Source organism: Cutibacterium namnetense (genome assembly GCF_001642025.1).
Lineage (GTDB): Bacteria > Actinomycetota > Actinomycetes > Propionibacteriales > Propionibacteriaceae > Cutibacterium > Cutibacterium namnetense.
The window spans coordinates 1-57,671 of sequence record NZ_LWHO01000002.1 but is presented as its reverse complement, the minus strand read 5'-3'; the positions used below and the strand labels follow the sequence as shown (position 1 = coordinate 57,671).

Annotated in this window: 56 protein-coding genes and 3 pseudogenes (1 of these 59 running past the window's edge); 23 read left to right on the top strand and 36 right to left on the bottom strand. The window is 61.0% G+C overall.

Annotation, left to right across the window (positions count from 1 at the left end):
- Nucleotides 1-594, top strand: partial view of an alpha/beta fold hydrolase gene (locus tag A5483_RS03070; RefSeq protein ID WP_002549440.1) — the 3' portion only. 351 nt of this gene lie to the left of the window's left edge; 594 of the gene's 945 nt are visible here — the last part of the coding sequence; the start codon falls outside the window, past its left edge; the stop codon is at nt 592-594.
- A 155-nt stretch (nt 595-749) separates the two neighbouring features.
- The gene (locus tag A5483_RS03065) at nt 750-1,880 is read left to right on the top strand and encodes a nucleotide sugar dehydrogenase (protein ID WP_241497672.1); all 1,131 of its coding nucleotides are present in this window, start codon (nt 750-752) and stop codon (nt 1,878-1,880) included.
- A 24-nt stretch (nt 1,881-1,904) separates the two neighbouring features.
- Here the strand turns inward: A5483_RS03065 and A5483_RS03060 are convergent, their stop codons facing one another.
- The 6 genes from A5483_RS03060 to A5483_RS03035 all read right to left on the bottom strand — a co-directional run bounded on the left by A5483_RS03060 (nt 1,905) and on the right by A5483_RS03035 (nt 7,530).
- On the bottom strand, nt 1,905-3,140 hold the full coding sequence (locus A5483_RS03060; protein WP_063810997.1) for an alpha-amylase family protein: 1,236 nt from the start codon (nt 3,138-3,140) through the stop codon (nt 1,905-1,907).
- A 47-nt stretch (nt 3,141-3,187) separates the two neighbouring features.
- Nucleotides 3,188-4,612: an amino acid permease gene (locus tag A5483_RS03055; protein WP_002549444.1), complete on the bottom strand. Its 1,425-nt coding sequence runs from the start codon at nt 4,610-4,612 to the stop codon at nt 3,188-3,190.
- A gap of 163 nt (nt 4,613-4,775) precedes the next feature.
- Complete coding sequence (gene tpx / locus A5483_RS03050; RefSeq protein WP_063810996.1) at nt 4,776-5,279, bottom strand: thiol peroxidase; 504 nt, start codon at nt 5,277-5,279, stop codon at nt 4,776-4,778.
- Nucleotides 5,280-5,331: 52 nt separating this feature from the next.
- Complete coding sequence (locus A5483_RS03045) at nt 5,332-6,300, bottom strand: aldo/keto reductase (RefSeq protein WP_002549333.1); 969 nt, start codon at nt 6,298-6,300, stop codon at nt 5,332-5,334.
- A gap of 25 nt (nt 6,301-6,325) precedes the next feature.
- A complete protein-coding gene (locus A5483_RS03040) occupies nt 6,326-6,844 on the bottom strand; it encodes a glycine cleavage system transcriptional repressor (RefSeq protein ID WP_002549344.1) in 519 nt (172 codons plus the stop codon).
- 23 nt (nt 6,845-6,867) lie between these two features.
- A complete protein-coding gene (locus A5483_RS03035; protein WP_063810995.1) occupies nt 6,868-7,530 on the bottom strand; it encodes a peptidyl-tRNA hydrolase in 663 nt (220 codons plus the stop codon).
- A 116-nt stretch (nt 7,531-7,646) separates the two neighbouring features.
- On the opposite strand from A5483_RS03035, the gene A5483_RS03030 reads away from it, so the two are divergent.
- On the top strand, nt 7,647-8,249 hold the full coding sequence (locus A5483_RS03030; protein ID WP_002549323.1) for an HAD-IA family hydrolase: 603 nt from the start codon (nt 7,647-7,649) through the stop codon (nt 8,247-8,249).
- A 69-nt stretch (nt 8,250-8,318) separates the two neighbouring features.
- On the opposite strand, the gene argR is transcribed toward A5483_RS03030, so the two are convergent.
- The 7 genes and pseudogenes from argR to A5483_RS02995 all read right to left on the bottom strand — a co-directional run bounded on the left by argR (nt 8,319) and on the right by A5483_RS02995 (nt 15,645).
- Nucleotides 8,319-9,008 (bottom strand): arginine repressor, encoded by a 690-nt coding sequence (gene argR / locus A5483_RS03025; RefSeq protein WP_241497671.1) that lies wholly within the window; start codon nt 9,006-9,008, stop codon nt 8,319-8,321.
- Between the two features lie 38 nt (nt 9,009-9,046).
- Nucleotides 9,047-9,952, bottom strand: coding sequence for a carbamate kinase (gene arcC / locus A5483_RS03020; protein ID WP_002549320.1), 906 nt, complete (start codon nt 9,950-9,952; stop codon nt 9,047-9,049).
- A 26-nt stretch (nt 9,953-9,978) separates the two neighbouring features.
- Nucleotides 9,979-10,983 carry an ornithine carbamoyltransferase gene (locus tag A5483_RS03015; protein ID WP_063810994.1) on the bottom strand — a complete coding sequence of 335 codons (1,005 nt, stop codon included), beginning with the start codon at nt 10,981-10,983 and terminating at the stop codon, nt 9,979-9,981.
- A gap of 72 nt (nt 10,984-11,055) precedes the next feature.
- Nucleotides 11,056-12,191, bottom strand: a pseudogene (locus A5483_RS03010) (arginine deiminase).
- A gap of 251 nt (nt 12,192-12,442) precedes the next feature.
- Nucleotides 12,443-13,924, bottom strand: coding sequence for a basic amino acid/polyamine antiporter (locus tag A5483_RS03005; RefSeq protein ID WP_002549416.1), 1,482 nt, complete (start codon nt 13,922-13,924; stop codon nt 12,443-12,445).
- A gap of 502 nt (nt 13,925-14,426) precedes the next feature.
- On the bottom strand, nt 14,427-15,110 hold the full coding sequence (locus A5483_RS03000) for a type 1 glutamine amidotransferase domain-containing protein (RefSeq protein ID WP_063810993.1): 684 nt from the start codon (nt 15,108-15,110) through the stop codon (nt 14,427-14,429).
- A gap of 106 nt (nt 15,111-15,216) precedes the next feature.
- Nucleotides 15,217-15,645, bottom strand: a complete 429-nt coding sequence (locus A5483_RS02995; protein ID WP_002549421.1) for an organic hydroperoxide resistance protein — start codon at nt 15,643-15,645, stop codon at nt 15,217-15,219.
- A gap of 121 nt (nt 15,646-15,766) precedes the next feature.
- Here A5483_RS02995 and A5483_RS02990 point away from each other — a divergent pair, with 121 nt between their 5' ends.
- The 5 genes from A5483_RS02990 (at nt 15,767) to A5483_RS02970 (ending at nt 20,097) form a co-directional block, all read left to right on the top strand.
- On the top strand, nt 15,767-16,198 hold the full coding sequence (locus A5483_RS02990) for a MarR family winged helix-turn-helix transcriptional regulator (RefSeq protein WP_042842894.1): 432 nt from the start codon (nt 15,767-15,769) through the stop codon (nt 16,196-16,198).
- Between the two features lie 116 nt (nt 16,199-16,314).
- The gene (locus tag A5483_RS02985; protein WP_082863987.1) at nt 16,315-17,484 is read left to right on the top strand and encodes an MFS transporter; all 1,170 of its coding nucleotides are present in this window, start codon (nt 16,315-16,317) and stop codon (nt 17,482-17,484) included.
- A 129-nt stretch (nt 17,485-17,613) separates the two neighbouring features.
- The gene (locus A5483_RS02980) at nt 17,614-17,766 is read left to right on the top strand and encodes a hypothetical protein (protein WP_200860321.1); all 153 of its coding nucleotides are present in this window, start codon (nt 17,614-17,616) and stop codon (nt 17,764-17,766) included.
- Between the two features lie 82 nt (nt 17,767-17,848).
- On the top strand, nt 17,849-18,208 hold the full coding sequence (gene cmtR / locus A5483_RS02975) for a Cd(II)/Pb(II)-sensing metalloregulatory transcriptional regulator CmtR (RefSeq protein WP_002549385.1): 360 nt from the start codon (nt 17,849-17,851) through the stop codon (nt 18,206-18,208).
- Nucleotides 18,205-20,097: a heavy metal translocating P-type ATPase gene (locus A5483_RS02970; RefSeq protein ID WP_063810990.1), complete on the top strand. Its 1,893-nt coding sequence runs from the start codon at nt 18,205-18,207 to the stop codon at nt 20,095-20,097. Before cmtR ends, A5483_RS02970 begins: the two co-directional genes overlap by 4 nt.
- Nucleotides 20,098-20,119: 22 nt before the next feature.
- Here A5483_RS02970 and A5483_RS12265 read toward each other — a convergent pair whose 3' ends face one another.
- Nucleotides 20,120-20,356 (bottom strand): hypothetical protein, encoded by a 237-nt coding sequence (locus A5483_RS12265; RefSeq protein WP_206598481.1) that lies wholly within the window; start codon nt 20,354-20,356, stop codon nt 20,120-20,122.
- A 54-nt stretch (nt 20,357-20,410) separates the two neighbouring features.
- On the opposite strand from A5483_RS12265, the gene A5483_RS12260 reads away from it, so the two are divergent.
- The 3 genes and pseudogenes from A5483_RS12260 (at nt 20,411) to A5483_RS02955 (ending at nt 22,264) form a co-directional block, all read left to right on the top strand.
- On the top strand, nt 20,411-20,635 hold the full coding sequence (locus A5483_RS12260) for a hypothetical protein (protein WP_176607876.1): 225 nt from the start codon (nt 20,411-20,413) through the stop codon (nt 20,633-20,635).
- Nucleotides 20,632-21,114: pseudogene (locus A5483_RS12680) on the top strand (relaxase/mobilization nuclease domain-containing protein); the annotation flags it as partial. The gene A5483_RS12260 and the pseudogene A5483_RS12680, both read left to right, overlap by 4 nt.
- Nucleotides 21,115-21,454: 340 nt before the next feature.
- Nucleotides 21,455-22,264, top strand: a complete 810-nt coding sequence (locus A5483_RS02955; protein ID WP_241497670.1) for a hypothetical protein — start codon at nt 21,455-21,457, stop codon at nt 22,262-22,264.
- Between the two features lie 183 nt (nt 22,265-22,447).
- Here the strand turns inward: A5483_RS02955 and A5483_RS02950 are convergent, their stop codons facing one another.
- The 10 genes from A5483_RS02950 to A5483_RS02905 all read right to left on the bottom strand — a co-directional run bounded on the left by A5483_RS02950 (nt 22,448) and on the right by A5483_RS02905 (nt 33,891).
- Nucleotides 22,448-22,654, bottom strand: coding sequence for a hypothetical protein (locus A5483_RS02950; protein ID WP_235243804.1), 207 nt, complete (start codon nt 22,652-22,654; stop codon nt 22,448-22,450).
- Nucleotides 22,655-22,665: 11 nt separating this feature from the next.
- Complete coding sequence (locus A5483_RS02945) at nt 22,666-23,220, bottom strand: antirestriction protein ArdA (RefSeq protein ID WP_063810989.1); 555 nt, start codon at nt 23,218-23,220, stop codon at nt 22,666-22,668.
- A 137-nt stretch (nt 23,221-23,357) separates the two neighbouring features.
- Nucleotides 23,358-24,914 (bottom strand): recombinase family protein, encoded by a 1,557-nt coding sequence (locus tag A5483_RS02940; protein ID WP_002549300.1) that lies wholly within the window; start codon nt 24,912-24,914, stop codon nt 23,358-23,360.
- Between the two features lie 224 nt (nt 24,915-25,138).
- Nucleotides 25,139-26,050, bottom strand: coding sequence for an HIT family protein (locus A5483_RS02935; protein WP_063810988.1), 912 nt, complete (start codon nt 26,048-26,050; stop codon nt 25,139-25,141).
- On the bottom strand, nt 26,031-26,519 hold the full coding sequence (locus tag A5483_RS02930) for a TIR domain-containing protein (RefSeq protein ID WP_002549409.1): 489 nt from the start codon (nt 26,517-26,519) through the stop codon (nt 26,031-26,033). The genes A5483_RS02935 and A5483_RS02930 overlap by 20 nt, the downstream gene beginning before the upstream one ends.
- Nucleotides 26,520-26,585: 66 nt before the next feature.
- Nucleotides 26,586-29,168 carry a DEAD/DEAH box helicase gene (locus A5483_RS02925; protein WP_063810987.1) on the bottom strand — a complete coding sequence of 861 codons (2,583 nt, stop codon included), beginning with the start codon at nt 29,166-29,168 and terminating at the stop codon, nt 26,586-26,588.
- Nucleotides 29,169-29,594 carry a hypothetical protein gene (locus tag A5483_RS02920; protein ID WP_082863979.1) on the bottom strand — a complete coding sequence of 142 codons (426 nt, stop codon included), beginning with the start codon at nt 29,592-29,594 and terminating at the stop codon, nt 29,169-29,171.
- A 153-nt stretch (nt 29,595-29,747) separates the two neighbouring features.
- A complete protein-coding gene (locus A5483_RS02915; RefSeq protein WP_153023070.1) occupies nt 29,748-31,310 on the bottom strand; it encodes a DNA methyltransferase in 1,563 nt (520 codons plus the stop codon).
- Nucleotides 31,311-31,349: 39 nt separating this feature from the next.
- On the bottom strand, nt 31,350-32,441 hold the full coding sequence (gene ychF, locus A5483_RS02910) for a redox-regulated ATPase YchF (RefSeq protein WP_002549404.1): 1,092 nt from the start codon (nt 32,439-32,441) through the stop codon (nt 31,350-31,352).
- A 163-nt stretch (nt 32,442-32,604) separates the two neighbouring features.
- Complete coding sequence (locus tag A5483_RS02905; protein ID WP_063810985.1) at nt 32,605-33,891, bottom strand: M18 family aminopeptidase; 1,287 nt, start codon at nt 33,889-33,891, stop codon at nt 32,605-32,607.
- Nucleotides 33,892-33,969: 78 nt separating this feature from the next.
- On the opposite strand from A5483_RS02905, the gene A5483_RS02900 reads away from it, so the two are divergent.
- Entirely contained in the window at nt 33,970-35,190 is a 1,221-nt protein-coding gene (locus A5483_RS02900) for a DNA recombination protein RmuC (RefSeq protein ID WP_002549365.1), read from the top strand.
- A 3-nt stretch (nt 35,191-35,193) separates the two neighbouring features.
- Here A5483_RS02900 and A5483_RS02895 read toward each other — a convergent pair whose 3' ends face one another.
- Nucleotides 35,194-36,165: a 4-hydroxy-3-methylbut-2-enyl diphosphate reductase gene (locus A5483_RS02895; RefSeq protein WP_002549399.1), complete on the bottom strand. Its 972-nt coding sequence runs from the start codon at nt 36,163-36,165 to the stop codon at nt 35,194-35,196.
- 149 nt (nt 36,166-36,314) lie between these two features.
- Between A5483_RS02895 and A5483_RS12750 the strand changes: the two genes are divergently transcribed.
- The 4 genes from A5483_RS12750 to A5483_RS02880 all read left to right on the top strand — a co-directional run bounded on the left by A5483_RS12750 (nt 36,315) and on the right by A5483_RS02880 (nt 40,656).
- Nucleotides 36,315-37,814 carry a YncE family protein gene (locus tag A5483_RS12750; protein ID WP_479405400.1) on the top strand — a complete coding sequence of 500 codons (1,500 nt, stop codon included), beginning with the start codon at nt 36,315-36,317 and terminating at the stop codon, nt 37,812-37,814.
- Complete coding sequence (locus tag A5483_RS12745; protein WP_465249466.1) at nt 37,744-39,102, top strand: alkaline phosphatase family protein; 1,359 nt, start codon at nt 37,744-37,746, stop codon at nt 39,100-39,102. The genes A5483_RS12750 and A5483_RS12745 overlap by 71 nt, the downstream gene beginning before the upstream one ends.
- Before the next feature lie 73 nt (nt 39,103-39,175).
- Nucleotides 39,176-40,423, top strand: coding sequence for an exodeoxyribonuclease VII large subunit (gene xseA, locus A5483_RS02885; RefSeq protein ID WP_002549395.1), 1,248 nt, complete (start codon nt 39,176-39,178; stop codon nt 40,421-40,423).
- Nucleotides 40,420-40,656, top strand: coding sequence for an exodeoxyribonuclease VII small subunit (locus A5483_RS02880; protein WP_063810984.1), 237 nt, complete (start codon nt 40,420-40,422; stop codon nt 40,654-40,656). Before xseA ends, A5483_RS02880 begins: the two co-directional genes overlap by 4 nt.
- A gap of 26 nt (nt 40,657-40,682) precedes the next feature.
- On the opposite strand, the gene A5483_RS02875 is transcribed toward A5483_RS02880, so the two are convergent.
- The 3 genes from A5483_RS02875 to trhA form a co-directional block, all read right to left on the bottom strand.
- Complete coding sequence (locus A5483_RS02875) at nt 40,683-41,198, bottom strand: DUF4245 domain-containing protein (RefSeq protein WP_063811041.1); 516 nt, start codon at nt 41,196-41,198, stop codon at nt 40,683-40,685.
- A gap of 83 nt (nt 41,199-41,281) precedes the next feature.
- Complete coding sequence (locus tag A5483_RS02870) at nt 41,282-42,631, bottom strand: PhoH family protein (RefSeq protein WP_002549439.1); 1,350 nt, start codon at nt 42,629-42,631, stop codon at nt 41,282-41,284.
- Nucleotides 42,632-42,779: 148 nt separating this feature from the next.
- Nucleotides 42,780-43,451, bottom strand: coding sequence for a PAQR family membrane homeostasis protein TrhA (gene trhA, locus A5483_RS02865; RefSeq protein ID WP_063810983.1), 672 nt, complete (start codon nt 43,449-43,451; stop codon nt 42,780-42,782).
- 144 nt (nt 43,452-43,595) lie between these two features.
- On the opposite strand from trhA, the gene A5483_RS02860 reads away from it, so the two are divergent.
- Nucleotides 43,596-44,417 carry an isoprenyl transferase gene (locus A5483_RS02860; protein ID WP_002549377.1) on the top strand — a complete coding sequence of 274 codons (822 nt, stop codon included), beginning with the start codon at nt 43,596-43,598 and terminating at the stop codon, nt 44,415-44,417.
- An 18-nt stretch (nt 44,418-44,435) separates the two neighbouring features.
- On the opposite strand, the gene A5483_RS02855 is transcribed toward A5483_RS02860, so the two are convergent.
- Nucleotides 44,436-46,454, bottom strand: coding sequence for a thioredoxin domain-containing protein (locus A5483_RS02855; protein ID WP_063810982.1), 2,019 nt, complete (start codon nt 46,452-46,454; stop codon nt 44,436-44,438).
- Nucleotides 46,455-46,532: 78 nt separating this feature from the next.
- Nucleotides 46,533-46,724, bottom strand: a complete 192-nt coding sequence (locus tag A5483_RS02850; protein WP_002549370.1) for a hypothetical protein — start codon at nt 46,722-46,724, stop codon at nt 46,533-46,535.
- Between the two features lie 26 nt (nt 46,725-46,750).
- Here A5483_RS02850 and A5483_RS02845 point away from each other — a divergent pair, with 26 nt between their 5' ends.
- Together A5483_RS02845 and greA are read left to right on the top strand one after the other, a co-directional pair.
- Nucleotides 46,751-47,182 (top strand): DUF4307 domain-containing protein, encoded by a 432-nt coding sequence (locus A5483_RS02845; protein WP_063810981.1) that lies wholly within the window; start codon nt 46,751-46,753, stop codon nt 47,180-47,182.
- Nucleotides 47,183-47,203: 21 nt separating this feature from the next.
- Complete coding sequence (gene greA / locus A5483_RS02840) at nt 47,204-47,710, top strand: transcription elongation factor GreA (protein WP_002549353.1); 507 nt, start codon at nt 47,204-47,206, stop codon at nt 47,708-47,710.
- 105 nt (nt 47,711-47,815) lie between these two features.
- On the opposite strand, the gene A5483_RS12595 is transcribed toward greA, so the two are convergent.
- Together A5483_RS12595 and A5483_RS02830 are read right to left on the bottom strand one after the other, a co-directional pair.
- A complete protein-coding gene (locus tag A5483_RS12595; protein ID WP_002549309.1) occupies nt 47,816-48,787 on the bottom strand; it encodes a hypothetical protein in 972 nt (323 codons plus the stop codon).
- Nucleotides 48,788-48,824: 37 nt separating this feature from the next.
- Nucleotides 48,825-50,051 carry an AI-2E family transporter gene (locus A5483_RS02830; RefSeq protein WP_193790429.1) on the bottom strand — a complete coding sequence of 409 codons (1,227 nt, stop codon included), beginning with the start codon at nt 50,049-50,051 and terminating at the stop codon, nt 48,825-48,827.
- Nucleotides 50,052-50,153: 102 nt separating this feature from the next.
- Here A5483_RS02830 and A5483_RS02825 point away from each other — a divergent pair, with 102 nt between their 5' ends.
- Nucleotides 50,154-50,837, top strand: coding sequence for a uracil-DNA glycosylase (locus A5483_RS02825; protein WP_002549436.1), 684 nt, complete (start codon nt 50,154-50,156; stop codon nt 50,835-50,837).
- Nucleotides 50,838-50,868: 31 nt separating this feature from the next.
- On the opposite strand, the gene A5483_RS11160 is transcribed toward A5483_RS02825, so the two are convergent.
- Together A5483_RS11160 and A5483_RS02820 are read right to left on the bottom strand one after the other, a co-directional pair.
- Complete coding sequence (locus tag A5483_RS11160; protein WP_081474448.1) at nt 50,869-50,973, bottom strand: methionine/alanine import family NSS transporter small subunit; 105 nt, start codon at nt 50,971-50,973, stop codon at nt 50,869-50,871.
- Nucleotides 50,970-52,589, bottom strand: a complete 1,620-nt coding sequence (locus A5483_RS02820) for a sodium-dependent transporter (RefSeq protein WP_063810980.1) — start codon at nt 52,587-52,589, stop codon at nt 50,970-50,972. Before A5483_RS02820 ends, A5483_RS11160 begins: the two co-directional genes overlap by 4 nt.
- Nucleotides 52,590-52,747: 158 nt before the next feature.
- Between A5483_RS02820 and msrA the strand changes: the two are divergent.
- Together msrA and A5483_RS02810 are read left to right on the top strand one after the other, a co-directional pair.
- Nucleotides 52,748-53,380: pseudogene (msrA, locus tag A5483_RS02815) on the top strand (peptide-methionine (S)-S-oxide reductase MsrA).
- A 123-nt stretch (nt 53,381-53,503) separates the two neighbouring features.
- A complete protein-coding gene (locus tag A5483_RS02810) occupies nt 53,504-54,367 on the top strand; it encodes an aldo/keto reductase (RefSeq protein WP_002549355.1) in 864 nt (287 codons plus the stop codon).
- Between the two features lie 36 nt (nt 54,368-54,403).
- Here the strand turns inward: A5483_RS02810 and A5483_RS02805 are convergent, their stop codons facing one another.
- Nucleotides 54,404-56,332 (bottom strand): OPT family oligopeptide transporter, encoded by a 1,929-nt coding sequence (locus tag A5483_RS02805; protein ID WP_193790432.1) that lies wholly within the window; start codon nt 56,330-56,332, stop codon nt 54,404-54,406.
- A gap of 134 nt (nt 56,333-56,466) precedes the next feature.
- Nucleotides 56,467-56,916 (bottom strand): GtrA family protein, encoded by a 450-nt coding sequence (locus A5483_RS02800; RefSeq protein ID WP_002549334.1) that lies wholly within the window; start codon nt 56,914-56,916, stop codon nt 56,467-56,469.
- A 117-nt stretch (nt 56,917-57,033) separates the two neighbouring features.
- Here A5483_RS02800 and A5483_RS02795 point away from each other — a divergent pair, with 117 nt between their 5' ends.
- Nucleotides 57,034-57,537, top strand: coding sequence for a GNAT family N-acetyltransferase (locus tag A5483_RS02795; RefSeq protein ID WP_063810978.1), 504 nt, complete (start codon nt 57,034-57,036; stop codon nt 57,535-57,537).
- Nucleotides 57,538-57,671: the final 134 nt, after the last annotated feature.

Below are 57,671 nucleotides of genomic sequence, written 5' to 3'. Positions count from 1 at the left end.
CTGATTGCCCGTGCGATGGCTACCCGCCCCAACGCCCGCCTCGACGGCTTAGCGCTAGGCGGCGTCGTGGCGCAGCTGCGCGGCCTCGAGACCACCCTTGACCACGAGGCGCTCGCGAAGGCCATGGCGACCAACCCGGCCGGTCCCGCCCCCGAGTCCCTCGTCGCCCAAATGTTTGACGGATTTACTGATCGCTTGAGCGAAGGCGACGGCCCCACCGGCTGGGTGGCTCGCAACAGGGACGTCGTTGCCGACCACGGCAAAGATAAGTTCAATAACTTCGGTGCCCCAATGAGCACGCGCTTCCTGCAGGGTTTCTCCGACATCTACGACATGGCTAACGGGGAAGGCTTCTATGCGGCGATGCCGAAGATCCCCATCGCCCTGTTTGCAGGCAGCGAGGATCCTGCCGGCAACTTCGGCACCGGCGTGCAGGCTGTCGCACAACGCCTGCGAAGGGACGGGCACGACGTCGAGCTGCACCTCTACGACGGCCTGCGTCACGAAGTGCATAACGAACCCGAGTCACGTGCCGACGTGGAGCACAGCCTTATCGCTTTCGTGAATCGGGTGGCCGACATTAAGCACTCGTGACGGTGCTTGCTCAAAACCAGCCCTACAACACAGCGTTGTCGATGGCCGGTGGAATGCGACCGATACCGTGCGCCACGCCATCGCCGTAGACTCGTGGGGACCCACCGAAAGGACCTCTCGTGAAAATCGCCGTTGCAGGGCTGGGCTATGTCGGCATGGCCAATGCAGTACTGCTTGCCCAGTACAACAGCGTCGTCGCTATCGATATTGACGCCGAGCGAGTCGCGATGGTCAACCACGGACACACGACGATCGTGGATCCCCTTATTGCGCAGTACCTGGCCCATCACGACCTGGATCTGCGCGCTACGACTGATCCTCAGGAGGCATACCGGGGGGCAGATTTCGTTATCATCGCCACCCCAACTAACTATGACCCCGACCAGAACTACTTCGACACCTCAAGCGTCGACGGTGTTCTTGACCTGGTCCAGGAACTTGCTCCCCAGGCGACAATCGTCATCAAGTCAACGATTCCAGTAGGTTTCGTCGAGGGTGTCCGCAAGGAACGCCCCGGGCTCGACGTCATCTTCTCCCCCGAGTTCCTGCGAGAGGGTAAGGCCCTGTTTGATAACCTCCACCCGTCGCGCATCGTCATCGGGTCCGACTCCCCCAAAGCCCACCTTTTTGCCGACCTCATGACCACCGGAGCTATCGACGCCGATATCCCGGTGCTCTTCGTCGGTGCCACCGAGGCCGAGGCCATCAAGCTTTTCGCCAATACCTACCTGGCGATGCGAGTGTCCTTCTTCAATGAGCTCGACACCTATGCCTCCCAGCGCGGGCTATCTACCCGGCAAGTCATTGACGGGGTCTGCCTCGATCCTCGCATCGGCAACCACTACAACAACCCGTCTTTCGGATATGGCGGCTACTGCCTACCGAAGGACACCCGGCAACTGCTAGCGAACTACCAGGACGTGCCACAGACCCTCATCCAAGCCATCGTCGACTCCAACACGGTGCGCAAAGACTTCATCGCCTCCGACATCATCGCCAGGGACCCGAAACGGGTGGGGATCTTCCGGCTAGTTATGAAGGCAGGATCTGACAACTTCCGATCCTCCTCAATCCAAGGCGTCATGAAGCGCATCAAGGCCAAGGGCATCGAGGTGGTCGTCTACGAGCCGACGTTTGACGGCGACGAGTTCTTCCATTCGGCAGTCACCAAGGACCTTGGCACGTTCAAGGCTGATTGCGACGTCATCATTGCCAACCGGATGTCACCGGACTTAGCCGACGTCGCTAGCAAGGTCTACACCCGGGATCTCTTTGGCGGCGACTGACTTGGGCGACGCCGACCATAAGGGTCACCCCCGGCTAGACCAGACAACCTGACCGGCTTGCCGAATGAGAGCCGAGCAGCCGTCACGCACATCGAGTTCCACGACGAGAGGCTCTATCCCCGGCACTCCGCTGCGGTAGACGTAGCGTTCGTTCGTGAGTTCCAAGGCCTGGGTGCGAGCGTCCACCAGCCACGGGTGACGGCGCCGTAGACCGAGTAGGTCTTGGTGAGCGCGCAGGGTGTCTGCGCCGAGGTTCGACAGATCCGCCGGCCTAGCCGGGAAGACCGGGCAAATGTCGTCGTCGCCACCGATCCTCTCCTCTTTGACTCCGCGATAAGCCAGCTCGTCCCCGTAATAGATGAGCGGGATACCGCCAATGGTGGCCAGTATCGCGGTCGCGAGGATGGCGCCGTCCTGCCCCACCTTCGAGGCAATGCGGGTGACGTCGTGGTTGCCGACGAAAGTCATCGGGGTGAAAGCGTCGCTGAACTCATTATGACGGCCTAGAGCGTGATCAAGCTCGAAAAAGTTATGGAACTCGATGGACGACCATATCGCCTTCCATAGCTCGTACTGGGTGACCGAATCCATCCCCGAGGTCCGGACGATACCCGCGTAATCGCCGTGAATGACTTCACCGAAAATCCACACGTTGGGGTGCTTCTCGCGTACCGCGGGCAGCACCGCAGCCCAGAACTCAGGGTTGACGCAGTAAGCAGCGTCCAGTCGCCAACCGTCAACACCCCGATCACACCAATAGTTCATGACCTGGGTGATGAGTTCCCGCACTGCGGGGTTATCGTGATTAAGGGTGATCAGGCCGCCATGACCTTCGAAGACGTCGAGCTGCCCGTCGCGCCAGCGAACCATCCGGCCGGCCTCTGAATCTGGCCCAGCATTTTGCGCATCCTGCGCGATGTGGTTGCGGCTCGAGACATGGTTGAATACCCCGTCAACCAGCACTGACAAGCCACGATCATGGGCTGCCTGAAGCAGGTGATCGAAGTCAGCGTCGTCACCGAGCCGAGGGTCGATCGTGAAGTAGTTCAAAGTGTCGTAGCCGTGGCTAGCCGAGGAGAAAACCGGCCCCAAGACCAGACCGGAACAACCCAATGCCACGACGTGGTCGAGCCAGACCTCCAGATGACCGAGGCGATGACTCACCTCCTGAGATTCCAGGTGCATCGGGGCCCCGACGAATCCCAAAGGATAGACATGCCACCCAATAAGGTGATCAACCCATTCGGGCCGCTGAGCCATGATGCCTCCCCGTTGTCACAGCCGATCAATTACCACTGTCCATCATGTCAGTCGTGCTGAAGATCGGCCGTCGAAAGATCGGCACGAGGCGCTTTGGTGACGATCTTGTGACCGAGCCACAGCATCAGGAATACCGGAATGCTGATATAGGCGACGATCATGCCGGTGACATCACCGCTGAGAACTGCGTGACGTCCCTGGCCGAGGGTGACGATGACGCACAGCGCCCCAGCAACAATCGGTCCAGCCGGATACCAGCGCGCCCGGTACGGCAACTCGGATAGGTCGTGTCCCTGGGCCAGAAAGGCGCGTCGGAACTGAATGTGGCATATCGCAATACCGATCCATGCAATGAATCCACACAGACCGGAGATATTGACCAGCCAAGTATATGCCTGACCTGACCCCACCAGAGAGGTAGCAAAACAGGCCGCACCGACCAGGGTGGTGACGATAAGGGCCGGCACCGGAACACCCCGTCGATTAGTGCGACCGAAAATCCGGGGGGCTTTGCCCTCACCCGCCAACGCATAAAGCATTCGGGTAGACGCATAGAGGCCAGAATTACCAGCCGAAAGCACCGAGGTGAGGATGACCGCGTTCATAACAGCCGCCGCACCAGCAACCCCGGCCCGCTTCAAGACCAGCGTAAACGGGCTGACAGCAACATCGGTGACCTCACCAGCGAGCAGGTGCGGGTCCGTATAGGGCAGCAACAAACCGATGACGGCGATGGCACCGATGTAGAAGATCATGATCCGCCAGAAGATCTGACGAGTGGCCTTGGGAACCGTCTTTCCGGGATCTTTCGATTCTCCAGCAGCAATGCCGATGAGTTCGGTGCCCTGGAAGGAGAATCCAGCGATAAGAAAGACGGTCATAATACCGCCGAACCCATGAACGAAGGGCGCGTCACCTCGATGCCAATGAGATAACCCAGGCGATGTCCCCATAATCCCGGCTATCATAAGAATGCCAAGCACCAGGAAGACAATGACCGCAGTCACCTTGATAATGGCGAACCAGAACTCACTCTCACCATATGCGCGGGCAGATAAGACGTTCAAGAGGAAGAGGAGCGCTAGGAAACCGACCGACCACATCCAGGCCGGTACTCCAGGCCACCAGTAGGCCATAACGATGGAAGCAGCAGCCAATTCAGCGGCGACTGTGATGGCCCAGTTGAACCAGTAATTCCATCCCAATGCGAAGCCGAAGGAAGGCGAGACGAATCTCGTGGCGTAGGTTTCGAATGCGCCTGGCACCGGGAGATAGGAGCTCATCTCACCGAGAGACTGCATCAGCAGGAAGACCATGAGGCCCATAGCGAGGTAGGCGACCAGGGCTCCGCCTGGCCCAGCCTGGGAGATGGTGGCACCAGATGCCACGAACAGGCCAGTACCGATAGCCCCGCCGATTGCGATCATGTTCATATGGCGCGAGGAGAGCCCGCGCTTCAATTCGCCATCCATGGTGGTCCTCAGATAGGAGCGCCCCGCCCTGCTGAGCGAAGCGCCCGCTACTGTACCGCCCTCGGCCAACCCCCTATCCAATACCCCGTATGCTGAAATGCGGCACACGTACAGGGGCGCTCCGGCACCATGCCGAAACGCGCCCCCTCAATACCACCGGGAATCAGGCTTTGGATGTGGCCTCGAGGGCAGCGTCGTAGTCCGGCTCAGTGGTGATCTCATCAACGAGCTGGGTGTAGGTTACCTTGCCCTCGGCGTCCACAACGATGACGGCGCGCGCCAGCAAGTGCTGCATCGGACCGTCAGCGAGGGTGACGCCAAGGTCCTTACCGAAATGAGAACGGAAGGCGGAGGCGACGACGACGTTTTCAATACCCTCTGCACCACAGAAGCGAGCCTGAGCAAACGGAAGGTCACGGGAAACACACAGCACGGTCGTGTCATCGAGTCCGGCAGCCTTATCGTTGAAGGTACGAACACTCTTGGCACAGACACCGGTGTCGATGCTTGGGAAGATGTTGAGGACGAACTTCTTGCCCTTGAGTTCGTCGCTCGTCAGCTCCGAAAGATCAGTCTTGACAAGGGTAAATGACGGCAGCGCAGACCCAACCTCAGGAAGATCAGCGACAGTGTTGACGGTTTGTCCCTTAAAAGCAGTAGTGGCCATAATCACACCTTATGCAGGTGTAGGCGCTAACCACGAGGCTCTAGGGGATCATTCAGTCCCGAGTGAACAGGTCCGAGGCTGCGTCAAGCGCGCTCACCTCATCATGGGTCAACGTGAGTTCGGTTGCCGCCAGCAATGAACCAAGCTGATCAACAGTGCGCGCCGAAGCGATGGGTGCGGTAACCCCTTTAGCCAGTAACCACGCCAGCGAGACCGAGGTCACCTCGACGCCGTGGTCTCCGGCAATCTGACGCAATTGATCGAGAACAGCGAAAGCCGCCTTCTCGTGCTCGGCGTCAGACAGATAGGCCGCCACCATGGATTCCCGGGCAACACCATGCAGGTCGCCCCGGGTAGCGTACTTGCCGGCGAGAAACCCCGACGCCAACGAAAAGTACGGGAAGAGGGCCAGACTGTACTCACCGGCTAGCTGACCGTAGCCCTGCGGATCCTCAACGTCTGCGCGATGCAACAGGCTGTACTGGGGTTGCAATGCCACTGGCTTGGTCAGCCCCTCATGCTCGGCCACCTCAAGCCACTTCTGCTCGCGGGCCACGGAGAAATTCGATAGGCCAACCCAGCGCACCTTGCCAGCCTTAACAAGCTTGTCGAAAGCCGCTGCCATATCCTCGATTTGCTGGGTGTCGTCATCGAAGTGGGCATAATAAAGATCAATGTGGTCGGTATGGAGTCGGGCCAGAGAGGCGTCAACTGCGGCAGCGATGTTCTCAGGTGCCAGGCCCTTGAACTCTGGATGGGTTGCGACTTTCGTGGCGATGACGATGTCGTCACGTCGACCGCCCTTCTCCAACCACGAGCCAATGATTCGCTCAGACTCGCCCCCGGTATTGCCGTCGACCCAGTGGGAGTAGCCGTCAGCGGAGTCGACCAATGAGCCCCCGGCATCGAGGAAAGCGTCCAGGATGGCATGGGAATCGTGCTCGTCGGCCGTCCAGCCAAAGGTATTGGCCCCCAAAACCAACGGCCTGATGTCCAGATCTGTGCCAGGGATACGAGTCATGAGACCTCCTAGACGATGCCCGGGATCAGGAACGGTCGACCAGATCGATGTCGACCATGATCTCGGTGGCAATGGATTCCAGTTCCGAGCGTAGATCGTCGAGGGTCGTCGCGTTCGTAATCCGGCACTGCACCTGCGCCTCAAACAGGATGCCATCTCCCATCGGAGCCTCACGCAACCCCGTCGACAGATCATCGATGGTGACCCCGAGGCGGGCCATAGTGGCCGTCACTTTATGGATGATGCCCGGATGGTCATGGCCGACGAGGTGAACCACCAAGACAGCTTCGCTCTCATGCTGCCGCGCGGTGGTATTAGTCACAGTGACCCGCAGACCCTTGGCCTCAAGACCGCCTAGGTCAGCTGTGAGGACATCAACCTTGGCATCTTCGACGTCAACGAGGACAATCCCAGCGAAGGCACCAGCGAGCCGCGCCATACGGCTGTCAAGCCAATTACCGTCGTAGCGGGCAACAATTTCTGACACGTCGGAGACAAGCCCGGCGCGGTCCGCGCCGACCGCGGTGAGAAGGAGTTGAGTCATGACACGAGTCTACGCGACCCCGGTCACCACCGTGCCCTAGTAGTCGCAGTGGGCCCATCAAACTCCGTGAAGCCGGCATCAACAACCCTCACCCGAGCAACATCAGCGTCCCAATGCTCAACCGTAGGCGTGACGACGCGAACCCGAAACTCGTCGTGACGCCAGGCATCCAGGGCATGGCGGTCATCGTCATTACCGGAGCTCATAGCTTCGTGAGCAAGCTGGGCAGCGTGGCCACACTGAGCGCAGGCCTTGCCGGTGGTCATCTCGATGCGAGGGTTAATTTCTATCGTCACAACGGGTTCGGTAGTGATGGAGTCGCCGTCAGCGGGCAGATTGGTGCCGGCAACCTGGAGTTTGTCGATCTGCTTGGGCTGGGGATGCACCGGAGCCGGGACGAAGGCCCGCACCCTAGCTGGGCCAGTGTCGGGAGCGGCGTCCGAAGGTGGATCTTGGCTGACGGTGATGCCGTCGCAGACCTGGACGTCCTCCCACCTCTTGCCAGAGGCACGGCGGACGATTTTGCGGATGCGCTTGTCAGACCACTGCCGCACAGCGTCATGCCATGGGCCTCCTGGCTGGGTGCGAGGGTCATCAAGAAGGAAGACGACGGCCCGCGCTGCCGCCTCACAAGCATCCACCTGACGCGCCGGGTGACGTTTGTCACGAAGTAACACCAATTGCATCGCCCAGGGATCGGGTTCGTGGTCAGGCGTAGTCACCCATCGTAGGCTACCCTCCGAGCCGGACAACTAGTGAGGGTGGTCGTCGTCGCGGCCGCACATCTGCAAGACTCGCACACGTGCGGAGCATCATCTGGGACATGGGAGGAACGCTGATCGACACTTACCCGGAGGTCGATCGAACCCTCGCGGAGGTCATCTGGGCCCAGCCCAGTAAGGAGCAGCTGGCCGAGGTGGCACGGCTGAGATCGCAGTCAATCGCCCATGCCACCGACGAGTTGGCTGCCCGTCACCACGTACCACCGACACAACTCAACAAGGCATACTCCGCCCTCAAAAAGAAGTGGATACACAACCCTGCGCCGCTCATGGCGGGAGCAGCTGACGTTATGGCGGCGGTACGTCAAGGCAGCGGGCTCAACCTCGTCGCGACCCATCGTGATCGCACCAGTGCAGAAGACCTCTTGCGCGCCCTCGGGGTACAGGTCGACGATTTGGTGTGCGCACCCGACGGTTTCGCCCGCAAACCTGATCCCCAGATGAACCATGTACTGATGGAACGCCACGGGCTAGATCCGCACGACGTCGTCGCCGTGGGTGACCGCCCCATCGACGTCGACGCCGCGCATGCGGCTGGGATTGAAGGGATCTTGTTATCTAGGAAGCCGCAGCCGGGGATACCCACGATTAATGCCCTCAATGACCTACTCACGTATTTGTGAGCAGCGATCCAATTCCAAGAATTTCCTTAACGGGGAAGAATTTTTGGGAACGAAGCTGCGGCATCGATTTCATATTTCATCATATTGTGTGCCACAAAGACTGGACTCCATAGCGGAGGCCGCTGGGCCCACGGCAACCAAACCCTCGGGGGGAAAGCCAGTCTCGGCCATTTGGCGGAACGACTTAGCAAGGTCATCGCCTCCAGCACCAGGCCGACAGATGATGAGAACTGTGTCATCACCCGCAATTGTGCCAATGATTGCGTCAATACCCGAGGAGTCGATCGCGGAGCCTAAATATTGAGCCGCGCCGGGCGGGGTCTTAATAACCACCGCGCCATCGTTGCTGTTCACCTCAGTACACAACGAATGACACATGCGAGCCAAGTGGTTCCGAGCTGGGAGCCCCGTCGTCACATGGGAAGGATGCTCACCCTCAGGAATGCTGTACTGGAAATTCCCCAATTGATCCCGGCCACGCACCGCTCCCGCATCCTTGAGATCTCTGGAAAGAGTGCCCTGGCTCACGACTATTCCTTCGGCAGCCAGCCTCCGCGCCAATTCAGCTTGCGAGGATATCTGCTCAGACCGGATCAAAGCACTGATACGGGTTAGCCGAGCCGCTCTGGATACGAGAACCGCTCTGTGATCATCGTTGTTCAACAATACCGCCTCTTTCACAACACAATCGTCACGAGCACCCCAGAGCCTCAGCCCACGGCAAACCCCGCCGGGAGTCTCTAGCGTGATCGTGTACATCGTATACGATCACGCTAGATCTTCCTAATCCATCACTGTCAGGGGATGATGGCAGTCCCGTGGGTGCCGGCGACCAAGCCCTGGATATCCTCCAGCGACCCAATCACAGCACGTTTTCCGGTTGCCAACGCGAAGTTGCAGGCAGCCTTAACCTTCGGACCCATCGAACCGGCAGCAAACTCCGTGTTAAGGGCCTCTTGTGCGTGCATCTGCTCGATGCGCTCCTGACCGGGTTCGCCCCAGTTACGGAACACACCGGCCACATCGGTGGCGATGACAAGCAGATCTGCATCGACACGTACGGCGAGTTCGGCGGAGGCAAGGTCCTTGTCGATGACTGCCTCAGCTCCGTGCAGGGTGCCGTCCTCGTCATAGACGCAGGGGACGCCGCCTCCTCCGGCGCACACCACCATGACACCGGAATCCACCAACTGCCGGATCGCCTTCTGCTCGATGATGTTCCTGGGCTGCGGTGAGGCGACCACCCGCCGGTAGTACTCACCGTCCGGGGCTATCGACCAACCCTTTTCAGCCGCCAACCGTTTGGCGGTTTCTTCGTCGTAGACCGGACCGATCGGTTTCGTGGGATTGTCAAACGCAGGATCATCGGCGTCGACGACCGTCATCGTGACCATGGTGACGATCTGCTGATCCTTGGGCATCACATTGCCAAGCTCCTGCTCGATCATGTAACCGATCATGGCCTGCGATTCTGCGCCCAACACGTCAAGGGGATAGATCCCAACCTCTTCGTAGGCCGTCGACTGCAGCGCCAACAAACCTACCTGAGGACCATTACCGTGGGCCACGACGACTTCATGATCGACCGCAACCTCCTTGATGTGACCTGCGGCAATACGCACATTGGCGCGCTGATTTTCCGCCGTCATGGTCTCCCCACGCCGCAGCAGCGCGTTTCCACCAAGTGCAACCAAAACTCTCATTGTTTCGTTCTCCCTAAGGTCACGCGTCAGGCCAAAGAGGACACGAGGACGGCCTTGATGGTATGCATGCGGTTTTCCGCTTGATCAAACGCGATGCAGGCAGGCGACTCGAAGACGGATTCCGTCACCTCAATACCATTAGCCAGCTCCGGGTAGGTTTCAGCGACCTGGGCACCAACCGCCGTCTCACTGTTGTGGAATGCCGGCAGGCAGTGCATCACCTTGACGCGCGGGTTGCCAGCAGCCTTGACCAACGTATCATTGATCTGGAAGGGCAACAGGGTCTCAACTCGCTCGCTCCAGCTCTCCACGGGCTCTCCCATGGACACCCACACGTCGGTGTGGATGAAGTCGACATCGCGCACGGCCTCCTCCGCAGACGCGGTCACTAGCACCTTGCCACCGGACTGCTCAGCCCACTCACGGCAACGCTCCACCAGCTCCGCTTCAGGCTGCAGCCCCTCGGGAGCACCGATACGCACATCCATGCCAAGCTTGGCACCCAGCAGCAGAAGCGAACGGCCCATGTTGTTACGTCCGTCGCCAACGTAGGCGAACTTGATCTGGTGGAAGGGCTTCTCGGCGTGCTCACGCATGGTGAGGGCGTCAGCGAGCATCTGAGTCGGGTGGAACTCATCGGTCAGGCCATTGAACACTGGGACGCCTGCGTACTCAGCAAGCTCATCCACCGTCGACTGATGGAATCCTCGGTACTCGATGCCGTCATACATACGCCCTAGGACGCGGGCCGTATCCTTCATGGACTCCTTGTGGCCAATATGGGATCCGCTGGGCCCCAAGTAGGTCACATGGGCACCCTGGTCGTGAGCTGCCACCTCAAAGGCACAACGCGTGCGAGTCGACGCCTTCTCGAAGATGAGGGCAATGTTCTTTCCTTTAAGGAGCGGCTGCTCCGTCCCGCAGTACTTGGCCTCCTTGAGGTCTGCGGCCAGATTGACCAGAAAACGGATTTCCTCGGTGCTGTGATGAGCCAGCGATAGCAAGTGGCGATTCTTCAAATTAAAAGCCATGATATGACGTTCCTTTCTTAGATATGTCCGCGCGACGAACGCATGTTACCTGTTTTTCGTTTCGGGGATTTATCAGTAATCCACCGGATCACGGGTGATCGGGCAAGTCATGCAGTGACCGCCTCCTCGACCGCGTCCCAACTCAGCGGCCTTGATCTCCACGACCTCTACCCCGGCCTTCGCGAGCAAAGCATTGGTCGCAGTGTTGCGATCGTAGCCAACGACGACACCAGGCTCGAGAGCCACCACGTTGTTGCCGTCGTCCCACTGCTCACGTTGGGCCTGCCAACGATCGCCACCGGTCTCGACGGTACGCAACCCGTCAAGCCCCAAGGAGCTGGCAACGACGTCAGTGAAGTGACGATCGTCGACACGTACCGAGAATCCTGCCGGCTCGCTGCTGGGCTCGAGCACCAAAGAGGTGATGGTATCGACCACGGGCTTGTAGAGGGTCACGAGGTCGACGTCGCAGAAACTGAACACCGTGTCGAGATGCATAGAAGCTCGGTCTGGCGCCATGGCTGCGACCACGATCTTGCGCGCTGCATTCTGGGAGAACAGGGAACGAGCCAGCTGGGTAATGGCTTGCCATGAGGATCGCTCCCCCATCCCGATAAGCACCGTGCCGTTACCAACCGGCATGATGTCGCCGCCCTCGAGGGTGGACATGCCATGATCGGCCTCGGCGTAGCCATACCAGACTTTGAAGTCACGTTCGGCGAAGAGGGGTGCCGGGTGTAGATGGCACTGGCCAGGACCGTCTCGTGCTGGCGAGCTGGCCAGCGCATCGGGTTGAAGGTGACGCCACCGAAGATCCATGCCGTGGTGTCCCGGGTGAACTGGGTATTAGGCAGCGGTGGAATGAGGAATTCATTTTCACTGTGTGCCTTGATAAGCGCTCCGAGGACGTGCTTGCGCCTGTCGGCAGGCACCTCCCCGTAGGCCACTCCACCGATGAGATGCTCGGCCAAAGTATCCGAGGGCATGTCATCAAGCCAATCCCGAACGTCCTCGTCAACACCCAATCCAACCGCATTGGGGGACAATTTCCGATCAAGTACCCAAGCACGACCCTCCGGAGTGTCAAGCACCTCGGATAGCAGTTGATGCATCTCATGGACGACAATTCCACGCTCGCGCATCTTGGCCACGAACTCCCGGTGATCCTCCTGCGCCTTCTCGACCCAGAGGACGTCGTCAAAGAGCAATTCCCTGCAATTACTCGGAGTGAGTCGGCGATGCGCTAGACGTGGTTCACAGACCAGCACCTCACGCAGCTTTCCAACTTCCGACCATGCGCCGATGGGAGTAGTCATTTCTCAACCTTTCATCCTGGAGGCAATCAGCCCCCTTGCCATGGCAATCACCGCAGCACCGCAGGATTGTCCCTTAGTTATCATTGATTATGTATTTATTTATGACCGAGGATACGGTTTCAAACCCAGAGCGGAGAAAGGGGTCACGTCAATGACAACCTCCCAGTAACTATGAAGATAATGGCCGCCACAGAGATCAACGCCAGCACAACAAGGATGCCGATCTCGTAGGGTTTGAAAATTCGTTTGGCCTTCTGCTCCCGCTTAGCCCAAACGAACACTGCAGCACCAGGCAGGTAAAGCAGGGCGGCAAGCATGAGGGCATCCGCCCCTGCAGCAACGACGAGCCAGATACCGTACAACGTTGCGACGGTTGCAACCACGGCGTCACGCACTCGCTGCGACCGCGGACCATCCTCATAGGTTTCCCCCTTGATCACCATCTTCAGAGCGAATGCGGCCGACAACAGATACGGCACCAGGATGAGAGCAGCGGCCAAGGTCGCCATCGCCAAGTAGGCACCGTCCCACAGCACCGTCATCACGAGACAGATCTGGGAGACGATGTTGGTGATCCACAGCGCGGGAGCGGGAGCCTCATGCTTATTGATTCGCCCGAACAACTTCGGCATGGTGCCGTCCTCGCCCGGCACCTGCATCGTCTCACCGCATAGCAGAATCCAAGCCAGGAGAGCCCCAAGCAGGGAGACGATGACACCGGCGCTGACAAGCACCGAGCCCCACGGACCGACGACCGACGACAGAACGTCGCCCATGGACGCGTCAGGCAGACCAGCCAACTTGGCCCTATGCATGATTCCCATGCTCAGGAGGTTGACTCCAATGAGGAGAACCAGGACGAAGAGGAAACCACCGATCGTCGCCTTACCCACATCCGAACGCTTGCGAGCACGCTTCGAGTAGATCGATGCACCCTCGATCCCGATGAACACCCACACGGTGACGAGCATCATGCTCTTGGTCTGGGCGAAGACACTGCCCAAGCCCGCGTGGGCTCCCCAGAAGTCCTCAGTGAACACACCGACGTCGAATGCCACGGCACAGATGGCAATAAATGTCACCAGCGGCACAATTTTGGCAATCGTGGCGATCGTGTTAACAAAAGCAGCGGTGCGAATCCCAGCCAGGACAAGCGCATGGGTCAACCACAGCAGAACCGACGCCGCAAGCACCGCCCAAACGGTGTTACCACCCGCGAACGCAGGAACGAACTTGCCGACGGTTGAGAAAAGCAGCACCAGGTATCCGACGTTGCCAATGAGAGCAGAGAGCCAGTAGCCCCACGCCGAATTGAACCCAACAAAATCACCAAAACCAGCCTTGGCATAGGCATAGATACCGTTATCCAGATCAGGACGACGAACAGCCAGTTTCTGGTAGACCATTGCCAAGCAGATCATACCGATTCCGGTGATCGTCCAACCGATCACCATGGGGCCAGGACTTGCAGCGGAAGCAATATTCTGTGGAAGTGAAAAGATACCTCCACCAATCATAGAGCCGACGACAAGGGAAAGCATTGCAGGAAGTGATAGCTTCCCAACATTGACATCTTTATCTATCGAAACTTCTGTAGACATCGGTTCAGCGACTTGCTCAGCCATACTCACCTCTACACCCTTCGCCACACCATTGTTGCGATGGCCAGATGGCGAAGTTTCTGGCCTGAGGGCGAGAATAGGGACGATCTGCAACGAACGTCAACCGGCTCCAACCGCCATCTGACGCCATATTTAATCAATATTGAAAATTTATTGTGTTCTGTGGAAACACTTCCGCCCGAAGACTGCGAGCCGGTCTCCGTCGCACCACGGTTCCGGCTCTGATCCATGCGAATCTAATAACGCCGTGGCCGATCTATATTCATTCCGTAGTCTCTTCAGCGGCCCGCAAGCGATCACAAAGCCGCGCCGTAGCCACCTCTACCAGATCACTACGACCCCTCAACGAGACGCTCTTCATCGAGATCAGCCCCACGTGGCCATGGAGGTCAATCCCAACACCCCAAGCACGTGCCCAGCGCTGACAACGCCGGGCACGCCGGTGAAACAACCGAATCGAGCAGGCCACTGTCCCGCGGAGGCGTCTCTGCTCGCGGAACCGGAGTCAGTGGTCCAATAGATCAAGCAGCCGCTGGGCTGCAGCAGCGGATGAAGCCGGGTTTTGGCCAGTGACCAGCGTCTTGTCCGTCACGACGTAGCTATCACCGTCAGGGCCCTTGCTATACCGGGCGCCCACTGCCTTAAGGGAGTCCTCCACGAGAAAGGGAACGACGTCGGTCAGGTCGGCGGACTCCTCCTCACCGTCAGTGAAACCGGTCACCGAACGACCGGCGACAAGCGGCGTTCCGTCCTGCTTCTTGACGGCGTACAACACGCCGGGGGCGTGACACACCAGACCCAGCGGTCGCCCCGCAGCGTCACTGTTCAGAATGATCTGCTGCGACGCCGGATCGTCCACCAAGTCCCACAGCGGACCGTGACCGCCCGGGTAGAAGACGGCGTCAAACTTGGTGACATCGACCTCCGACAACGGGGCGGTGTTCGCCAAAGCGCATTTGGCCTGCTCGTCGGCATCGAAACGGCGGGTGGCATCGGTCTGCATTTGCGGCAGCGAACTCGTCGGGTCGATCGGTGGCTGCCCACCCTTCGGCGAGGCCAGGGTGATGTCGTGTCCAGCGTCACGGAACACGTAGTAGGGGGCGGCGAACTCCTCCAGCCAGAAACCCGTCTTGCGGCCGGTACTGCCCAGCTGGTCGTGGGAGGTGAGAACCATGAGGATTCGAGACATGACGGGTGTTCCTTTCTGAGTTTCGTGCGGTGGTGCTTTTCGCAATAGTTGCGCATGCTGGCGGAGCAGCCGATGCTCCCGGGGACCGGCCCGGGAGCACCTGATGTCAGTCGTCGACGACAGTCACGTCAACGCGGATGTTGCCTCGGGTGGCATTCGAGTAGGGGCACACCTGGTGGGCCTTGTCAGCGAGCTCCTGAGCCTCATCGTGCGGCAGAGCCGGGATAACGACCTCCAGCACGACGGCGAGGCCGAACCCCTCCCCGGCCTGACCGATCGAGACCCGCGCTCCCACCGAGGAGTCGCCGAGGCTCTTCTTCGCTTGGCGAGCCACCATTTGCAGGGCGGAGTGGAAGCATGCGGCATAACCAGCCGCAAACAGCTGCTCCGGGTTCGTACCCTTACCGCTACCACCCATCGCGACGGGAATAGCCAGATCCTCAGACACGAGGCCGTCGGCGCTCTGGACGTGACCATTGCGGCCCGCACCGGTGGCAATGGCCTCAGTGGTGTAGACCGGCTTGATCTCGATCATGGTTTCTCCTTGCTCACTAGACGAATGCGCGCTGCCACTTCTGTCGTGCAGCTTCATAAAGAACCCTAGCGCGCAACTAGGTTGTGCCCAATCTTGCCGTGCAACTAATATCCTCCCCGTTGTGCACGATCAAACGCTCGACCTCGATCATCAATTCTGTTTCTCCCTCTACCGGGCGAGCAGGGCGGTGACGCGCGCCTACCGACCGCTACTCGAGGGCATCGGCCTTACCTACCCCCAATATCTGGCCATGCTGGTGCTGTGGCACGCTGAAGGCCCCGTAGGCGTCACCGACATCGGGGCGCGATTGCACCTCGACAGCGGCACCCTGACGCCCCTACTGCGCCGCCTGGAAGAAGCCGGTTTCATTACCCGAGCCTGGAGCAACGACGACGAGCGGCGACGCATCATCGGTCTTACGGAGGACGGACGCGCATTGCGTCACCAGGCCGCGGCTATACCCACGCGGATGCTAGCGCTGTATCCTGCCCCACCGCAGGAGCTGGCCCAGGTAAAGGCATTTCTTGACGACCTAGCCGCTCAGCTTGAGTAACGACTCAATGGACCATGCGAGATCATTTGACGACGCTGCCAGCATAGGATCCACGAACCGCTCTCGGTGCCCAAACCTCATCGCGGTCTGACGAAAGGTTCCCCTCCACCATGCATCTGCTCCTACTGGCGATCATCTATTTGGCGTTCATCAGCCTGGGTCTACCCGACTCCCTGGTCGGCGCAGGGTGGCCGGCCATGCATGACAGTCTCGGCGTATCGGTATCGTTTGCCGGGTTCATTACCTTCATTATCGCCACCGGAACCATCATCTCGAGCCTGATGTCCGACCGACTCACACAGCGCTTCGGCCCAGGACGAGTGACTGCGACAAGCGTCGCACTCACAGCCGCAGCACTGTTCGGTTTTTCATTCTCAACTCAGTTTTGGATGCTGTGTCTGTGGGCGATGCCGTATGGACTGAGAGCTGGGGCAGTCGACGCTGCACTCAACAACTATGCAGCCGTGCATTACACCGCTCGGCACATGAACTGGTTGCACGGCTTTTGGGGACTCGGAGCATCGATCAGCCCGTTTATCATGAGTCGGGCGCTAAGTAGCGGACACGGGTGGCCGTCGGCTTATCGCACGGTCGGAACTTTGCAGGCGATACTGACAGCGATCCTCATCGTCAGTCTTCCGTTGTGGGGCAGGAAGCGAAGGACCAATGACAGTCACTCCACACTGCCGTCCGACCACGCGCCGATACGCGCAGTTTTGGCGATCCCAGGAGTGCCTGCGGTACTGGGGGCCTTCTTCTCCTACTGTGCTGTGGAGAGCACCTCGATGCTGTGGGCGGCATCGTACTTAGTCTCAGTGCGAGGGACGGATGGCGCGACCGCCGCAGCTTTCGCATCGCTCTTTGTCCTGGGAATCACCGCAGGCCGATTCTTGACCGGACTCGTGGCCGAACGCATCGGCGACCGGATGCTCGTGCGTGGCGGGTTCATCACAGTGGGGGTTAGCGTCGTCCTCGTCGGGCTACCCGGTATGCCCTCATGGCTCACCCTGGCAGGTCTGGTAATTGCAGGGCTCGGGTCCGCACCAATCTACCCTGCGATCATCCACTCCACCCCAACCACTTTCGGCGCGCACAACTCACAGGCGATCATCGGCATTCAGATGGCCGCGGCATACGTCGGGACGACGCTTGCTCCCCCACTGTTCGGGGCGATCTCGGCCAGCTCCGGTTTATGGGTATTGCCGCTATATCTGGTCGTCCTCGTCATCTTCGGCCTGGTGATGTCCGAGCAGGTCGCCCGACGCGGTCACGCCAGGACGCAGTAACACGCGACCAACGTAGATCACTTCCTCGCCGGAGCATTTGTTAGCGAAGACTGCTGTCCCAAGATGCGGTTAAGTCAAGCAGGTACCAAGCCAGAGCTACACGTTAAATCGGAATTCCACGGTATCTCGTTGCACAGTTACTTTCTCGTTAACACCATCCCCACCGGGATGGGCGTGGACGTCAACGTGAAGATCTTGGACAGCTTCGCCACACACGTCGCCCCCGCGTTGGGTTGGCTGCCGAACCGCGAAGGCCCAGTTACCGGCTATCTCATCGACTAATTCCCGCAGGTCGCAAGCTCTTCGCTCCAATGTCAGTTCAGTGCGTGTTGAACAGTTCAGTGAATGATGTATAGTTCAGCACATGCTGACCATTTCTTCACGCCTCGACGTCATGAACCGGCTCGGCCGGGCCATGGCGGATCCGACGCGTTCCAGAATCCTGATGACCCTACTCGACGGCCCGAGCTACCCGGCCGTGCTCTCGGACAGCTTGAATCTGACCCGCTCGAACGTCTCGAACCACCTGACCTGCCTGCGCGACTGCGGCATCGTCGTCGCCGAGCCAGAAGGCCGCAAGACCCGCTACGAAATCGCCGATCCGCACCTCGCGGCAGCGCTCGACGCGCTGGTGAACGCGAAGTTGGCTGTCGACGAAAACGCCCCCTGCATCGACCCTGAGTGTTCGGTGCCCGGCTGCGGCGAGAAGGGAGCGGACGCATGAGCTCGGCGTGTGGGTGCGAACACGAACCCGCCACGGAGATCGAAGAGCTCGATCGGCCATGGTGGAAGGACCCCGAGTTGCTACTGCCGATCTTCTCCGGCGTAGCCCTCTGCATAGGTCTGGCGTTGGACTGGTCCGGGCTGGAGACACCCGCGACAGTACTGTTCTGGGTCGGCCTGCTGTTGGGCGCATACACGTTCGCGCCTGGAGCGATCCGGAACCTTGTCACGAAGCGCAAGCTCGGCATTGGCCTGCTGATGACGATCAGCGCGGTTGGCGCGGTGATCCTCGGCTTCGTCGGAGAGGCCGCGGCGCTAGCGTTCCTATACTCGATCGTCGAGGCACTGGAAGACAAGGCGATGGACCGGGCCCAGGGCGGACTGCGGGCACTGTTGAAGTTGGTACCGCAGACCGCGACGGTGCTACGCGACGGCACGGCGGTCGAGGTCGCAGCGAAGGACCTCGTGGCTGGTGAGCTGATGCTCGTGCGCCCCGGGGAGCGGATCGCCACGGACGGCATCATTCGGTCTGGGCGCTCCAGCCTTGACACCTCAGCGATCACCGGAGAATCCATTCCGGAGGAGGTCGCGCCCGGCGACGAGGTCCCCGCGGGAGCGATCAACTCCGCCGGTGCGCTGGAGGTCGAAACGACCGCAGCTGGAACGGACAACTCACTGACCACACTCGTGGACCTGGTCGAGCAGGCGCAGGCGGAAAAGGGCGACCGCGCCCGGATCGCCGACCGGATTGCCCAACCCCTAGTGCCCGGAGTGATGATCCTGGCAGTGCTGGTCGGCGTGATCGGCTCGCTGCTGGGCGACCCCGAGACGTGGATCACGCGTGCGTTGGTGGTTCTGGTCGCAGCGTCGCCGTGCGCGCTAGCAATCTCCGTGCCGCTGACGGTCGTGGCCGCGATCGGCGCGGCCAGCCAGTTTGGCGTGGTCATCAAGTCCGGCGCGGCGTTCGAGCGGCTCGGCGGCATCCGTCACCTGGCGGTGGACAAGACCGGAACCCTCACTGGCAACCAGCCCGAGGTTACCGGCGTGGTCCCGGCAGACGGATTCGATCGGGCGCAGGTGCTTGCCTTCGCGGCAGCAGTTGAGCAGCAGTCGACGCACCCTCTCGCCGCGGCGATCGCGGCCGCGGGGCCCGAAGCACCCGCCGCCCTAGACATCAGCGAGGAAGCCGGACACGGCATCGGCGGCACCGTCGAAGGCCGACGGGTGCTGGTGGGCAGCCCCCGGTGGATCGATGCCGGGCCACTGAAGGCAGACGTTGAGCGCATGGAGTCCGAGGGCCAGACCTGCGTCTTGGTCACCGTCGATGGCGCCCTAGCCGGGGCGATCGGGGTCCGCGACGAGCTGCGGCCCGAGGTACCCGAAGCCGTGCAGACCCTGCACGCCAACGGCGTGGAAGTGAGCATGCTCACCGGCGACAATACTCGCACCGCCCGGGCGCTGGCTGCAATCGCCGGAATCGACGACGTGCGCGCCGAGCTGCGCCCAGAGGACAAGGCAAGCATCGTCGCCGAACTCTCCTCCAAGACGCCGACGGCGATGATCGGCGACGGCATCAACGACGCTCCGGCATTGGCGGGCGCGACGGTGGGCATCGCGATGGGAGCGACCGGTTCTGACGCCGCGATCGAGTCCGCTGACGTCGCCTTCACCGGCCACGACCTCCGGCTGATCCCGCAGGCGCTGCAGCACGCCCGCCGAGGCAGCAGGATCATCAACCAAAACATCGTGCTGTCTCTGGCCATCATCATCGTGTTGATGCCGCTGGCGATCAGCGGCGTGCTGGGCCTGGCCGCCGTCGTGTTGGTTCACGAGGTCGTCGAAGTCATCGTGATTTTGAACGGCCTGCGGGCTGCGCAAGCGAAGCGCTGAGTCGAGTTACGTTGGCGCCATTTCAAAACTCGTGCTGCCGTGCTTCATCGACACGGCCCGCGACTACCCGGGCAGTGCGTTTGGCAAAGGGCCCGACACCCATCAGGGTTGCCGAGCCGTCGCCGGTCCAGTTGCCGTAGCCGACGAGATGCAGATTCTTCACCGCGGGTTCGCGGCCACGCATGAGGTGGCGGAATGGGCCGAGGACCGGACGGAAACCAGTGCACCAGATCAGATGGTCGTGGTCGAGCTCGCTCAAACTATCGAAGACGGGGGTAGCGCTGAGCGGGCCGGAATCGCGGAGCTCACGGAGATGAGGAAGCGCGACAATGTCCCCGAGGTTCGGGCCGGAATCGCCACCGAGAATCCGGCGGCGCCTACGTCTCTTGTTCCTGCAGTAGAGCAGCTGCGTCGAGTTGGTGTGAACCTGAACCAGGCGCTCCGCAAGGGTGCTGCCGTCGATGACAGCCTCCTTCACGAGGTGATGGTTGCGGTGGACGAGGTGCGTGCCTCGCTCGGCGACCGGACGCGGACATGAGCACCGTGAACGTCCGCCCCTCGACCAATGCTGCAGGAGCCGTGGGGTACATCCTCTACGGGCGTGACCCTGAGGTGCGCAGGGAGCTCCTCAGGGTCGGATCGACACGTGCGGCCGCGTATGCGATGTCCATGGTCGACGGCGGGTCGACTCCGGCGGAGTTCATCGCGTGTGCTGAGGCGCACGCCGCTGCTCATGGCCGAACGAACCAACTTCAGAGCTACGTTCTGGCGTTCCACCCTGACGAGTTCGACGTGACCTCGCAGGCCGACCTTGAACGCATCCGGGACGTGGCCGTCGAACTCGCGGAACGCATGCACAGCGCTGACTACATGGTCGCGATGCACTCTGATTCCGCCGGAGGTCACGGGCATGCACACATCCTGGTCATCAACCACGACAACCTCACCGGTAAGAGCCTCCAGCGGTACACATCGTGGAAGCACGGACTGCGCCAGTTGAACGACGAGCTGATGGCAGACGAGGGCCTGCGGGTGCTCCCCGATCCCGCGGAACCAAAGCCCGACTGGGAGCTGCGGCGCGAGGAATCCGCGCCGGGCGGATTCGAGCAGGCCCTCGGGGACAAGGTCTATGACGCACTGACCGACTCGCGCTCAACGAATCGCGAGGCGTTCGAGCACGTCCTCGCCGAGCGCGGGGTCACGCTCGCGGTGACGAACCGCGACGGTTGGAGTTACAAGATGCGCCGGGATGACAACGGGAAGCTCGGACGGAAGAAGGCCTCGGCGCTGACACCCGAATTCACGGCCGAAGGTACTCAAGAGATCTTCGACTATCACGCACAGAAGGGACAGGCTCATGGGAGCGCTGGACAGGATCAAGCAGGCCGACGAGCAGCAGAAGACTACGGAGCTCCTGGAGAACTTGATCTCACAGCACGACGCCAACATGCAGCAGATCGCGAAGCTGACGAACACCGTCGCCGACCTGACCGAGTACGTGAAGGTGATGGACGAGGAGCAGATGACGCGGCTGGATCGCCTGTCGACCTCGCGGCAGCACGAGCTTCCCTCCACGCTGTCGCTCGACGCCGAGACGAAGAAGCGGCTGAACGAGATCGAGAAGACGCTGAGCGCCGTCGCGCACCAGCTGAGCAGCAGCGAGGTCGTGAAGCTGCCCGACGGGTCCTCGGTCACCAGGGCGGACCTGGCCGCATACACGATGACACAGAAGATCAGCGAGGAGCTGAAGACGACGACTTCAGCCTCGGCTGACCTCGCCGAGGCCGTCCGTAAGCGCGGCCACGTCCGTATCGACACGGGCAAGCTCACCGAGCACGCTGTGAAGGTACTCGATGACCGACTTGCAGAGGCTGTCGAGGTTCCCGTCCAGAGGGTCGAGAAGACCGTCGAGGGGCTCGAAGAGCGGTTGGTCAGGCTCGGCCCCGAGAAGCTCGCCGAGCTTACCGGCCGCGCCCACGAAGTGGTCAGCGCCGTCGGGCGGGCCGAGCGGCGAGTCGAGCGACTTTCGGCGAGGGTCACCTGGGCGACGGTCGGTCGTATGTGCCTTGCCCTGGTCCCGTTCACCGTCGCGTTCATCATGCTCACGGGGATGGTCGGCGGGATCACGCAGATGCTCGGCCTCGGACCGCTGCTCGGATGGGCCTGAGACTCCGTCGCCGCCGCGAGTGCCTGGTGGGCGAAGGCACTCATTGCCCTCGCCGCCCTCGGCGGATGCGCTCTGTTCGCCTGGCTGCTCTGGTGACTCGGAAAGAAGCTCTACGAGAGCTACCGCGGCTGGTAGTCGGAAGAAAAGCGAGTGCCCGTAGCCGAAGCTACGGGCACTCTGAACTCAGTCGACGTCGGGGTCATCGCCGAACAGCTCGGCATCGGTGTCGTAATACCCGAGAAGGTCGCGCTGCTGGCGGATCAGCTCGACGGTTGCCTTGTGCAAGGCGAGCAGGTCATGGAGGTGACCCTCCTCATCGCCCATCTCGGGGTTGCCGACCCACCAGCGAAACGATTCGGCGTGGCTGTAGGCGTTGGACTCAGCACTCATGATCGTTCCCTTCACAGGTCCCTGAAGACGTACACGGAGATCGCGTCGGCTCGGACAACCGTGTAGTCGTGTTCGAGGTCGCGTGTCCAGGCAACCCAGTTGAAGTAGCGCACAAGCTCTTCCGGCGCGTCCTGCGGGATGAGGCCGATCTCCTCGGCGAGAGTCTCGGCGTAGTCCCGGAAACTGCCCCAGGTTCCGCAGAAGCGCTCTTCGAAGTCGGGAACAGACGGCAGGTCTCCGGTACCTTCGGCGACGTAGCTTCCGGAGGCCGTCCAGGCGCACAGGGCCTCGCGCTGATGCTCGGGGACCGCGAGGAGGACGCGCGCCCACTCGGCGGCTTCCGCCGGGCTCATCTCGCCCGAGGCGGGGATGTTCTCGTGGTCCATGACCCACAGCTCTTCGCGTCCACTGCGTACACGATGAGCCCCGCCGTGGACGTCGGCGAGGGTGACTTCGTCGGCGGTCTCGGCGTTGAACCACTCGCCGACGAGGCGAGCGTTGTTGTAGCAGGCGAGGCAGCCGATCCAGGCTCGTGGAGTGATATCGGTGTTCGTTCGTGTGGTCATGGCGGGTCTCCTCCGTGGTTGAGGAGAGCGGCGGGCGCGACAGGCAGTCGTGCTCGGTGAATCGACGCGCTTACGCCACGTCGCCGCTCTCAAGAGGTCTCCCGGCCACGCTCCGCGTGGCTACCCAACCAGGTGGTCTACCTCCAGTCGACGACGACAGACTCGGTCCTGAACCCCTTGCGCCCGCGCGGCTGCGGGAGAAGCGTGATCGTGGCGAGGGTGTCGACGGTCTGACGCCGGAGGTCAAGTGACGCTTCCCGAAATGCTGCGGCAGGGTCATCGACGCCCAGGATCGGCGACAACGCGCCCGCACGGCTTTGCATCAGCCTTTCGGCCTCCAGCTCCTGGATACGCGCTTCTGCAGCGTCCCGTACGCGCTTGAGGTCGCGTGCCTCAATGATCTCGGCGTCGTAGTCGGCCTCGGCGCGCAGAATGCGCGCTCTCTGGTCGCTGATCGCCGAGTCGATGCCGGCCGCATGCGGCCCACCGTCCGCGACCTCGACCATCACCCTCGCGTCCTTGCGCGCAAGACGCTTGGCGATGACCGTGGTGACGAAGTCGTCGATGGCGGCGCCCGAGCGGACGATGTGGCCCGCGCACTTGTACCCGCGCGGCGCCCCGGTAACCTTCTTCCCACACGTCTCGCCGGTGTCCTCATTGACGTATCCGCACCGGTAGAGCCCGCTGCCGAGGTGCTTGCGCTTGGTCGAGCCGGATGTGTTCGTCACCCGCTCCGTGTCGTCGAGGACTTGCTGTGCCTTCCACCAGGTCTCGTCGTCAACGATCTGCTCCCACTGCCCTCGGATCGGCTCACCGGCGTCGTCTCGGAGGATCTGTGCCTTCCACATCCGGCGCCGCTTCCCGTCAGCCTGGGCAAACTTCGGGGTGTACGTACTCAGCGCCGCGTAACGAGGGTTCCGCAGGATGCCCAGCACGGTCGAGGGAGACCACGGACCGTCCTCGACGATCGGCCGGGGTTCGAGGCCTTGCCGCTCGCGGGCGGCGGCACGCTCGACACTCACGGTGTGCGTGTGCTTGGGAAGGGGCGAAAGACCATCGATCTTCTCGGAGTCGCTGAGCGCCCGCGCGAGCGAGCGCAGCGATTCAGGGTGCTCGATCCTAGTGAACAGGTCGTAGATCGCCCTCACGGCCTCAGCCTCGTGGGGGATCACTTCGCCGTCTACGGCGTAGCCAAGTGGGCGCATGCCCTTCGGGGCACGCCCCTGCATGGCGCGCTGACGCTGGGCGGCAGACTGACGGGCGCTCTTGCGCTCCATCTCGGCACGCGCCACGGCGGCTTTGATGCGTGCATACATGCGCCCGCCGTCGGTGGAGAGGTCCGCGTCGCCGTTCGCCGTAACGAGGGCGAGTCCGCGCAGCTCAGCGGCGTCGATCCAGTCCTCCAGCTGTCGGGGCTGCCTGGTGAGCCTATCGAGGTCGTAGCAGATGATCGCGTCGAACCGTCCGAGCAGGTAGTCCGCAACCATACGGTCGTAATCCGGACGGATCGTTGTTCGGTCAGTGGCGCTCTTGGACTGGTCCACGTAGGTCTCGATGACGTCCCAGCGCCGGAACTGGGCGAGGTTCTCGCAGTCCTCGCGCTGGCGGTCGATGGCGAGTCCGTCCATCTCGCGGTCCTGCGAGATGCGGAGGTAGATGGCTGCCTTGCGAGGTGCGGTCGAACGCCCGTTCACGAGTCAAGGCTACCGCTAGACGTAACTCCCGTCCAGCACTATAGCCATCGCGTTCTTACCTCTGCAAGACAACACCGACCTGCCCGAGCGGTGGATGCGAAGATTCCCGCGAACACGGTGGAGGTATCCCGAAACCGAGTTTTCTCAAGACACCATCGTCAGCCGGGTTGGCAAGATCCGCGTCATGCTCCACGGGGCAGCTGAACGATTCACGAGGCGCACGATTAGGTCGCCACAACGATCACGACACCCACACCAATGACCGCGAGCGCCGAGTAGAACGGCAGGATGGACCAGGATTTCCAGATGCCCCATTCAGGGAGATAATCTCGAACGAACGCGCGCCACTTGGTCTCCGCCGACATCCCGTCCTCAGGAGGCTCGTCGGCATCTGAGGGGTCGAGGGTGAAGTCCGGGACCATCCGGCGCGACCGCGCGACGGTGTTGTAGAGCTTCCGGAACCTCTTCTCGCTCCGGAGGTAGTTCGCATCCAGATACGCGAACAACATGACCGAGACAAGCCCGAGCGCTGCGAGCGGCCATGAGTCCTGCGTCAGGGCGAATCCGAACGTAGCGGTCACGATCGGCAACAGCCAGCCCTTTACCGACGCGGATGCGGCGGACTGTCGAGTGACGACAGCCTGAATGCAGTCCAAGTGCTTGCGCCGGTCATCGGGACTGAGAGCAGGCGCCTCGACAGCCAGGTTCCCGACAGCACCGCGCACCCGCTGAAGCGCCTTGTCCTTCTCCGCCTCAGAGAAGTCGGTCTCGTCGGGCCAGATCGGCCCCATGGCGTCATTCTCCCAGCGCGGGACCAGGTGGATGTGCAGGTGCGGTACGGACTGGGTGGCGGCTTCTCCGTTGGACTGGATGACGTTCAAGCCGTCGGGGACGAGAGCATCGCGAATCGCCGACGAGATACGAAGCGAGGTACGCGAGAGACGTGCCGCTTCCTCAGGTTTCAGGCTCCAGATGTCGGGAACGTGTCGTCGCGGCACGAGCAGGACATGACCGAGGACCGCGGGCTCAGTCGGGAAGAAGGCGACCACGTGGTCGTCCCGGTAGACCTCACGGGCGACGGGATCATCCTGCTGAACGATCTCACAGAACGGGCACTCAGGACGGCCTGTAGGCACGGTTATTCACCCAGCCCTCCAGGTTGTTCTCGATGTCGCGGTAGACCGCCTTACTGTCTCCGTCGACCGGGTCGATGAGCTCCACATAGTTGGCCATCGTTCCGCCGCCTGTCATGGAAATACTCGCGAACGGGTCGGCGCCGCGGGATGCTGTGTAGCCGTCCTTGTCGCGCAGACCGTGAATTCGCACGCCGAGCAATGGACGCTTGTCGTTCCACGCCTTGATGATCTCGTGCCTGACCCATCGGCTCTTCGAAGTTGTCGCACCGACGAGCACGATCACAGCCTTGGTGTAGTTCATCTGCTCGTGGATCCACTTTTCGATGGCGGCGTCGGTCTTGTACCGCACGGCTTCCCAGTCCTGCGGAGAGAACGCGGACCCGCCGGAGACCGCGCCCATGTTCATCACCTGCTGGACGCGCCAATTGTCGGGGTCGTACTGAAAACTGAAGAACACGGACTGCGTCATTGCTCTGCTCCTTCGGGTGCGGTCTTCTCGCCGTCTGCTCGTCTCGCGGCACGCATCGCTATCATTTTAGTAGTCACTGGCCAGCTCCGATTCGTATAGCGCCCTGGCGCTCTTGGCTGCGCGGATCGACTCACGGACACGCGGCTTCGTGATGTCCAGGACCCGGAGCACGCCGCCGGTCTCTGCGACCGACTCGATGCGGCGGAAGTCGTCTGCGAAGCGCTCGGCGAAGTCGGCAAGGCCACGCAACTTCGGAAGCGCATCGGAGAGGTGGTGGCCGTGTGGGTCTACGAGGTCCACGGCGACGCTGCCGTCGTGGTTGGTGCCGAAGAAGATGAAGTCCGGACGCAGCGCCTTCCAGTCGCCCACCTCGTCCCTGTAGGCCACGGCGAGGGATTCCTTTGCCGCGCGGTCGGGGTTGCGGTACCAGCCCTGGAAGCCGGGCTGTGCGGCTTCGGAGTCGAGGACCTTCCGCTCCCACTCGTTCAGTGTGATCGGCACTGTGCCGTCCTCAGCGGCTAGCAGGTGCATCTCGCGGGTGGGCAGGCCTTCTTCGGTGCCGTCGGGATGACGCACCTTGGTGTCTGCCTGGCCGTTCCTCGGGACGACAAGGCTGATCGGTTCGGGCGTCGTCGACATCGACTCCAGCCCGTCGTACGCGGCCTGACGCTCATCGCTCAGTCCCTTGCGCGCGACGCGGGTATCCGTAAGCCACTGTCGCGACAGTTCATCGGCCTCGTGTTCGACAGCCTGGGCGATCTCGTGTACTCGGCCGAGTGAGGCGAGGGTGATGTGCGCTTCGAGGAGGTCGTCCTCGTCCCCGTCTGGCCCGACGAGGTGGTCGACGTAGGACGAGCACAGCGCTGGACTCAGTATCCGCGTGGCTGTGCGGTAGTAGTCCTCGATTGCGCGAGGGTCGGCGCTCACGGAGAACGCACGATAGGAGAATCCGCCTCCGACTCGGCCGCGGACTTCTTCGCCCTCCATCGTGAGCACGTCCTGGCGTGCTTCGTCGACCTTCTCCTTGTACTGCACGGCGCGCCCGTCGAGCACGGCGTGGAGGTGCTTGTGCGCCTTCTCCACGGCTTCGTCCAGAAGGTGATCTTTCGACAGCGCCGTCGCCAGGGCGGTGAGCCGACGGATGGGCTTCACATTCTTCTTCGGGATCGTTACCGACGGGATAGCCGCGAAGCGCCCCCACACGGCCTGGGCGATCGCCGGGTTCGGGTTTAGCACGATCGGGTCGAATAGCACCCGGCGCCCAAGTCCACCGCCGCCATCTTCACCCTCGTCGGCGTCCTTGCTCGTAGCGCCCTTCATGAGCAGTTCCGCGACTTCTGTGGCAGTCTTGCGATCGAAGAGCGGCAGTAGGCAGTCCACCGAGTTGAGCAGTTCGTTGCCGGGGATGCGCCGGGCGAGCGGTGTGCGCATCATCCGTCCGAGCAGCTGTGTGATGTGGGTGCGATCCTTGGCGGGCCGGAACGAGACGAGCACCTCGGCCCGTGGACAGTCCCAGCCGGTCGAGATTGCACTCTTGGCCAGCAGCACCCGCACATGCGTGGCGTCCTGGACGCGCTGCGGCTCGATGTACGGCACGACCTGTTGTCCTACGGTCAAGTCCGTGTGCTCTCCGAAGACGTTCGCCACGGCGTCGTAGGGCAGCTCCGGCCAGGCCTCGTAGATCGTGTCCAGCGTCCGAGTGAGGGTCTCCTGCGAGGGCTTGTCCCCGACCTGGACCACCAGCAGTGGGCGAACGGCTTCGGCCTCGCCCTGCTCACGCGCATAGTCCTGCCACGCGCTCTCGGAGGCCCTGATCTTCTCGACGGCCTTGGTCAGGAGCACGGTCTCGAACGCGCCGTCCTCGGCGGGGATCGACAGGGCGATGTCGTCCTTCAACAACCCCGAAGCCTGAACCATCGCGGAGTCCACCTGCACCGATGGGAGCGCGTCACGGCCCTTGGCTTCCTTCATCGCAGTCTCGAAGCGCTCAACCGTGGCCGAGATGCCGAAGACGACCGGCATAGCAGGCACGCTGCTCTGGCCGTTGATGAGGCGCTGCACGATGGTGGACCGTTCGCGTGCGCGCGTCCCCATGCCGCGATGCGCCTCGTCCAGCACAAGGTAGAGGGTCAGGTCCTCGTTGGCGATAGTGTTTGTGATCGTGTCGTAGATGGACGACTGGACCTCGTCGGGACGAGGTTCGAGGCCTGGCAGCGCGTCGTCGCTGTTGACTTCCGGCGCACCCTTGACCAGGCGGGAGTTCTTGCTCAACTTCTGCGTGTTGAGGAAATAGACGTTGCCGGGTCGGAACGAGGGCTCGGAGAACGTCGTCGGCACCACCCGGAGGCGGTGGTCCAACTTGCTTGCCGCAGCCTGGATGCGAGCACGCGACTGCTCGTTCAGCGCCGGGTCGTCGGAGAACCACAGCACCACCGCGCCAGGGTCCGGTGCCATGTCGAACTCGTCGCTGCCGAAGAACAGCGCCTCGATCACGGCGGCAGCCATCACGGTCTTGCCCGCGCCCGTCGTCGCTGCGAGGGAGAACTGCGACTTCGCGGTGTACCGGCGGTAGGAGTCGCGGGCACGTTCCAGGTTCCGCAGAACGTCACGCACGGTCTCGGCCTGGTAATCCTTTAGCGTGTATCGCATCTACAGGCTCCGTCCCGTGTTGATCTCGAAGTTCTGGAGGTAGGACTCATACAGCCGCACCGGGACGATCGCACCAGGCAGTTCTCGGCACGCCATCTGGAAGGCGCTGTCGTCGTCCGTGACGACGTACACGATCTCGATGCTCTCTCGTGTACTCACTGCGGCAACGAACTCATCCAACTGGTCCAAGTTCTCCAGCACGCCATAGGAATCAGCCACGCCCCAACCGTCTTCGCCGAGGTCATAGATGATCCGACCGCGAGAGCCTGCACGCAGCCACAGCATCGGCGCGACTCGCTCGAACGACCGGTTGTGCCGCACAGACAACGGCGCTTCGTAGGTCAGCGTGAAGAACGCCGCGTTCTCATCCAAGCCCTCCGACATCGGGAATTCGTCGTTGAACTTGTAGCCGCTATTGATTGCCAACCCCTGTGGGGTTTGTCCGGTAATGGCCGAAGTGAGACGCGGCTTGGTGATGTAGTCGCAGATTCCGAGCGCTTCCCATTCGGCGTCGCCAGGACGTAGCCCGCGTGCACGAAGTCCTGTCTGCTCGTCAGCAGAGACCTCGTTGTTCGTAACTCAAATGCATTGACGACGACCGCCGTCCTGCCGGTTCAACCGCATCACAGCATGAGCTGTGGTACCAGATCCGGAGAAGAAGTCAAGTACGACCGCATCGGGCTTCCCAGTAACTAATGGACGCAAAGTGTCCTCAACTGCGTACAGCGATTTTGGGAACGGGAATGTACGTCCTGCTCCAAGGAGAGACCCCACTAGGTCAGTCCCATGTGCGCCAGCATCATGGCTCGATCGATGCCAGACAGTGCGTATACGACGCGCCGCAGTGTCTACGTAGACAACGTCAGCAACACCGGTCACTTCATCATAGTTTCGGACTTCTAAGAGTCCGACGCTCAGATCATCCCGTACTTGTCGCGATAGGTACGAGACAGCCCAGGTTCCGCGCTTCTTATCAAAACGCCCCAATGAAGCAAACCCTTGCTGTATCAACGAATTTAGGGTCGACCGCCCAACCCCCCAACGACCCTCCTTCATGTCCCGCCTAATAGGCCAGATCGGCGTCAGGCCATCCTGCGGGCTGAAGTCAGGAGCTTCGTTAAGCGGCAATGCTTCGCCCGCGTGGCTGAGTCGACCAGTCGACTCGTCGAACCACACCGGATAGAACATATCTTTGCGGTCAGCTCGAAGTGAGTCGTCGCCTGACCGCAAGAGCCCCTTCCATCGAGGCCTCTGCAGTTCCCCTTCACCATCTGCCATGTCTCGATGCGTCAGAAGGTCGTCATCGACCGAACCGATTCGCGCGTCAGGACCAAAAACAAAGAACGCGTACTCTTCAACCCTCGAAAGATATCCCTGAGTGACGCCTTTAGGGTTGTTGACAATTGTGACGAGTTGCCGCGTAGATTCCGGGAAGAGCTGATCTAGCAACACGCCCAGACGGTTCACTTCATGCTCATCGATAGTTACCACAAGAGTAGCATCGCTACGCATGAGCTCCCGACAGATCTTCAACCGACGCTCCATGAACGCCAGCCATTTCGAGTGCCGGTAGTCGTCATCACTGGCGACGTAATCGTTGTCGTACTTCCAGTCCCTCGCCCCAGTGTTGTACGGCGGATCGATGTAGATGGCGTCGATGGAATGCCGGTGCGTGTAGGTCAGCATCTCCAGCTCGTGGTAGTTCTCAGCGTTGATTACCGTGTGGAAGGGCTTGTCGCCACCCCGCTCAACCCTGCCTGTCTCCACCAGGCCCGGGTAGATGCGATCCCGGAACTCTGCGACAACCACCACGTCGTCAGCGAGCACAACCTGCATCTCGGGCTCCTCAGCGTTCAACTCCGCCAAGTGCGCCACCCGCTGCCCATCGACACGCGCGATCCGCCTGACGCGCCACAGCCGCTGGTCTCCGGCCTTTGTCTCCCCCCGGGAAGGCAGCACACGCACCTTGTCGCCGCGACGTACAGCTCTACCGGGCAGCTCGACGGCCTCAGGCTGATGCTGCTCGAAGACGAGCCCGAAGGTGCGACGCTTAGTGAGCGCGGCGATCTCTGCTTCCAGATCAGCACCAAGTTGCGGATCGGCCTTGTGCGCCTGCCGCAGCAGCTCCGTCAGTCTCGACAATGGTGTGCCCTCCTCGTCCGCACCGATGCGAACTAGCGCTTACTTCTTGCTCCCAGACGGAATTCCTGTACGGAACTCGACTACGTCACCGTCCTGCATGACGTATTCCTTGCCCTCCAGCCGCAGTTTCCCAGCAGCCTGGGCCTCCTTCTCACCACCAAATTCAACCAGGTCGTCGAAGGACACCACCTGGGCCTTGATGAACCCCTTCTGGAAGTCGGTATGAATGACGCCAGCAGCCTCAGGAGCGGTGTCGCCTTTGTGAATAGTCCATGCGCGGGACTCCTTCTCTCCCGCGGTCAGGAAGGTCTGGAGGCCAAGTGTGTCGAAGCCCACCCGCGCAAGCTTGTCTAGACCGGGTTCCTCGATACCCGCATCGGTGAGGAACTCGGCAGCGTCCGCGGGCTCCATCTCGGCTAGCTCAGCCTCAAACTCAGCATCCAAAAAGATCGCTTCGGCAGGAGCCACCAACTCCTCCATCTTGGCTTGGAAATCGGAGTCAGCGAGCTGATCCTCGTCACAGTTGAAGACGTAGATGAAGGGCTTTGTCGTCAGCAGAAATAGGTCATGCAACGGCTCGGGATCGAGCCCCGCTGAGAAAATCGTCTTGCCTTCTTCGAGCACCGCCTTAGCCTGCTCCCACGCCTCGGCTTTGGGACGAGACTCCTTCTTGATCGCGGCTTCTTTTTGCAGCTTGGGCAGCTGCTTCTCCATCGTCTGCAGATCAGCGAGCACGAGCTCTGTAGTAATGGTCTCGATGTCGTCGGACGGATCGACGTGACCGTTGACGTGGGTGACATCATCGTCTGCGAAACACCTTGTCACCTGGCAGATGGCGTCGGCTTCACGAATGTTAGAGAGGAACTCGTTACCCATCCCCTCGCCCTTGCTGGCGCCCTTGACAATGCCAGCGATGTCGACGAAGGACACCGTTGCTGGAATGGTCTTGGCGGAATGGAACATCTCTGTCAGCACATCAAGGCGCTTGTCCGGCACCCCAACCACGCCGACATTCGGCTCAATAGTCGCGAAGGGATAGTTCGCTGCCAAGACGTCGTTCTTGGTCAGCGCATTGAACAGAGTCGACTTGCCGGCGTTGGGAAGACCGACGATTCCAATCGTAAGTGCCACGTTCGGCCACTCTACCGTTCTGTCCGCGCCCAACCCACTGGCCACCTCCCATCAACGCTCTACACAGAAACGTTGGGGCAGTTGATCCCGCTACATGTTCTCAGGTCCAGTCGATTTGACCGAGAGTACCCGGCCAAATCGACTGGACTTGGAACCAATTGTCTCAGGCTCCAGCCCAGTACGCTCCCAGCGCCTTGGACAGGTACGTAAGGTCGGCAGTGCCAGCTAGTTCACGGGTGGAGTGCATGGACATCAGCGGCACACCAACGTCAACTGTGAGCATGCCGAGCCTCGTTGCGGTCAGTGGCCCGATCGTCGAGCCACACGGGACCGAGTTATTCGACACGAAGTCCTGGGTAGGCACTCCAGCAGCGGCACACGCCCGCTGCCACAGGGCCCCTCCCACGCCATCAGTGGCATAACGCTGATTAGCGTTAATCTTGAGTAGCGGACCTTCATTGAGCAGTGGGTGATTCGCCGGATCGAACTTCTCAGCATAGTTGGGATGCACGCCGTGCCCGGCATCTGAAGACACGCATGAGGACCTGGCGATCATGGCCCGGTAGGCAGCATCCGTCATTCCGAGTCCCTCAGCGATGCGTACCAGGACGTCTTCGAGGAACGGCCCGCAGGCACCCGACCTTGTCGCCGAGCCGACCTCCTCATGATCGAAACAGGCCATCACCGCCACGTCGTTGGTCGGCTTGACGTCAACGAATGCCGCAATCGAGGAGTGAACCGAAGACAGATTGTCCATACGCTGGCTAGCTAGAAATTCCCCGTACGGTCCGATGACAGCCGGGGACTGGGTCAGATAAGCGAAAATGTCATGGAAGGCTAGGTTCTCGCGCTTGATCCCAGCCACCTCACACAGCAGGTTCTCAACGTCAAGATCGGGCTTCCCGACCGAGAGAATCGGCATAAGGTGACGCTGACGGTCCAACTTGAGATCGTCGTTCACGGTGCGATCCAGATGCGGCGCAAGTTGACTGATGCGCAGAATCGGCCCGGTTCGCACTAAGTGAGCCTGGCCATCACGAGTGACGAGGCGCCCGGACAGACCAAGATCACGGTCGAGCCAGGAGTTAAGTAGGCCACCGCCGTAGACCTCCATACCGACCTGCTGCCAGCCCTGATTGGTGACGGTGGCGTTCGGCTTGAGCTTGAAGGACGGAGAGTCGGTATGGGAACCGACGATCCTCGCCCCCAGTTGCGAAGTCACTTTCTCTGGCGTGATCCAGGCGATGACAGCTCCGTCCCGCACCACGTACCGACGTCCTTCGACGGATGACCATGCCTCGGTCTCCTCCAGAAGCTGGAATCCAGCCTGCTCCAGCCGCCGCGCCAACTCCGCCACAGCGTGATATGAGGTGGGAGACGCCTCCACGAAGGAGACGACGTCGCGGATGTGATCCGAACTTGGGACGCTCTTGTCAGCCATGGCGACTATTCAACCATTACCCGCTGTTCTCCACGACGGAACACAACGCGCGCTAAATGTGTCGGACCCTACTGGAACCCTCGTGGCATGACGAACATCGCGGTCGGGTTTATCGGGCTAGTCATCGGTGTGGCCTTGGGGTGGCTCATCGCGCAATTGCGCGCGTCCCAGCGCGTCGCTGAAGCCACCTCAACAGCGCGTGTGGCGACCGAACGGCTGGAGGCGGCAGAGAAGATCGCCACCGATCGCGACGCTCTGGCTACCCAGTTCAAGGCTTTATCCGCCCAAACCATGGCTGATCAGGACGAACGCGCTACCAGGTCGGTACAGCGAACAATGAACGATGCCCAGCGCCTGTTAGCACCCGTGTCCCTCGCCCTCGAACGACTTGACCGGCGTCTGGCTGAGGTCGAGCGGGAACGTACCGAGATGACGGCAAGCCTACGCGAACAGGTCGCCGGGGTGAGCACTGCTGGGGAAAGCCTGCGCAAAGAGACCGCCAGCCTCGTCGCCGCACTGCGCAAACCTCAAATCCGGGGAGCGTGGGGTGAGATGCAACTACAGCGCACCGCAGAGGTCGCCGGGATGGTCGAGCACTGTGACTTCCAGACTCAGCAGACGACCACAGCCCAGGGAACCCCGCAACGCCCCGATATGACGGTGAAGCTCTCAGGTGAACGGTGCATCCATGTCGACGCCAAGACCCCGCTGGTCGCATTCCTCGAAGCCGCGCAGTGTGACGATGCCGAAGAGTATGACGCGCAGATGGCCCGTTTTGCCCGTCATGTTCGCACCCACATCGACCAGCTGTCGGCCAAGGGCTATTGGCGCACCGACCTCGATTCCCCCGAGTTCGTCGTGTGTTTCCTGCCCTCCGATGCCTTGCTCCAGGCTGCCCTACAGGAGATGCCCGATCTCCACGAGTACGCCAACCGACGTGGGATCGTGCTTGCCAGCCCGTCAGTACTCATTCCGATGCTACGCACCGTCGCCCTCGCATGGCGACAGGAATCTGTCGCGAGATCTGCGGCGGAAGTCGCAGCACTGGGACGTGACCTTCACAAACGCCTAGGGACCCTCGCCGGCAACCTCGACAAGATGGGGCGATCCCTAACCTCGACGGTGCGAGCCTACAATTCGGCCCTAGGCAGCCTGGAGACAAGAGTCCTCGTCCAAGCCAGACGTTTCGAACATCTCGGGGTAACCGCCGACGGCATCGAGTCCCCGGCCCCCATAGAAGAGGCAGTACGACCCCTCACCTCGCCGGAACTGACCGAGAACCAGAATGAGGAGGACTCTGCGCGATGATCCTCAACTCGCCGTCGTGCGGCGCTTCCGCAATTGGGGAGGCAGGGCGAAGGACAATGACTCCTCGATGAGGGTCTCTTCCTCAGCCTGTGGCCAACCCTTCGAGGTGAGTAGGTCGAGCACGCCCTGAACGAGGGCTTCCGGCACTGATGCCCCCGAGGTCACACCGATGGTGGACACACCGTCGAGCCAGGTCTGCTCGATCTCCCCCGCGTTATCCACCCGATAAGAGGCATTGGCTCCCGACTCGAGGGCGACCTCCACCAAACGGCCCGTGTTGGACGAGTTCTTCGATCCCACCACGATGACGAGATCACATTTGGGGGCCATCTGTTTGACGGCGTGTTGCCGATTCTGAGTGGCGTAGCAGATGTCGTCGGAAGGCGGATTGATGAGCTGAGGATGTAGCTCGCGGATCCGATCGACCGTCTCTACCGTCTCGTCGACACTCAGTGTCGTCTGGGACAGCCACGCCACAGGACGGTCGCGGTCCAATTTCAGCTCATCAACATCTTCGGGGGTCTGCACCAGGGTGATGTTCTCGGGAGCCTCGCCAGTCGTCCCCTCAACCTCCTCGTGACCGGCATGGCCGATAAGGAGAATCTGGGTGTCTTGGCTAGCGAACCTCTTGGCCTCGTGGTGCACCTTCGTCACCAGCGGGCAGGTTGCGTCAATGGTGCGAAGACCACGATCGGCAGCCTCCTTCTTAACTTGGGGGGACACACCGTGGGCCGAGAACACGACGAGGGCGTCGTCAGGCACTTCATCGAGCTCATCAACGAAGATCGCTCCGCGCTCCTCCAGGGTCTCCACAACGTGGCGGTTGTGGACTATCTGTTTGCGCACGTACACCGGCGCGCCATACGCCTCTAGCGCCTTCTCGACGGTCACCACCGCACGATCAACGCCGGCACAGTATCCACGCGGTGCAGCTAAATACAGCTTCTTGCTCGTGCTCGCCCCCGAAACAGCCATGGTCCAGAGTCTACGGGTGCGCCGGCATCTGACGAATCCGCTCAAGTTCGCCTGCTGAGGACGCGCAGAAGATCCGTTTACCCAAAGTTCCCCGAAGGTGCATCCATCGCGTCCCTGAGGTGCCACTTCTACTTCCTAAGTTCTGGATTATGAGTGCACCTCATGACACACACGTATCCAGACGACTGCGTCGAGGCCTCGCCTCGGCGTGTGCCGTTGTTACCGCAATCGCGACCTTCTCCCCGGCTCATGCAGCTCCGTCCCGCGACAAGGCCGGACCACTTTCGGGTTCTACCGGTCGCACTACCGTCGGCCAGCTGCTGACCCCAGCCGGCCAGCTCACCACCCTTGGTGACCTTCCGCTCAATGAGGCCTTATCCCCCGATGGCAAGTACCTCGTTGTCAGCAATAACGGCCAAGGAACCCAGTCGCTCCAAGTCATCGAAACTGCCACCGGCAAGGTCGTCCAGACCATCCCCTACAAATCTCCCGAAAGCCTGTACATGGGGTTGGCCTTCAGCCCTGACGGCAAGCACCTATTTGCCAGCGCTGCCGGCAACCACAAGATCCGCACGTACCACTTCGACTGCGGCAAGCTCGTGGAAACCACTGCTCTTCAGCTGCCAATCGTCAGCCCGAAACACAAGAAGATCAACCTTTATCCAGCGGGCCTTGCTGTCACCAAAGACAGTAAACGCCTCGTCGTGGCAGACCAACTCGCTGACGCCGTCTCCGTCATCGACCTCGCCACCAACAAGGTTCAGACGACCCACATCGGACACCGCCCGGTTTGGGTGACCCTCTCCAAGGATTCCACAAAGGCGTTCGTCTCCTCCCAGGGCGGGGCCGACGTCGCCGAGGTCGACATCACCAAATCCCAGCCACTGGCAACCCACAAAATCAATGTGGGCTTCCACCCCAACAAATCCGTGCTCACTCCCGATGGCAAGACCCTTTACGTCGCCAATGGTGACGCCGACACCATCTCGGTCGTCAATGTCGCGTCTCATCGCCAGACCGCCACCATCCCGGTCAACCGCAACGGTTCCAAACTGGTGGGCGCCAATCCGACCGGCCTAGCCCTCTCCCGAGACGGCAAGCGTCTCTACGTCACCAACTCGGGACACAATGAGGTTGCCGTCATCAACGCCGCAACTGGCAAGGTGACCGGGGACATTCCCACTGGCTGGTACCCCACCCAGGTCCTCACCCACGACGGCAAGCTGCGCATTATCTCGGCCAAGGGGTTGGGGGCCGGACCCAACAGCGGTCCGGGCCACCCCAATCCAACTGACCCGCACGACACCGCCGAAAACCAGTACTCCGGTTCCATGATCAAGGGCCTGCTCTCCACCGTCAATGAGCCTGACGCAACTACCCTGGCCAAGCAGACGGCCACCGTCGAGAAGAACAACACCGCAAAGAATCCTGCCCACAGTAGCGCGGTTCCCAACCAAATTGGCACCAAGTCGAGCAAGATCAAGCATGTCATCTATATCGTGCGCGAAAACCGCACCTTCGATCAGGAACTAGGCTCCAACGGTCGCGGTAATGCCGATCCGTCCCTCAACCTTTTCGGTGACGAGTCGGCCCCCCAACACCCGTGCTTTAGCTCGTCAATTCACGACCTTCGACAACTTCTACGCTGATGCCGAGGTCTCGGCCAATGGCTGGAACTGGGTCTCCCAGGCAAACTCAAACCCATGGTCGGAGGAAATGTGGCCACCAAACTACTCCGGTCGTGGCGCACCATACCCAGCCGAGAACAATGATCCGGAGTCCCGGGCGAAGAAACACGACTCATACTTCTGGGAGCACTTATCGAAAAACAATATCAGCTTCCGCAATTACGGTTTCTATACCACCCTCGACAAGAAGGGCAAGGCTCACGGAGTCGACAAGAAGGTCCTCGATCCGAACACCGATCACGACTTCATCAGCTGGACCTTGAACTGCCCGGATTCAGCCAGGTCCTTCATACCGAGGGCTCTAAATTGCGGGCTGAAATCCCGCGTTGACGAGTGGAAGTCCGACTTCAATGAACTGGTAGCTAAGGGCAGCGTACCGACGGTCCAGTTCGTTCGTCTCGGCAACGACCACACCCAGGCGACCAAGGTGGGGGCCCCGACCCCTCAGGCCTACGTCGCAGACAATGACCAAGCCATAGGCCAGCTCGTCGAAACTGTCTCGCATTCCCCAATCTGGAAAGACACCGCGATCTTCCTCACCGAAGACGATGCCCAAAACGGCCCCGATCACGTCGACGCGCACCGCACCATTGGCGAGATCATCAGTCCATACACCCGCACTGGTGGGGTCGATTCCACCTTCTACTCGACAGTATCGATGCTGCACACTATGGAGGGCATCCTAGGTATTGGACCGCTGACCCAGTTCGACGCCTTCTCTACCCCAATGTCCGCGGCCTTCACCGATAAGCCCAACCTGACCCCCTACCAGGCAGTCAGCCCGTCCTATGACATGAAGAAGCTCAACACCCCCAAAGCCCCGATGGCCAAGGAGTCCGGCGAGCAGGACACCACGAAGGAGGACGACATTGACGAGCAGGTCTTCAACAAGGCCATTTGGAAGGCTGTGAAGGGCGCCCGATCCACGATGCCCAAACCGAAGCACTCGGTGATCCAATCTGGCCCGGTGCCTGCCTCTGACGATGATGACGACGACGGCGACGAGCTCAAGCCTGGAGATGTCGATGAGCTAGGCACCTACTCCAAGGATGCCAAGGGGTTCCCGGTGTGGGCTCCCGACGGCGACGACAAGCGGTTCGATCCTTCGCGAGGTGCCGACCGCTGCGCTGCCAAGCCGAACCCGACGCCGACGGAAACACCAACCGTTCCTACCGCCAGCGCACCCGGCGACGGCACCCACAGTGGTGAGCGCCACGGCCACCCAGGCCTTCCGCGCACTGGAGTGTGATCGTTTGAGGGGCTCGAGCCGCTTTCTGTGGCGGCCCGAGTTCCTGTCGCCATTCTCGGCTAGCGTGACCTCCATGGCCGAGTCGAATACCGCCGACAACCCGCGCTCCCTGGCATGGGTCGTCAACGCCGTCAAGGGGTGGGTGGAGCGCTGCGGGGCCGTCTGGGTGCAAGCTCAAATCATCGAGGTCACTAGACGCTCCAGCCCGACACAATTCCTCACCCTGCGCGACCCCATCGAGGCGATCTCGGCCAGCGCCACCTGTCATCGCCGAGTCCTCGACGCTGCCGGACCAATCGAGTCGGGGATGACGGTCACCGCCCTCATCCGACCGACAGTGTGGTCGCGCACGGGGAGGCTCTCCTTCGAGATCTCCGAAATCACCCCCACCGGCGAGGGCCAGCTCCTCGCCCAACTAGAGAGACGCAAACGTCTCCTCGAGGCCGAGGGACTCTTCGATGCCACCCTCCACAAGCCGATTCCCGTTCTGCCCCGCGGCATCGGACTCATCGCAGGGGCTAGCTCCGACGCTGAGCGTGACGTCCAGCGTCATGCCACGCTGCGTTGGCCGGCCGCCCGGTTCGTCGTCCGCAATACCCGGGTCCAGGGACCCATGGCGGCCCAGCAGATCATCGCTGCCCTCGCTGACCTTGACGCCGACCCCACCGTCGATGTCATCGTCATCGCCCGCGGCGGTGGTGCCTTGGAGGATCTCCTGCCGTTCAGTGACGAAGCGCTAGTGCGGGCCGTTTACACCACCCGGACCCCCGTCGTTTCGGCCATCGGTCATGAACGTGACAATCCAATTCTCGATCTCGTCGCCGATCTACGCGCATCAACGCCGACCGACGCGGGCAAGCTCATCGTCCCAGACGCTGCCGAGCAGTCCCAAGCTGTCGAGACAGCCAGAACCCGACTTCGCCAGGCTGTTACGCGATTCATCGACGTCGAGATGGCACACCTGGCTCAGATCCGCTCCCGCCCGGTGATGGTCAATCCAGCGACCACTCTTGATATCGCGGTAGAAAAACTCGACGCCACGCTGAAGCGTCTGCGTCTTGCTACGAATCGTGCCCTGGATGCCGAGAGTCGCGACGTTAACCACATGCTTGAGCGCGTGCGCGCAATGTCGCCCAAGGCCACCTTGGATCGCGGCTACGCCATCCTCGCCGACACCCAAGGCGGTTCCATCACCTCAGTCAATGACACCGACATACGCGCGAACCTACTGGTCTACCTATCTGACGGTACCCTCGGCGTCACCGTCGATTCCCTCGACCGTCGCACCCCAAACCGTCCCACGTTCCAGGAGGACTCGTGACCGACAACACCTCGAACCCCACTCCTGGGGAGCCAGAAATCACCTACGAGGCCGCCCGCGACGAATTAGTCGGAATCGTCAACCGACTCGAATCCGGTGGGATCTCTCTCGCCGAGACCATGACTCTGTGGGAGCGCGGTGAGAAATTAGCCGATATCTGTCAGTCGTGGCTCGACGGGGCGCGAGCCCGCATCAATACGGTACGACCCGATACCGAGACCTCGCAGCCCTGACGCCGAGCGACCCGCACGCCGGGACGTCAAGCCGTCGTCAGCATCCCGGCAAAGTCGGTGAGAACCCGATAATCAGCGTCCGCGACGATCACCGCGGTCGCGGAGCCAATTTTCGTTACCAGGGCGTGGGTGCGATCGTCCGGGCTGACCATCTTCGTCCAGGTGTATCGACCGATCGTGATCTTGCCGTCCTCAGTGGCAGACCTCGTCACGGAGGTCACGAACGCTCTGCCCGGCTCGTCGGATTGGTTCACCGCCAGGTAGAGGTTCTTGCCTGTCAGGAATCCCAACTCCCACCGGTTCCCCGCGGAGACGGTGTTGCCTACCCAGCGATCCCCCCGGTTGGCATACCGAGCCTTGGTCGGTCGCCAATCCCCTGGAACCTCCGTGGGGGCCAGCACGGGGTAGCCCGCATGGGACCGGGCCGACGCCACCACGGGTTTCCAGTCGACCTGCTGGATATTCGGCTCTTCAGGGGTTCTGGTGAAGAACCACACGATGAGCATCACCGGGACAAGGATGACCACCAGGGACAGAAACATGTCCTTGACACCGGCTCTGGGATTGCGTGGCACCCGTCGATTGTTGCAGATGCCGCCCACCCGCACCGTCGCTTCAGTTCATCTCAGCTGACCATATCCTCCATCATCGATGTCACCAGAGCGGCAATCGGGGAACGCTCCGAGCGAGTCAAGGTGACATGTCCGAACAGGTCGTGGCCCCGCAGCCTCTCTACGACCGCTGCCACCCCGTCATAACGACCGACGCGGAGATTGTCACGCTGGGCGACATCGTGGGTGAGCACCACCCGCGAATTCTGACCAATACGCGAGAGCACCGTTAACAGCACGTTGCGCTCCAGAGATTGGGCTTCGTCAACGATAACGAAGGCGTCGTGCAAGGACCGGCCACGAATATGTGTCAGCGGCAGAATCTCGAGCATTCCGCGCGACATCACTTCTTCGATGACGTAGTTATTCGTCACGCTAGTGAGGGTGTCGAGGACCGCCTGTCCCCACGGGGCCATCTTCTCCCCTTCGTCACCGGGCAGGTAGCCCAGATCCTGACCTCCAACAGCGTAGAGCGGGCGGAACACCATGACCTTCTTGTGGAGTTGACGTTCCATGACCGCCTCAAGGCCTGCGCATAGGGCGAGGGCTGACTTCCCCGTTCCGGCCCGCCCTCCCATCGAGACGATTCCGACCTGGGGGTCAAGCAACATATCGAGTGCTATGCGCTGTTCTGCGGAGCGGCCGCGAATCCCGAAAGCTTCCTGATCATTCGGGACGAGACGGGCAGAGGCGTCCGGCATCCGCCGAGCCAGAGCTGTTCCGTTCGGCCCTTCCAACACCAGTCCAGCATGCACGGGGATCTCGTCGAAGATCGAGTCGACGACGCTCCCCTCCTCATAGAGGGTCGAGATGATCTCGTCTGGTACCTCGAGGTTCACCATGCCGGTCCAGCCGCTGTCGGGGACGAGCTCGTGACGGTATTCCTGGGCTTCCAAACCAATCGCCGAAGCTTTGACGCGCAGGGGCAAGTCCTTCGTCACCAGGACGACCGAGTGCCCCGCCAGGCGGTAGTTTTGTGCGACCGCCAAGATACGAGTGTCGTTGTCGCCCAACCGGAAACCATCAGGTAGACACATGGGGTCGGAGTGATTGAGCTCGACGAGCAGCACGCCTCCCTCGTCATTGACCGGCACTGGTCCCACCAGGCCGTCATTGTCAAGCCTCAACCGGTCGAGGATACGCAGCGCTGCGCGAGCAAAATATCCCAGCTCGGGGTGATGACGCTTACCCTCCAACTCAGTGATGACGACGATCGGCACAACCACCTCGTGCTCGGCGAAGTTAAGCAGAGCATGGGGGTCAGACAGCAGCACCGAGGTGTCGATGACGTATGTCCGCCTCCCCTCAGGTGCTTCCGGGATCGGGCTATGGGCTCGCTCGGAGCCTGCTGGACGGACGGACACGAAAACCTCCCGTGACGTGAGAGAGGTCGCATTGAGGAAGGAAACGTCGTCGAGGCGTCGAAAGCGGCCCCTCTGACATCAAATGTAGAACCAGTCTGGTGACGCCGAAGCGGGTGGTTCTCCCATTCGCCCAGAGTTCACCGGCTGGTCAGATGACGGCAAGCCCGATGGCAACGGCGTGACACATCGCCGCCACCGCCGTACAGCTGTGGAAAACCTCGTGGAACCCAAACCAGGTAAGTGACGGATTGGGTTTCTGGCGGGCGTAGGCGATCGCTCCGACGGAGTAGAACACCCCGCCAATGAGAATAAGAGTGACGACCGCTGGCCCACCTGTGCGCCAGAACTGGGGGAGCCACCACAGCGCCGTCCATCCCATGACGACGTAGAGGACCGTTGAGGCCCATCGGGGCACTCCGTTCCATACGAATCGGAACGCGACCCCGAGTAGCGCGCAGATCCAAATAATCGACAGCAAGGCCATCCGGGAGGCGCCTGCCGTCAGAGCGACAGCCAGCGGGGTGTACGTCCCGGCAATAAACACAGCGACGTTGGCGTGATCGATGCGCCGCAAAACGTCCTTGGTTTTCGCACCCCACGACACTCGGTGGTAAACCGCCGAGTTTCCGAACAACTCGAGTCCGGTGAGCATCCACACCCCGACGGCAAATCGGTTTCCCCAGGCCGGCGTAGCAATCATGAGGCCAACACCGGCGAGCAAGATAAGCGGAGCCATGACGGTATGTACCCAGCCACGCAGCCGCGGTGTAGGGAGCACCGAACCACGATTATCGGCCTTGCCGCTGCGCTCGGTCGTCATGCGTCGCCCTCCCTTCACCTACCGTAAACCTACGGTTCGGTAGGTTTGGGTTTTCAGCTTACCGTGTCCCATGCCCGTGCCGCGATCACACCTCATGACCCGGGCTATCGACCGTTTGTGTCGAGCACTGACTAATCTGGACCCATGAGCAGCCTGGATCACCGTCTGTCGAAGGTCAGTGAGACCCTCGACCGCATGCACCCATCCGGCCTGCTGTACACCACCTACGAGGCTCGTCTCCTCGACCAACTCGACCGCAGCCGTCTGCCCCAGCACGTCGCAGTCCTGGCCGACGGCAATCGCCGCTGGGCCCGCCTCAACGCCCCGGGAGAGCCCCTGGTAGCTGGCTACGAAGCGGGGGCAGATCGCCTGAGAGAGTTTTGCGCATGGTGCGATGCCGTCGGCATCCCGATCATCACCCTGTGGGTGCTATCGACCGATAACCTGCAACGTGCCGAGACCGGCGAACTCGGGCCACTGCTCAAGGTCATCGAGTCCCTCGTTAACTCGTTGGCAGCTAATTCGCGATGGCGCGTCCAGGCCGTCGGGGACCTTGATCTTCTTCCCGATGACATGGCCGAATCGCTGTGCCGGGCCGGACGCACCTCAGCCGAGCATGTCGGCATGCATATCAACGTCGCGGTAGCTTACGGAGGCCGCCATGAACTGCGCGACGCTGTCCGTTCCCTCCTCGCCGAAGAGGCGGAGAAGGGCACCAGCCTGGCTGAATTGGCCCGAACCCTAGAAATCGACCAGATCGAGGATCACCTGTACACGCGAGGCCAGCCCGACCCAGACCTCATTATCCGCACCTCAGGAGAGCAGCGCCTTTCCGGATTTCTCATGTGGCAAAGCGCCCACTCAGAGTTTTACTTCTGCGAGGCGTTGTGGCCTGACTTTCGCAAGGTTGACTTTCTGCGGGCGCTGCGCTCCTTTACCCAGCGGGAGCGGCGCTACGGCCGCTAACCCGCTGTGACGACGATCTCAGACCCGCCGCCACAGCGGTTCCTTGAGATCCAGGTAGTCGGTTACCGGCTCGAAGCACACCGTGCCACGGCATACCCAACAGGTCGGCCGATCATCACGCGGGGCGCGCTCGTTGAACCAGGTGCCAAACCCAGAATCGTCGTGAACCCGACGCATGATCGCCGACCCTGCCGGAGCCATCCGCCACGCTGCAGCGGCCAGGTCACTCGGCTCGTCGGTCGTCTCCGCGATAACGACTCCAGCCGGCTTGAGACCACGACGAGCCTCGTCAGCAGTGAGGAAGTCTGCCAGGGCCCAACCGGAGAAGCGCGGCGTTGCCGTCACCACCGGCAGCAGGGCCGCGGAGGCCTTGTCGGCACGCTCGACGAAGTCGGCACGCTCGGCCATGAGACCCACCCTGCGCAGAGCCATCACCATGACGGCAGTCGGGCTGGGACAGGCATCGTCAGTCAATGTGTGAGCGGTCACCGTCAGCAGGGATGAATCCTCCTCGACGTCAAGGAAACTGCCGTCGGCGGCGCTAAACCGGGCCACTGCCTCATCAAGGACCTTGACGGCACGGTCCAGCCATACCGACTCCCCCGTCGCCCCAGCCAAGCCAGCAAAAGACAGCGCAATCCAGGCGTAGTCCTCACACACCGCCGGAGCTCCCGGACGATCGTGGAAAGAGGTCCGCAGCAGCATGCCGTCATTCCAATGTGCCCTCCACAACGAGTCAGCGAGCTCATGGGCCTGCTTCACCCATGACCATTCGCGCAGGACCATGCCGGCCTCGACGAGGCCGTCAATAAGCATGGCGTTCCAGGCTGTAATCGCCTTCTCGTCACGAGCCGGGGCACTGCGACGGCTCCGCGCCTCTAGCAGGGTGTCCATGTCGGCGTTAATGCGCTCCCACTCGACGCGTCCGCGCAGCTGCACAGTGCCCAAATCGTTGTCGCTAAAAGGCTCGAGATGCACAAGGGGGCGCAACCATTCGGCTTCGTCGGATCCCAATGCGTCGGTAATCAGATCCTGATTCCACAAGTAGTAAATGCCCTCGCGGGTGTGTCCAGCGGCATCGTCGGAATCGGCGTCCAAGCCGGCAGCATACAAACCATTGGGCAGTCGCATCTCCCGGTTGAGCCATGCGACGGTGCGACGAGCGGCGTGGGAATACAGATCGCGCCTATCGGGATCGTGGTCGGCGGTGCGACGCCAGCAACGGGCCATCGTTGCCAGCAGCAGAGCGTTGTCATAGAGCATTTTCTCGAAGTGCGGCACCACCCATTGCGAATCGGTGGAGTAGCGGTGGAATCCGCCACCGACCTGATCGAAAATGCCGCCGCGGACCAGGTGCTCGCAGGTGTTCTGAGCCATGTCGAGGCTCGTCGGGTCACCCTTAACAAGCAGAGCATCTAGCAGCGTCGCATTGGGAAACTTCGTCGGCCCCCCAAAGCCGCCATGAACGATGTCATAGTCAGCTCCGACGGCTTCAATGAGCTCCCCAGCGATCGGGCGGGCAGCCTCGGGGGCCTCCTCAACGGGCCGCAGGTGCTCGACAATCGCCTCCGCAGAAGACACCACTTCGTCGCGACGCTCACGCCATGCCTCGCCGAGGGCTTCCACGAGCTCAACGAATCCCGGCAACCCGCCACGGCGCATCGGCGGAAAGTAGGTGCCGGCGAAGAATGGCTTGCCCTCAGGAGTCAGGAACACAGTGTTGGGCCACCCGCCCTGCCCAGTCATCGCCAAGGTCACCTGCATCAGCGCCGCATCAACCTCGGGCCGCTCCTCGCGATCGACCTTGACGGAGACGACGTTGGCGTTGATGACCTCGGCCACCTCAGGGTCACTGAAGGATTCTAGTGCCATGACATGGCACCAATGGCAGCTCGAATAGCCCACCGAAACCATAACGGGCACATCCCGACGGCGTGCCACGTCGAACGCTTCCTCTCCCCAAGGGAACCAATCGACAGGATTCGCGGCGTGCTGGATGAGATACGGGCTAGCGGACTCGCCAAGATGGTTCGGCATGGCAGTCAGCCTACGAGGACAACCCCGTCCTCGGCCACTGAGCGGGTTGGCCCGAACGCAGCCCAGCCGATTGAGTACTCACATGTCACGATTCGCGTCTTTGCCGTGATCCTCCTTGAGAGCCGGGCCACAGGGGACCTCGTCAAAGTCAATACCGCGAATGTTGCGACGAATGCTAATCCACGCAACGATGCCGAAGACAGCCAGAACGAGGCAGCACAGAAAGTTAGCGAGGCCGGTACTTACAAGTTGGGCCGCAAAAACTGTCATGCTCACAGCCTATGCCCTAGGGCACAATGGGCCACGTGCCAACCCCAAGCCATGATCGCTCCCTCACTGACGAGGCCCGCGAGCGCATTGCGAACCGCTATCCCAAGCCTCACCGAGCGCCCTGGGTCATCTTCACCATCGTATTGGCGATAATCCTTATCGGATGGACGGTGTGGACCGGACTTCATCACGCCGAACAGCCGATCCGAGCGAGCTTGCACGGCTACCACGCGGTATCTGATTCGCGCGTCGACGTCACCATCAATCTGCAGCGTCCTGACCCATCGGTCACAGGCTCCTGCACGTTGGTCGCAACCGCAGCTGACCATGTACGCGTTGGGGAGACGACGGTGACATTCCCGGCGAGCTCGTCACAGGATGAAACAATCCACACCAGCGTTAAGACCTTCTCGCGGGCTGTCACCGCCGAATTAGAAAAGTGTGGACCGATCAGGTGACACTCGCGGTAAGATGAATAGATGCCTGAGTCTGAAGACACTGTGTGGCTAACCCAAGAGGCCTTCGATAAGCTCACCCAGGAGCTTGAGTACCTCAAGGGCGACGGCCGCACCGCCATTGCCAACAAGATTGCCGACGCCCGTTCGGAGGGGGATCTCTCTGAGAACGGTGGCTATCACGCTGCCCGTGAGGAGCAGGGGCAGGCCGAAGCCCGTATCCGTCAACTCGAGCAGATGCTGCGTAACGCTGAAGTGGGCGAGGCTCCGTCCTCCCCCGATGAGGTCGTGCCAGGTTCTAAGGTGACGGTTTGCTATTTCGACGACGAGTCCGACACCGACACTTTCCTGTTGGGATCGCGTCAGGTAATGGGCCTTGATGATTCCGTCGACGTCTCCGTCTATTCGCCGCAGTCTCCCCTCGGCGGTGCCATCATGGGCCATTCGAAGGGCGAGTCGACCGAATACAAAGCTCCCAATGGTAAAACGATTAAGGTGACGATCCTTGAGGTCGAGCCGTTCGAGGAGTGACGCTCACTAAACGTCACACGCATTGCCGTACAACATCGTTAATCGTTATGAGAGCGGGGCGCATAGCGCCTCGCTCTCATAAATGTTGTGCCTGCCATCGCTATTTCACATCGCGCGGACGGCGATCCGCCCGACCAGGCAGGTAACGTCAAGACGGGCGGATCCGTTGCCCATGACATATTCGTCGACTTCTCCGCCGTCGGGCCAGGAGATTACGCCGGTCTGTGCCTTGCCTCGCACTGACACGTTAGAACCGCCCGCCAGCTTGATACTGAGGTTGCCCGACTCGACGCGGATCTGGGAGCGACCAGTATCGATACACCCGGTGATGCTGCCATTTCCCGCTTGGAAGAGCCCATCCTCGATCTGATGCACTCCGTCGATCTCAGTAACACCGGCAGTAACACGCACCCGACCGAACCTCTCAACCTCGCTGGCACGCAGTGAACCACCGGATAGCTCGATGTCGACAGGAAGATCAGGATGCACCCGGACCGTCACCTCACGACCGAGGCCCAAATCTTTGACCCCGTCCATATCGGTCGGGAGGCGGAATCTCTTGAGGACGCCGAGGTCCGGCGCCAGATGTCCGTCGATCGCGACCTCAACGACCCGTCCAATACGTCGCCGGGTGTGTCTGCCCTCAATCTGCAGACCTGCAATGGATCGATCTCCGACGAGCCGGATTCGACGCCCGCTGCAGTTGACGCGTACGCGGTCCAGATCCGTTGCCACGTCAACACTTCTCTCCGGATCGTTGCCTCCACTGGCTCGGCGTGGCCCGGACGACACCGTTGAGGCGACCGTTTCCCCGACGCTCTCAGCCATTCCGGACACGACTCGCCATGCGGACCGAAGCCCTTCCTTGGCCTCTGGGGGAATTGTGAATCCCCCCACCGAACCGCTATCAGCCTGGGAAGCCTCATCCTCACAAGCCCCGTGCCGAGGGCCCGGGCCGTTCGTCGCCCCAGACGCCGGTTGGTCTTGCCCAGCAGCAGCGATACGGCGGTTCGCCTCGGCAGTATCGATCCTCCCGGCAGCAAGGTCCTCAAGGATGGCGGAGATGTCAGCGCTCATGGCATCAACTTTACGGGGAAGTCCAACCGGTCAATGCTCACGCGTGCTCAGCAGCCAGGTCATCGTGGCTTGGTGGTACCTCGCCCGCTGGAGTCTCAGGGTTCAGCGCCTTGATGAAAGCTACGCCAAAGGCAACGATCGGGATGGCGAACAGAGCGCCCACGATACCGGAGATGATGGCGCCGACGGCAATACCGAGCAGCACGATGAGGGGGTGAATGGAGACGGCTTTACCCAAAAGGAAGGGCTGCAGAACGTGTCCCTCAATCTGCATGACGGCCACGAAGACGATGAGCATGATGAAAGCCTTGAAGAAACCGAGCGTCACCAACACCACGCCGACGGCGACAACACCGGCCGTCAACGCACCGACGATGGGGACGAAGGCCAAGATGAATGTCAGGGCACCAATCGCCACTGACATTGACGACCCGATAATGGCGGCTCCGATTCCGGCACCCAGACCGTCGACAAATGCGACAATGACCGCAGCGCGCACATAGGCAACCAGTGCAACCCAGCCGCGCTTCGCAGCGTCGAGGATTTTGGCGCGATGCTCCCGTGGGATCAGAACCGCCGATTTCTCGGCCAATTTATCGCCTTCATAGACGAAGAAGAACGTGGCAAACAGCGCCATCACGAGACCGGCACCGAACCGCCCGATCTGGGAGCCGGCAGCAGCGGCAGTCGCGGCGATGCGCCCTTGGGAACCGGCCACGGCTGTCTCCGCCTTGTGCATGAGGGCAGTGAGCTGAGCCTTGTTGGTGTGCAGAGGGCTCTGGGACAGCCATTGCAGAGCCTGCTTGAAGCTAGCGACACTTTGGTTACCCAACTCACGCCACTGCAAGGCGATCTGAGCCCCGACGAGGGTGAACACTCCGCCCACAAGAATGATGAGGAGTAATAAGCAAATTCCCGACGCGATCCCGCGATGGATGTGATGCCGCGACAACCAATTTGCTAGTGGCCACATGGCGGCAGTGAGCATAAGCGCCACCGCGACTGGCACGGACACCTCAGAAGCCGCGTGGAGCACTTGGTAGAGACCATAGATGAAGACCGCAATGACGATCATCCGCCAGCACCATCCGGCAGCGGTACGCATGCCGTTGGGAACGTCTTCGACGGGAGCCGCGGCGGGCCGGCGAGCTACGTTAGCGGCGTCGGAAGTGGAGGTAACGCCGGCCGTCTCATCCGTGACTTCGGCATGCGAGGATGCCGGTGACGACGTGGGGGTCTTCCTACCCTCGCTAAAGAGCTTCATGGGTTCCTTCCGGAATAGTGTGATGGGGCTGCGGGCCCCCCGAAGGCGTGATCTCAGGGTAGCGTCATACATGTCATCCGCATGCATTCTTTGGAGGTCACCGTGGTTGCTCGTCCCCTTGCCGAACTCGTCGCCCCCGACTGGGCAGAGGCATTGACAGGGGTGGAACCCCGAATCCACGAGATGGGCGACTTCCTGCGAGCGGAGACGGCTGCCGGGAGAGGTTTTTTACCCCATGGTGACCGTATTCTGCGTGCTTTTTCCCGCCCGATGGCCGATGTCCGCGTACTTATCGTCGGCCAGGATCCCTACCCGACACCCGGGCATCCGGTGGGTTTAAGTTTTTCAGTGGAGCGGGATGTCCGGCCACTGCCGCGGTCTTTGCAAAACATCTATGCCGAGTTGCAGTCAGATCTCGATATTGCCCCATGTGAGCACGGTGATCTCACCGGCTGGTTTGAGCAAGGTGTGCTGCTTCTCAACAGGTGTCTAACCGTTCAGCCGGGGCGGCCCGCATCCCATCGAGGCAAGGGATGGGAGGAGGTCACTCAAACGGCGATCGAGGCTTTGGTGGCTCGCGGTGGTCCGCTGGTTGCGATCCTATGGGGACGCGATGCCCAGTCTCTAGAGCCCATGCTGAACAAAGTTCCTATCGTGAAGTCCTCGCACCCCTCCCCCATGTCAGCACGGTACGGTTTCTTCGGATCTCGACCTTTCAGCCGCACGAATGAGCTACTCGTACAGCAAGAGGCCGACCCCATCAATTGGGACTTGTCGACCCACTGATCGGCCCGGCCCCTGACATCGAGTTTTCACGTCAGTCCTGTTCCGGCTGACGGAAAAGCGAGATAGCCGACACGGCTAGCCCACCCCACACCGTAACCATCGCAATGATCATCATGATGATCGCTGAAGTGCTCATGACAAGATTCCTTCCTGGGTTTGCTGTGAGTTTTCGCGGGCCAGCTCCTCATCGTGGGTGAGCTCATGGTGGATCGCCGAGCGGTGCGGCCACGGAATGAATGACAGCGCTAGGGCCAGGACAACGACGAGGATGGACATTCCCCAGCCGAAGATCCCGACGAAATCTCCGGGCATCCCGCCGTATCCCTTACTCGCGACAGTGATGACCTCGGTGATCCACAGGCCCAGCAAGACCAGCGGGACGACAACGCTGACCAGAAGCATCCATACGTTGTTGACCTTGAACGAGGAATACTCATTGAGGTGGTCGCGCAGCACCGGTAGCTTCCGCAATGCCCAGGAAATGACTAAACATGCGAGCAAGGCAACCCCGACGATGCCGATGTTGTTGATGAAGTGGTCGGTGACGTCGAGCAATTTGAGACCAGTCGTCGTCGGGAACAGCACGATCGACGCGGTAGCCGTCACGCCACCGATAATCCAGCTAGCAGCCTTACGCGACATTCCCGTCTTTTCTCGGAAAGCAGCAATGACGACCTCGAACAAGCTGATCATCGAGGTGATGCCGGCAAAGACCAGCGAGACGAAGAACAGTACCCCCAGGATCGGTCCCACGGCACCGGCCTGGCTAATGATCTGTGGGAAAGCGATGAAGGCCAGGCCGATACCCGAACCGGCGACCTCGCTCACCGGCTTACCGGAGGCGGTCGCCATGAATCCCAGGGCGGCGAAGACGCCCAGGCCTGCCAGGATTTCGAAAGAAGAGTTCGCGAATCCGACAACCATGCCAGATCCCGTCAGGTCAGACTTCGGCTTGAGGTAGGAGGCATAGGTCACCATGATTCCGAATCCCACCGATAGGGAGAAGAAAATCTGACCGTACGCTGCCATCCACACCTGATAGTTGCCCAGCGCATCCCATGACGGGGTGAACAATGCATCGAGTCCAACCGAGGCGCCGTCAAGGGTAAGAGCGACGATCACCAGAGCGATGAACATCACCGCGAGCAGCGGCATGAAAATCCACGATGCCCGGGTGACGCCCTTCTCAACGCCGGTAGCCACGATGGCGAGCACAAAAAGCCACAGCAGCAACAACGGCCAGAACACTTCAGACACGAAATGGAATTCGACGTCAACGTTGCTAGCCACGTGCAGGAAGCCGCCGGTAAGAAACCCCTCGGGGTTGCTTCCCCAAGCTTTCGTCACAGAGAACCCGACATAGCGAATGGCCCAGGCAATGATGACCGCGTAGTAGATGACGATCACCCAGCAGATGAGGGTCTGCCACCAACCGATAGCTTCCGCGCGCTCGTGGAGACGGCGCAGTGCCATCGGCGGAGAGCCCCGGAATTTATGCCCGACAGCGTAGTCGAGGAAGAGTAACGGAATACCAGCGGTAAGCAGCGCTACCAGATAAGGCACGATGAAGGCTCCACCGCCATTGCTATAGGCGACATAAGGGAACCTCCAGATATTGCCCAAGCCGACCGCAGAACCGATCGCAGCGATGAGGAAGGCACCTCGACCGGTGAAACTCTCACGCCGCTGAGGCTTTCGAGCGGCTTTCCCTCCACCTGCAACGGTTGCGCCAGACTGCGCGGGGTCAGACATGTTGATCCTTTCGTGCAGTGAACTTTGGTGACAAAGTCTCACATGCTGAAGGGAGGAGACCGGATCATGGACCATCCACTGAGATAGACAGGAATGGATCGCTGGTCTGATTCGTTGGATCGGTGATACGAGAGAACTCATTTGTAAGGAGAAGGTGCATGAATAAGGCCGAGATGATCTCACCGGAGAATGCGCTACCTGGGGGGCGTACCCCAGTGCTGACGATGCCGTTCTTCCACCGAGTGACTGGAGACCGCCTCGATCGCCCCTTCCCAGGCGCAGAGACGATCTACCTAGCCATGGGCTGTTTTTGGGGAGCCGAAAAGCTGTTTTGGAACACCAACGGAGTGCTGCAGACCGCCGTCGGGTAGATGGGCGATCTCACCCCCAACCCCACCTACCGCGAGGTGTGCACGGGACGCACCGGACACGCCGAGACCGTTCGGGTGACTTACGACCCCGACCAGGTCTCAACCGAGGCGATCCTCACTGTCTTCCTGGAAAACCACGACCCTACTCAGGGGATGCGCCAGGGCAATGACGTGGGCACCCAATACCGTTCGGCAATCTGGTGCACCACCACCGAACAGTTCATGGCGGCCACCACTGCCAAGGGCTCCTTTCAAGCCAACCTGCTCAACGCCGGCTATGGGGCCATCACGACCGTGATCTCCATGGCCAATGGCGTCGAGTTCTACCTCGCGGAGGCCGAGCACCAGCAGTACCTCGAAGACAACCCGGACGGTTACTGCCCCGTTCACGCCACCGGAGTATGTCTCGCTAACTCGTGAGCGACACGGGTGGCCCCGCCAAGCCCTACGGTCGCGGAGCCTGGTCACAGCACAATTGAGTGGCACGGTTCGGTTGCCCCGCCACCGGAGCATCATGGATATGACCGCTACCAAGGGGGATGTATGAAGTACCGCCAGATCGGACCTTTCCGTACCTCAGCAATTGCCTACGGCTCGATGCCGTTGTCGATTGAGGGCCGTCCTGACCGCGACACCGCGATCAAGGTCCTCCATGATGTCCTCGATGCCGGGTGCACCCACATTGACACCGCTTGGGCCTATTACGAGTCGGGAGGCGAGGAGCAGTACGGCGAAAAGCTCGTCGCCGATGCCTTGGCGTCGTGGGATGGTGACCACTCGACGATCTCGGTGGCCACTAAGGTCGGGCATTTTCGCTGCTTCAACGACGCCGGAGCAGCCGTCTGGGACGTTGACGGATCGCCGGAACGACTGCGCCGCGACGCGAAGCTCTCGGCTGAGGCATTGCGTACCGACCAGATCGATTTACTGTATTTGCATCGGCCCGACCCCAAGGTCGAATACGAGGACATGGTGAGGACTCTGGCCGGCATCCTCGACGACGGCTTGGCGCGTACCGCCGGCATTTCTAATGCCAATCCTGACCAGATTCGACTAGCCCACAGCATCCTCGGTGATCGTCTCGTGGCGGTGCAGAACCAGTTCTCCCCGGGCTTCTTATCTTCGCGTCCGGAGCTGGAGCTATGCGGCGAACTCGGCCTAGCTTTCGTCGCGTGGAGCCCGCTAGGCGGATACCGTCGTCCCCTCGACGAGGATGCGTTCACGGCCTTCCAGCGCATCGCCGACATCCGCGGCATCAGCCGGGCACAGGTCATCCTCGCTTGGGAGCTGAGCCAGGGCCCGCACGTCATCCCGATTCCCGGGTCCCACCGTTGCCAGACAATTCTCGACTCCCTTAAATCCGTCGACGTCACTCTGACCGACGAGGAGCTTGCCCAGTTGCCGTGACAGCGCCGAGGCAGGAGGCCGGGCGCTTCTGGCCTGTCAGGCTTCGACGCGCTCTTTCGCTTCGCGCTTGGTCCATCGATACAGGAAGGCGATTGCAGCGGCGAAGATGATCACGCCGACGATCCCGGCACCGCTGTCCCACGACTCAGGCGCGATGGCGATGGCATCCTCGGATCCCGCGGCCGCAATCATGGCGGCGTAGATGACGCCAAAGATCGACTCACCGACGATGAGGCCCGTAGCCAGCAAGATTCCGGTGCGCTTTTTACCTTCGACGTCACCGGCGGTGCGGGCCGCCCACTTGTCGAACAGCCAGCCAAGCGCGGCCCCGATCGGAATGGTCAGCGACAGGGTCATCGGCAGGTACATACCCATGCCGACGGCCAGCGGCGGAAGGGAGAATTTCTTGGTGGTATGGGTGAGGATCTCGTCGACGATGATGATGCCGATACCTACCAGGGCGCCAATCCCCATGAGCCCCCAGTCGAGAGATCCACCGAAAACACCAGTCGCCAGCGAGGAAATAAGGGTCGCCTGTGGCGCTTGCAGGGCGTTCGGACCAGCGCCGGGTGCGCCCTGGAAACCAAAGGCGCTCTGCATGAGCTGCATGACAGGCGGGATGATAGCCGAACCAAAAACAACTCCGATGACCAACGCAATCTGCTGTTTCCACGGTGTCGAACCGACCAGCTGACCAGTCTTGAGGTCCTGCAGGTTGTCGTTCGATATCGTCGCGATACCAAAAACGATAGATGCAGTGAATAGGGTGTAGGCCACCAGCTTGACCGTCTCGTCGCCACCAACAGCACCGTAGGCGAGCTTAATAAGGAGAGCAGCCACCAAGACAACCAGGATGCCAACGCCGGAAATCGGGCTGTTAGATGCACCAATCAGACCAGCCATGTAGCCACACACAGAAGCAACACCCAAGCCGACCAACAGGATGAACGCCAAACTGACGATGATGACACCGGTCATCGACCCCGAGACGACCATGTCGCGGGCAAATCCCCACAGCATGAAGCCGATCGGAATCATCGAGATCAGCACGACAGTTAAGACAACAGAAACAGGCAGGTCACGCTCGGTCAGCGGGACCTCGCCGCCCTGGTGGCGGGTCCTGGAGGAGCGGATGGAATCGCTGATGCCCTTGGCGATGGGACCGATGACCTTAATGAGGGTCCAGATGGACGCGACACCGATGGTGCCAGCACCGACGAAGCGAACATCGCTAGTGAAGACGTCCTGAATCACCGCGAGATCGCTGCCGACCTTGCCGGACACCCGCCATGGCAGGATCACACCGTAAGAAATGATGAGGCCAACGAGGATGGACGCGGCAACGGCAACACCAACCAAGTGACCGACACCAATGAGAGCCATCGACATGCTGACGCCGACCATCGAGCCGCTACTATCCCCAGCCTTGAAAGGCTTGGTCAGGGCCGACTTCACCAGCTTGAGGTCGGACAACAGGGCATAGCCTGCAGAAACCAGAGAACCGACGATGATGACTCGCAGACCCACCTTGTTGGCCTTGGCAGCGCCAGCGGAATCACCCACCTTGAGCACCTCGGCTCCGGCGACGCCCTCCGGGTAGGGAAGATCTGAGCCGGTTACGAGGGCTCGACGCAGCGGGATGGAGTACATGACGCCGAGAATGCCGCCGACTAGACAGATGGCCAGGGTGGTCCAGTACGGGAATCCTGTCCACCAGCCGACCATGATGAGACCGGGCAGGACGAAAATAATCGCAGACAAGGTGCCGGCTGCCGATGCAATCGTTTGGACGATGTTGTTTTCCTCGATCGAGTGCCCCTTAAAGTGGCGCAACACGGCCATCGAGATGACAGCAGCCGGAATAGATGTGGCGAAGGTCAGACCGACCTTGAGCCCGAGGTAAACGTTCGCCGCGGTGAAGACCAACGTCATGAGACCGCCGAGGATGATGCCTCGGAGGGTCAGTTCACGTACTGAGGTCCCCGGCCGTCGGGCCGGCGCTGACGAGCTCGATAGGTCAGACATACTCCCCTTCTTCCATAAGATGGCTTGACCACTATGCCACCATCAGAGTCTGAAAGTACGGAAAGCACCGCCCGTCACGCCAATTGTCGTCTTCCCGACTTCGGAAACACCCAGACACTCAACATCACATAGACGTAAAGAGCCTCAACACAAGCCGCAGTGAACCTAGCGAGCTCAAAGTGAACACCTAGGGATTCCAGCAACGTTGAGAATCCAAGAGTCAGACACACGTAATTCGTCACCATCGTCACCGCGTAGCGTCCACCCTGACGACCGAGGTTGCCGTGAGAGTGGAAGTTCAGCCATCTATTCACGAAGAATGAGTAGATGGCCGACAGCCCATATCCCAGCGACACCGACACCGGATACGGCAGCCCTACCCCTCGGAAGAAGACCGCCAATAGACTCATATCGATGAGGAAACCCAACCCGTTGATGATGCAGTAACCGATGAAAGTAACGGGCAGGCCGGACAGTGGAAACGGCAGAGCGGAGTGAACCGTTAAGCATCCTCTCGCGAACACTCGAGGGGCAGAGCGCCGGGGGACTCTTCTAGCCCTGATACGTTTCGCACTTGTTACCACAAACCCATTTTGGCAGCACCATCAAGGACAGTCGTCACCGGACGATAACGTAACCATATGGCGACCACGAGACGCGCAACCCTGGCAGACCTGCCATTCATGGTCCACGTCCTGAGGCATGCGGCAGGTGGAGTATCCGGACCACTCGACGTCGAGGAATGTCGGACAACTCCCGCTATCGCGCATTACATCGATGGCTGGACACCAGACCAAGTTGGGCTAATCTGTCTCGCTGACGGCGCTCCTATCGGTGCCGCATGGGCCCGCAATTTACCTGCCACGGACCCAGGCTACGGATTTGTTGCCCCTGGAATCCCGGAACTGACGATCGCTATCTCGCCTCGACACCGTGGACACGGCCACGGCGGGTACCTGCTGGCAAGTCTCCTGGACGCCTGCTGTAGGAACGGAATTAAGTCTGTAAGTCTCAGCGTTGATGCCAACAACGAGCGAGCTGTAGCCATGTGTCACCAGGCTGGCTTCATCGAAGTTTCACACGATCATGGCCGCCTCGTGATGCTACGAGTCGAGGGAACCCCGGCTATTTCCCCGCAACGCTGATCACCCCTCTGGCTGGTGGGTGGTGTTTGTGGGGGTGTGGCCGTGCCCGCGTATACGCCCGTGTGTGCGGCATGGTGAACACGGGGTCACTGGCAGGCATTCTCGGGGGAATGCTCGCCAGTGTGTGTTCACCA

Coding starts and splice junctions, on each gene's coding strand:
- A5483_RS03065 (WP_241497672.1), top strand. CDS start 750: ATGGCCAATGCAGTACTGCTTGCCCAGTACAACAGCGTCGTCGCTATC.
- A5483_RS03060 (WP_063810997.1), bottom strand. CDS start 3,140: ATGGCTCAGCGGCCCGAATGGGTTGATCACCTTATTGGGTGGCATGTC.
- A5483_RS03055 (WP_002549444.1), bottom strand. CDS start 4,612: ATGGATGGCGAATTGAAGCGCGGGCTCTCCTCGCGCCATATGAACATG.
- tpx (WP_063810996.1), bottom strand. CDS start 5,279: ATGGCCACTACTGCTTTTAAGGGACAAACCGTCAACACTGTCGCTGAT.
- A5483_RS03045 (WP_002549333.1), bottom strand. CDS start 6,300: ATGACTCGTATCCCTGGCACAGATCTGGACATCAGGCCGTTGGTTTTG.
- A5483_RS03040 (WP_002549344.1), bottom strand. CDS start 6,844: ATGACTCAACTCCTTCTCACCGCGGTCGGCGCGGACCGCGCCGGGCTT.
- A5483_RS03035 (WP_063810995.1), bottom strand. CDS start 7,530: ATGCAATTGGTGTTACTTCGTGACAAACGTCACCCGGCGCGTCAGGTG.
- argR (WP_241497671.1), bottom strand. CDS start 9,008: ATGTACACGATCACGCTAGAGACTCCCGGCGGGGTTTGCCGTGGGCTG.
- arcC (WP_002549320.1), bottom strand. CDS start 9,952: ATGAGAGTTTTGGTTGCACTTGGTGGAAACGCGCTGCTGCGGCGTGGG.
- A5483_RS03015 (WP_063810994.1), bottom strand. CDS start 10,983: ATGGCTTTTAATTTGAAGAATCGCCACTTGCTATCGCTGGCTCATCAC.
- A5483_RS03005 (WP_002549416.1), bottom strand. CDS start 13,924: ATGGCTGAGCAAGTCGCTGAACCGATGTCTACAGAAGTTTCGATAGAT.
- A5483_RS03000 (WP_063810993.1), bottom strand. CDS start 15,110: ATGTCTCGAATCCTCATGGTTCTCACCTCCCACGACCAGCTGGGCAGT.
- A5483_RS02995 (WP_002549421.1), bottom strand. CDS start 15,645: ATGATCGAGATCAAGCCGGTCTACACCACTGAGGCCATTGCCACCGGT.
- cmtR (WP_002549385.1), top strand. CDS start 17,849: ATGCTGACCATTTCTTCACGCCTCGACGTCATGAACCGGCTCGGCCGG.
- A5483_RS02970 (WP_063810990.1), top strand. CDS start 18,205: ATGAGCTCGGCGTGTGGGTGCGAACACGAACCCGCCACGGAGATCGAA.
- A5483_RS12260 (WP_176607876.1), top strand. CDS start 20,411: ATGAGGAAGCGCGACAATGTCCCCGAGGTTCGGGCCGGAATCGCCACC.
- A5483_RS02955 (WP_241497670.1), top strand. CDS start 21,455: ATGGGAGCGCTGGACAGGATCAAGCAGGCCGACGAGCAGCAGAAGACT.
- A5483_RS02950 (WP_235243804.1), bottom strand. CDS start 22,654: ATGAGTGCTGAGTCCAACGCCTACAGCCACGCCGAATCGTTTCGCTGG.
- A5483_RS02945 (WP_063810989.1), bottom strand. CDS start 23,220: ATGACCACACGAACGAACACCGATATCACTCCACGAGCCTGGATCGGC.
- A5483_RS02930 (WP_002549409.1), bottom strand. CDS start 26,519: ATGACGCAGTCCGTGTTCTTCAGTTTTCAGTACGACCCCGACAATTGG.
- A5483_RS02925 (WP_063810987.1), bottom strand. CDS start 29,168: ATGCGATACACGCTAAAGGATTACCAGGCCGAGACCGTGCGTGACGTT.
- A5483_RS02900 (WP_002549365.1), top strand. CDS start 33,970: ATGACGAACATCGCGGTCGGGTTTATCGGGCTAGTCATCGGTGTGGCC.
- A5483_RS02895 (WP_002549399.1), bottom strand. CDS start 36,165: ATGGCTGTTTCGGGGGCGAGCACGAGCAAGAAGCTGTATTTAGCTGCA.
- A5483_RS12750 (WP_479405400.1), top strand. CDS start 36,315: ATGAGTGCACCTCATGACACACACGTATCCAGACGACTGCGTCGAGGC.
- xseA (WP_002549395.1), top strand. CDS start 39,176: ATGGCCGAGTCGAATACCGCCGACAACCCGCGCTCCCTGGCATGGGTC.
- A5483_RS02875 (WP_063811041.1), bottom strand. CDS start 41,198: ATGTTTCTGTCCCTGGTGGTCATCCTTGTCCCGGTGATGCTCATCGTG.
- trhA (WP_063810983.1), bottom strand. CDS start 43,451: ATGACGACCGAGCGCAGCGGCAAGGCCGATAATCGTGGTTCGGTGCTC.
- A5483_RS02860 (WP_002549377.1), top strand. CDS start 43,596: ATGAGCAGCCTGGATCACCGTCTGTCGAAGGTCAGTGAGACCCTCGAC.
- A5483_RS02855 (WP_063810982.1), bottom strand. CDS start 46,454: ATGCCGAACCATCTTGGCGAGTCCGCTAGCCCGTATCTCATCCAGCAC.
- A5483_RS02850 (WP_002549370.1), bottom strand. CDS start 46,724: ATGACAGTTTTTGCGGCCCAACTTGTAAGTACCGGCCTCGCTAACTTT.
- A5483_RS02845 (WP_063810981.1), top strand. CDS start 46,751: ATGGGCCACGTGCCAACCCCAAGCCATGATCGCTCCCTCACTGACGAG.
- greA (WP_002549353.1), top strand. CDS start 47,204: ATGCCTGAGTCTGAAGACACTGTGTGGCTAACCCAAGAGGCCTTCGAT.
- A5483_RS12595 (WP_002549309.1), bottom strand. CDS start 48,787: ATGAGCGCTGACATCTCCGCCATCCTTGAGGACCTTGCTGCCGGGAGG.
- A5483_RS02830 (WP_193790429.1), bottom strand. CDS start 50,051: ATGAAGCTCTTTAGCGAGGGTAGGAAGACCCCCACGTCGTCACCGGCA.
- A5483_RS11160 (WP_081474448.1), bottom strand. CDS start 50,973: ATGAGCACTTCAGCGATCATCATGATGATCATTGCGATGGTTACGGTG.
- A5483_RS02820 (WP_063810980.1), bottom strand. CDS start 52,589: ATGTCTGACCCCGCGCAGTCTGGCGCAACCGTTGCAGGTGGAGGGAAA.
- A5483_RS02810 (WP_002549355.1), top strand. CDS start 53,504: ATGAAGTACCGCCAGATCGGACCTTTCCGTACCTCAGCAATTGCCTAC.
- A5483_RS02795 (WP_063810978.1), top strand. CDS start 57,034: ATGGCGACCACGAGACGCGCAACCCTGGCAGACCTGCCATTCATGGTC.